This window comes from Vibrio artabrorum, from assembly GCF_024347295.1.
In the GTDB taxonomy this organism is placed as follows: Bacteria; Pseudomonadota; Gammaproteobacteria; order Enterobacterales; family Vibrionaceae; genus Vibrio; species Vibrio artabrorum.
Window position 1 is genome coordinate 1,498,407 of record NZ_AP025458.1, and the last position, 57,671, is coordinate 1,556,077.

Genomic DNA, 57,671 nt, shown 5'->3' on the forward strand with positions numbered 1-57,671 from the left:
CCAACTCAACTAACGAATTAAAATTTATGTGTAAATCCTGTTATCACTGCGGTGAAGATGTACCAGCGGAAACAGATTTTAAGGTAGAGATCTTAGGTGCGACTCGTCAGATGTGTTGTCCTGGCTGCGAGACGGTAGCTCAGACCATCGTTGATAGTGGCTTGGTATCTTATTACCAATACCGTACTGCTCCGGCGGAGAAAGCGGATTTAGTACCAGAACAACTTCTGGCACTCAGTCATTATGACAACGAAGATGTCCAACTTGAGTTCGTTCGTAATTCTGAAAACACGTCTGAAGTGACATTGTCACTAGAAGGCGTCTCTTGTGCCGCTTGTGCGTGGCTTATTGAGAAGCGAGTCTCGTCAAAACGAGGGGTGGGCAGCATTCGAGTTAATACCACCACTAACCGTGCCCTGCTTAGCTGGGATAACACGCAAGTTAAACTCAGTGAGTTATTGTCAGCAATCCATACCCTTGGTTACAAAGCAGCACCGTTCGAAGCGGACCAACAAGAAGCGGCTTACCATCGTTCGATGAAAAACTACCTTTATCGTCTTGGTGTTGCTGGTTTAGCGACAATGCAAGTGATGATGCTAGCTGTAGCACTTTATCTTGAAGTGTTTGGCAACCTTGAACCTGAATTCAAAAGCTATTTCCGCTGGGTGAGTTTAATTTTTGCAACACCAGTTCTACTCTACTCGGCATTGCCTTTCTACATCAATGCGTGGCGCAGCATCAAAGGTCGAACCTTGGGAATGGACGTACCCGTGTCGATAGCTCTCTTATTTGCTTACGTTGCCAGCTTGGTGGCAACAGTGACAGAGCAAGGCGAAGTGTTCTTTGAATCAATCTCGATGTTCACCTTTTTTCTTTTGCTTGGTCGCTTTCTTGAAATGCGTGCTCGTCGTAAAGCCGCCGCCGCCAGTGGTAATCTGCTTAAGCTGGTTCCTGCTATGGCTACAACGCTAGAGGGTGAACAAGTTCCGGTAAAAACCTTAAAAGTTGGCGATCAAATTCGCGTACTTCCGGGTGAACACATTCCTGCAGATGGCAAAGTCTTGTCTGGCAGAGTTCATATCGATGAATCGATGCTGACTGGCGAGTCTATCCATGTAGTCAAAAACGAAGGCAATGCGGTCTTCGCTGGCACATTGAATGGAGACGAGTCGTTTGAATTGGAAGTCATGACATCAAAAGCCGATTCAGTGATTTCTCATATCGTTCGCCTGCAAGATGAAGCGCAATTGTCGAAACCGCGTATTGCAGAAATAGCCGATGTTGTGGCTCGATACTTTGTCGCAGTGATCTTAGTCATCTCATTCGGTACTTGGTTCTATTGGCACCAAACTCGTCCAGAAGACGCTTTCTGGATCATGCTTTCGGTATTGGTAGCGACGTGTCCTTGTGCTCTGTCACTGGCAACACCGACGGCGATAACTTGTTCGACTTCTCGCATGGGTAACTTCGGTATCTTGCTGCGCAAAGGCCACGTATTCGAAACCTTGTGCAAGGTGAATCACTTGATCATCGATAAAACGGGCACATTGACTGAAGGTGATATTCGTATCAGCCAAGTGGAAACTTTTGCTGAACTTGATAAAGACATCTGCCTCAAAGTAGCGGCGAGCTTAGAGCAACATGCTAACCACCCTATCGCTAAAGCGTTTAAAACACATATTTCTGATGAGATCGAAGTCGAGTCAGTTAATAACGTGATTGGTTCAGGCATCACTGGTGAGTGGAATGGCCAAAAAGTTGCGATTGGTAGTAGTCAATTCATTCTAGGTGAAGCTCAACCATCGGAAAGTAACGGTATTTACTTGTCGATGTCGGATCGTCATATCGCGACGTTCACTTATGAAGATCCCATTCGCAAAGAAAGCATCGAGTTTATTAAGCAATTTAAAGAAGCGGGAATTAAAACGACTCTGCTGACTGGCGATTCTTTGATTAACGCGAAACCTGTTGCAGAAGAGATCGGTATTACTGATATTGTTGCTAACGCGAAACCTGAAGATAAACTTGCTTACCTGAACTCTCGAGATGCAAGTGACATTACCATGATGGTTGGCGATGGTATTAACGATGCCCCTATTCTTGCGGGTGCCCACCTTTCAGTCGCTATGGGTGGCGGTACCGATGTGGCGAAAGCCTCTGCGGATATGGTGTTACTGGGTGATAAGCTCGATAGATTACTTAAGTCGCGTACTTTGGCATTAAAAACGCGTAAGATAATCCGTGAAAACCTAGCCTGGTCATTAGGATATAACTTACTTATCCTTCCATTGGCTGTCGCCGGTTTGGTTGCTCCATACATTGCCGTTGTTGGGATGTCTGCCAGCTCTATTATTGTTGTGTCTAACTCGTTAAGGCTTTTAAAAGAGCAAGGTAAATAATGGAAAGTTTATACATCCTGATCCCCATTGCGATTGTACTGGTGTGCATCGCTGTTGGTATTTTTCTATGGGCGGTGAAGAGCGAACAGTTTGAAGACCTAGAACGTCAAGGTCACAACATTCTGTTTGATGAAGACGAAAAGGCTCACAACCATTCGGATAGCAAACCTGTCAAGAATGGGAAAGCTAACAGCGAAAGCCAAACTCACGTAGACAAAAATAACGATGACGCCTGATTGGATCGGAGCCTTTGTTGTTGGATTGATCGGCGCAGGCCACTGCATGGGAATGTGTGGTGGTATTGCATCGCTTCTTTCGATTGGCAACACGAAACCTACTTTTGTCACCCCGCTACTTTATAATGTCGGCCGTTTATTAAGCTACGCTGTGATCGGCGGCCTGATTGGTGGTGTCATCTCTTCCATTGGGCAGCTCAGCGATTTTAATACTCTGTTAGCTTGGCTGCGTTTGTTCGCAGCCACCTTCATGATCGTCTTGGGATTGTATATTGGTAAGTGGTGGTTCGGCTTGTTGTTTTTTGAAAAGGTCGGGCAAAAACTGTGGGCTTATATCGCTCCACTTGGAAAGTCATTTTTGCCATTGAAGCACCCAAGCCACGCATTACCCTTTGGCTTCATTTGGGGCTGGTTACCATGTGGCCTCGTATATTCGATGCTAACGTGGGCAGCCGTATCGGGAAGTTGGTATAATGGTGCCGGAATTATGCTTGCATTCGGCCTTGGTACTCTTCCGGCTATGTTGACGGTTGGCGTAGGCGCTAATTTCCTCAAGAAACTGCAACAAACTGACTTATTTCGCCAATTAGGTGCAATTTTCATCCTGATTTACGGTTTCTATACCGGGTATACGGCAATACAGCTCATTATTTATACCGTATGAGTGTTCTTTTAATGCGGTTTTTTTACTACCCAACACGATGAAGGAATGCTAAAATATTGACGTATATCAAATAGTGAAAGATTGTTATGATTTCTGAAAAGCCTGTGACGAAACGAGTTCAGTCTGGCGGCTGTGCAATCCACTGCCAGGATTGTAGTATTAGCCAGCTCTGTATCCCATTTACTTTGAATGAATCTGAACTCGATCAACTTGATCAGATCATTGAGAGAAAGAAACCTATTCAAAAAGGCCAAGAGCTATTCAAAGCTGGCGATGAGCTAAAGTCGCTGTACGCTATTCGCTCTGGCACGATCAAAAGTTATACGATTACTGAGCAAGGTGATGAGCAGATCACAGCATTCCACCTAGCGGGTGATCTTGTTGGTTTTGATGCAATTACAGGTGACTTACACCCTAGTTTTGCTCAAGCTCTAGAAACTTCGATGGTTTGTGAAATACCTTACGAAATTCTTGATGATCTATCAGGAAAAATGCCTAAATTGCGTCAGCAAATTATGCGCCTGATGAGTAATGAAATTAAAGGTGACCAAGAAATGATTCTGCTTCTTTCTAAGAAGAATGCAGAAGAACGTCTTGCCGCATTCCTTTACAACCTTTCGACTCGCTTCTCTCAACGTGGCTTTAGCCCTAGAGAGTTTCGCTTAACGATGACTCGTGGTGATATTGGTAACTACTTAGGTCTTACCGTTGAAACCATTAGCCGTCTTTTAGGCCGCTTTCAAAAATCAAACATCTTGAGCGTTAAAGGTAAATACATCACGATCGAAGATCATGATGCGTTGATGGAACTGGCTGGCGTTTCAAAAGAATAGTTTAGATATCAATGATGTAGTTCAATAATGAGCTACATCATATTTCTCTCCTAAAACCTCCTATATTTCTCTTAATCTTTCCATAACTACGCTACATTATTGATATCTTCGATATAAAAAGTAGGCTTAGTTATGAGTATCTATAATAAAATTTTAGTTGTCGCTGACATCAATCATGATGAGCAACCTGCTCTAGCTCGTGCAATCCAACTCGCCAAGAAAAGCACTTCAACAAGCCACGTTACCTTCTTTTTGTCGATTTACGATTTCTCGTATGAGATGACATCGATGCTCTCTGTCGACGAGAGAGATGCAATGCGAAAAGGCGTCATTCACCAACGTGAAATCTGGATGAATAAAATCGCAGAGCCGTACATTGACGATTCAATAGAATTCAATGTTCAAGTGGTTTGGCATAATCGTCCTTATGAAGCCATTATTGCTGAAGTTTTTAGTAGTGGTCATGACATATTAATCAAAGGGACACGCAAACACGATACGTTAGAGTCAGTGATTTTCACTCCTACAGATTGGCATTTGTTGAGAAAGTGCCCTAGCCCAGTCCTATTAGTGAAAAATGATTTTTGGCCCGATGATGCGAAGATACTAGCTTCGGTTCATGTTGGATCAGAGACTGACGCTCATTTAGAGTTAAACGACACGATCGTCGACAGACTGCTTGAGATCACAGGGCGTCTTGATGCTGAGGCATTTTTAGTCAATGCTTATCCAGTAACGCCCGCGAATATAACAATCGAGTTACCCGAATTTGACCCAACGTCATACACCGACGCGGTTCGCGGACACCATTTGACTGCGATGAAAGCACTGCGCCAAAAGCACGGGATGTGTGAAGAGCAAACTGTGGTTGAACAAGGTTTACCGGAAGATGTCATTCCTCAGGTGGCGCACGAGAAAAGCGCAGCCATGGTGATTCTTGGCACAACGGGCCGCACAGGGTTATCGGCTGTGTTTATTGGTAACACTGCCGAACACGTGATCGATAAGATTAACTGTGATGTTCTTGCGATTAAACCGTCGGGCTATGTTAGCCCTCTCGATCCAAATCTTTCGAAAGGTTAAGTCGGCATAGTCTAAGCCCGCAACCCGTTTAAGTCATAAAAAACGCCTCTCGCATTGCTTGAGGCGTTTTTTTCTCTCGTTCTCTATATACCGAGTGGCGGATATCTTACTAAATATTGGTCACGTCGATGAACATTGACTCATCAATATTTGAAGATGAAATTTCAGCTTCTTCGAATTCGTACGCTTTGCGCTCTTCACTACGGTCGAGCGGAAGGTTGACGAAATCAAACAACTCACGGTCAGCCAGTTGGCTTGGACTTACGTTCTGAATTGACTTGAAGATCTTTTCAACTCGACCAGGGGTTTTCTTATCCCAATCAATCAGCATCGCTTTAATGTTCTGACGCTGTAGGTTCTCTTGAGAGCCACATAAATTACAAGGGATAATTGGGAACTCTTTGTGTTCAGCGTATTTGATTAGGTCAGTTTCACGACAGTAAGTCAGGGGACGAATCACCACGTTACGACCATCATCAGAGCGTAGCTTCGGTGGCATTGCCTTTAAACGTGCTCCGTGGAACATGTTCAGGAACATGGTCTCAACGATGTCATCAAGGTGGTGACCAAGAGCGATCTTAGTTGCGCCAATCTTCTCTGCGAATGAGTACAAAGTCCCACGACGTAAACGAGAACATAGACCGCAGGTCGTTTTACCTTCGGGTATTTTTTCTTTCACAACGGAATAGGTATCCTTGTCCACAATGTAGTAAGGAATGTTCAACGTTTCAAAATACTCTGGCAGAATATGTTCAGGGAACCCTGGCTGTTTTTGGTCCAGATTTACGGCGACAACATCAAATTTGATTGGTGCAGCTTCACGCAAACGCAACAAAATATCGAGCATCGCAAATGAATCTTTACCACCACTGATACATGCCATTACTACATCATTTTCCTCGATCATGTTGTAGTCAATGATGGCATTTCCAACATTTCTTCTCAGGCGCTTCTGAAGTTTGTTGAATTCAAGTGTTTCTTTTCTATTATCGTTTTGGTTCATTGCGACTCTCACACCGTCGTATTATCGACTGTCGATTGCTAGTGGGACTGTTTAAGGGCGAGGATTATACGTATTTTTATTTCAGGTTGAAATAGCAACGGTTGGATAAACAAGCTGAGAGTTAGAAAGATTCCGCGATATCATGGGATAACTCAATAAACAGGTAGAAAAGAGTACTGGAGTGGAACATTCGTTGCTGAAATAAACGGATTGTAAATCTAAAAATGAAAAGCAGCGCCTTTGATAGCTCTGCTTTTCCCATTTTGATGAAGGCTAACCGATTGCGAGTGAATGTTGGAGCTATTTCCCTGGAATATATGGAAGAACCCGCAGCGTTGCTTGAGGGAGCGTAATGCTACTTCCGTCTAACTCCGCTAGAGTAAATCTAGATCGCCCTTGTTTAATTGGAATTTTTTTACCATTAGAGAGCTCGATAGTCCCTTCAAGCTTGTCAGAAAATTCTAGGGTTAAACCTTCAACATCCGGCGTAAACCAGCGAGAAAACATACCGCTTACATCTTCCAGCATCGCTTGCATCTGTGGTAATAATTTTTTGATTTGAGCGTTTTCGACTTTACCGACTAATGGTGTTTGAGTCATCACAACCAAAGAGTAGGCGCACTCTTGCTCTTGTGTTTGCACAAAGATCAGAGGGTTAGCTGAGCGTAAGTTTTGATCGACAGGTAGCAAGAGTTCATGGGCCGGTGATACTTTTAGTGCTTCATAATGCTCTTCTTTTTCCATCCAGGCTTTGCTGATATGACAGATTTCTTGAGCCCGTTGATCAACAAAAAAAATCGCAACTTTGACATCATCGTGCCCTTCTTTAACGTTATTTTTAAGTTGTGTATACAGCTTAGAATACGTGAACATGTATTCTTGGGCCGCGATGGGCAAGGATATCCCAAGGCTTAATGAAGCAAATAAAGCGAGTACGGTCTTTTTCATGATTGCAATCTTGTTGAAATATAGTGTTTATAAATAAAAAGAGCAGCCAATGAGCTGCTCTTTTTTCAATGCTAATGGCTTCATCGGCTATGCGGCCATCCAACGTTTAACAGAGAGAGTTACTTTTTCCAGTATACCTTGTTGTGACGGATCATAGCTTGTAAATCAGTCACATAGTCAGAACCTCGTTCAGAGTATTTCAACAAACCATTAGTCAGCTCTGTAGCGGTTTCCGTGGTCAACAAATCTTTACCTTGAGCAGAAAGTTTCGCACGGATTACTCTTAAACCAGCATATGCCTCGTTTCGGTTGAGGTTCATGAAGTAACGATGCACAGACTCTTGGCTAGAGGAGAATTTAGCAACTTCATGAAAGCTGCCCTCATTGCGTTGTGATGGCACAAGGCCACAACCTTTTGTGTAACACCAATGACCGAAGTAGTTATTAGCTTTGATAGCAAAGCGAGAAGTGCCCCAAGCCGATTCATTAGCGGCCTGCGTCAGTACTAATGCTTCTGGAAGTACATTAACGCGGTTGAGCATTTCAGTTAACCAACCATCATCCATACCAGTAGGCGGTACTGGTAAGTTGTATGATTCCCCTAACCTTTTAAGAGACGCTGTATCTTTAGAGTTCACGTTACTCAACCCCGATCCTGCAACTTGGGTCAGCAGCGCACGCTCTTTGACAATACGGGTGTTTTCATTGTTAACACTCGGACGTAAAAATGAAAAGAACGCCTCTTTTTTCTCTTTTACATCTTCAATGGCACGAAAATCGGGGGCGTTTGAAGAAAAACCACTGTCGCTCATTTTCTTATAAAGATATGGGCCAACCAATGAGATAGTACCAACGATCGCCAGCGCGATTACTTTAAGAGCCAGTGATTTTCTGGCACTTGCTTGATCATGATTATGCATCGAACACCTGTGTATTTTTGTTGTTGTCATCATTATTGTCATCGTTTTTGGGACGGTCTGATGCAATCAGTTTCATTTTAATACCAAACATTTCACGATAGAGGATGCCTTTCACGTGGAAAAAGAATGGAAGAACGAAGATTAGACCAATGCCATACATCATCGCCGCAACGATAAACATCAGCATAACGATTAAGTAAATAGATGCGATCACGAATATCTTCTTATTTACAGCCCTTAAAGAGAGGAGCAATGATTGCATTGGCGGTACTTTCTTATCACAAATTAGCAGGATTGATTGACTAAACGCTAGTGAGAAGTATATCGATAGAAACGGTAAAATCATCCCCGCAATGCCTTGTAGGGTTAAACTAAACAAAGTAACCAAAATGACAGGAACCGTGAACTGTAACCCCTTCGCCATATGTCGAACTTTTGTTCGTAAACCCGCAGCATGGCTCATTGCCATTAAGCTGATACCTGCGTATATCGGAGCGCTGACAACTTCGTAACTGAAGTTAGCAATGAAAATCGAGTCAACGACCTGAGGGGTAAAGGAGTCAGGATCGATAACAGCATCTAAAATAATAGCCGGATCGCCAAGCTGCAGTTTTAAAGCAATATAAAAAATAGCCACTTGCAAGAACATTAGAGCAACAATCGCAGGCGAAAACGAAAGAAAGTGATTTATCGTATGTTTCCAAGCCTCTTGGAATACAGCCGTTGCTTTTAGCTCATAATCGCCAGAAAGTGCACGGTTGATGCTACCGCCCAAATTAAAATCTTTTTCTATGTCGTTGTTCATATTGATACCTAGGTGTACTAGTTAAACTCAGCCACCTAACTTATTGATAAAAAATTGCCTTCATTATACGCATATGTCGGATACAAACTAAAATATGAATCTCTAACAAAGCTTGCTTTTGCATCTTAATGGTTAATAATTAGGCAGTTATATGAGAGTAAGCTCAATAAATACTATTATGGTAAAGGATGTTTACTTTTACCTGCAAAATTTTTTGTCTGGTAATGACAAAAAATGCTTTGAATTCACGTTTTTGGTGATTATGATGCGCGCCTTAAAAGTGTATAGCAACAGGTCTCAAAAAGAACCAAGGTGGAGAAAAACAGACGTTGAACGCTAAAAAATCAGTAGGAAAGCCAGTCGTACAGCTTGCTGGCATTAGTAAAAGTTTCGATGGTAAAGAAGTCATCGGCAATCTTGATCTAAATGTAAATCATGGAGAGTTTCTCACGATCTTAGGTCCATCAGGTTGTGGTAAAACGACGGTACTCAGAATGATTGCGGGTTTTGAAACTGCCGATAGTGGTCAAATACTATTAGCGGAACAAAACGTAACCCAAGTTCCTGCTGAACAAAGGCATGTCAACACTGTATTCCAAAGCTATGCCCTATTCCCGCATATGACCGTTTTCGACAATGTGGCATTTGGCTTACGCATGCAGAAAGTTCCAAGCAGCGAAATTGAACCTCGTGTAATGGACGCGTTGAAAATGGTGCGCCTAACACAAATGGCACAACGCAAACCACATCAGCTATCTGGTGGCCAACAGCAACGTATCGCCATTGCGCGAGCTGTCGTTAATAAGCCAAAAGTTCTTTTGTTGGATGAGTCTCTATCTGCTCTTGATTACAAACTACGTAAACAGATGCAAATCGAGCTGAAACAACTGCAACGCCAACTTGGGATTACGTTTATTTTTGTCACGCATGACCAAGAAGAAGCGCTGTCTATGTCTGACCGTATTATTGTTATGCGTGATGGCGTGATTGAACAAGATGGAACACCAAGAGAGATCTACGAAGAGCCTAAAAACTTATTTGTGGCGCGCTTCATTGGTGAAATTAACGTATTCGAAGCGACAGCGAAATTTCGTCAAGATGAAAAACGCATTGTTGCGACAATCGAAGGTGAAGAGTCGATTATCTATTACGATAAAGACGTAAAACCGGGTCAAAAACTGCAAGTATTGCTTCGCCCTGAAGATCTTCGTATCGAAGAAATCAAAGAATCTGAGCAATGCGGTATTGTTGGCCACATTGTCGAGCGAACCTATAAAGGCATGACATTAGACTCAGTCGTAGAACTTGAATCTGGTATGCGTGTCATGGTTAGCGAATTCTTCAACGAAGATGACCCTGATGTTGATCACTCACTGGGCCAAAAAGTTGCAGTAACTTGGGTTGAGAGCTGGGAAGTGGTATTAGAAGATGAGCAAAAAGTTTAATTTACAAAACGCAATTGTTGCTCTAATCACAGGTTGGCTAGTGCTGTTCGTGATGATTCCAAACATCATGATCATCGGTACTAGTTTCTTAACTCGTGATGAAGCGAACTTGATCGAGATGACCTTCACTCTCGATAACTACATGCGTTTGGCTGACCCGCTGTATTTTAAAGTGTTGATGCACTCTTTCTATATGGCAATTGTCGCAACCCTATTGTGTTTAATTATTGGCTATCCGTTCGCTTACATCGTGGCAAAAATGCCTGCGAAGTGGCGTCCAATTATGTTGTTCCTAGTGATTGTGCCATTTTGGACTAACTCTTTGATTCGTACATACGGATTGAAAATTGTACTGGGTACTCAGGGTGTCTTAAACAAAAGCTTGTTAGCGCTAGATATCATTGATAAACCGCTACGTATCATGTACTCAGAAACCGCAGTAATGATCGGTTTAGTGTACATCCTACTGCCGTTTATGATTCTGCCGCTGTTTTCAGCGATTGAAAAACTGGACGATACGTACTTAGAAGCGGCTAAAGATTTAGGTGCGAACAAACTGCAAACGCTTTTGAAAGTCGTCCTGCCACTAACCATGCCGGGCATTATCGGCGGCTGTTTGTTAGTACTACTGCCTGCGTTAGGTATGTTCTATATCTCAGACCTATTAGGCGGAGCTAAGAACCTATTAATTGGTAACGTGATTAAGAGCCAGGTGCTCAACGCTCGAGATTGGCCGTTTGGTGCAGCAACCAGTATCGCACTGACCATAGCCATGGCTGTAATGCTGTTTGCCTACTACCGAGCTGGTAAGCTATTGAACAAAAAAGTGGAGCTAGACTAATGGGTCGCACAGTTAAGTTCAGCTTTATGGCGCTGGTATACGCCTTTCTATACCTACCTATTATCGTATTGATCGCGAACTCCTTTAATGCCAATAAATTTGGTATGAAATGGGGTGGCTTCACCACTAAATGGTATGACGCGCTTATTAACAACGACAGCCTAATGCAGGCTGCGTGGCACTCGATCAACGTAGCCGTGTTCTCTGCAACAGCCGCAACGATTGTCGGGAGCCTTACAGCAGTAGCCCTATTCCGTTACCAATTCAAAGGTAAAGGCATCGTAAATGGCATGCTGTTCATCGTAATGATGTCTCCCGATATCGTAATGGCGATTTCGCTTCTTGCGCTATTCTTGGTAATGGGTGTGCAACTTGGGTTCTTTACCCTACTTGCTGCTCACATTACCTTCTGTCTACCGTTTGTTGTAGTAACGGTATACAGTCGCTTGAATGGCTTTGATGTGAAGATGCTAGAAGCCGCAAAAGACTTAGGGGCAAGTGAATGGACGATTCTAAAGCAAATCATTCTACCTCTTGCTAAACCAGCGGTTGCTGCAGGTTGGTTATTGAGCTTCACGCTATCTTTAGATGATGTGATCATCAGCTCTTTCGTAACCGGCCCAACGTATGAAATCTTACCTTTGAAGATTTACTCAATGGTTAAAGTGGGTATCTCTCCTGAGGTAAACGCCCTAGCAACAGTGATGTTAGTGGTGTCGTTAATACTGGTGATCATTTCTCAGTTATTAGCGAGAGAAAAAATCAAGTAAGTCCACTACTCTATACAGAGACAAGCTTGATAAGAAGTTAAGATACTTCAAGTTCAAAAAAGTGTTAATCATAAACAGAATGGTAAATTGCCATTCTGTTTTTCTATCTACTGCCTTCGGGCAACGTTTAGTTTGGAGCTAACGTCAATGAAAAAATGGGCTACTCTATTAGCTGGTAGTGCATGTGCGCTTTCAATGTTATCTGCACCGTCATTTGCAAAAGATAACAAAGAATTGGTATTCATGAACTGGGGACCTTACATCAACAGTGAGATTCTAGAACAGTTCACGGATGAAACTGGTATTAAGGTGATTTACTCGACTTACGAGTCGAATGAAACCTTGTACGCAAAGCTAAAAACACACAACAAAGGCTATGACCTAGTTGTGCCGTCGACTTACTTCGTATCTAAGATGCGCGACGAAGGTATGCTACAAAAGATCGACAAAACGAAGCTGCACAACTTCAAGAATCTAGATACTAACTATCTAGACAAGCCGTACGACCCTAACAACGATTATTCGATTCCACATGTCGTTGCGATAACAGGTCTTGCTGTTAACACTGACATGTACGATCCAGAAGATTTCCAAAGCTGGGCCGATTTATGGAAGCCTGAGCTTGAAGGTCAACTGATGATGATGGACGACACGCGTGAAGTGTTCCACATCGCACTACGTAAGTTAGGTTACTCTGGCAACACAACAAACGAGAAAGAGATCGACGAAGCGTACGCTGAGCTACAAAAGCTAATGCCGAACGTCCTCGTATTTAATTCAGACAATCCAGGTGCGCCATACATGTCAGGTGAAGTAGGTCTTGGTATGCTGTGGAACGGTTCTGCTGCTGCTGCGCAAAACGAAGGGCTACCGATTAAACTGGTTTTCCCTAAAGAAGGCGGTATCGGTTGGGTAGATAACTTTGCGATTAGTTCTGGCGCAGTAAACGTAGAAGCGGCCCATCAGATGATCGACTTCCTACTTCGCCCAGAAATCGCCGAGCAAATCTCTCGTGACACCGGTTACCTAACAGCAGTTAAAGCTTCTAACGAGAAGTTCAAAGACAGCCCTGCTCTGTTTCCTTCGCAAGAAGACCTTGACCGTGTTGAATGGCAAGCGGCAGTTGGCGATAAAACCGTGAAGTATGAAGATTATTTCATGAAACTCAAAGCGGGTCAGTAAACAACAGCATAATGTTGTTTATCCAATCTTCAACGAGTTAAGTTCAATAATATTAATCAATAGGCAGCTTAGGCTGCCTATTTTGTCATTTGGCTGCTATAATCTAGCGCGATTTTTAGAAATCCTTTTACTTTGGGTTCACTACCCAGCTCCAAATCAAACAAATGAACGGAACAGTAATGAAAAAAACACTGTATACCGGCGCATTGTGTGCTGCTACTTTACTTTCGATCCCCTCTTTCGCAGCTGACCAAGAATTGTATTTTTACAACTGGTCTGAATATATTCCAAATGAAGTACTTGAAAACTTCACCAAAGAAACGGGTATTAAAGTCTATTACTCGACTTATGAGTCTAACGAAAGCATGTATGCTAAGTTGAAAACTCAAGGTACGGGTTACGACTTAGTGGTTCCTTCGACTTACTTCGTTTCTAAGATGCGCAAAGAAGGCATGCTTCAAAAAATTGATAAAACGAAGCTAAGTCACTTTGCAGATTTGGACCCTAATTACTTAGACAAGCCCTTTGACCCAAATAACGAATACTCTATCCCATACATTTGGGGCGCAACGGGTATTGGCATCAACTCAGACATGCTAGACAAATCTTCAGTTAAAAACTGGGGCGATCTGTGGGATACACAGTGGGAAGGTCAACTGATGATGATGGATGATTCTCGTGAGGTTTTCCATATCGCACTGTCTAAACTGGGTTACTCTCCCAACACAACGAACCCTGAAGAAATCAAAGAAGCGTACGAAGAACTTCGCAAATTAATGCCAAATGTATTGGTTTTTAACTCAGATTTCCCAGCAAATCCCTACCTAGCAGGTGAAGTATCTCTTGGTATGCTTTGGAATGGATCGGCTTACATGGCACGCCAAGAAGGTGCCGCGATCGATATCATTTGGCCAGAGAAAGGCGCTATCTTCTGGATGGACAGCTTAGCGATTCCAACAGGGGCTAAGAACATTGAAGCTGCTCATAAGATGATCGATTTCCTTCTTCGCCCAGAAAATGCAGCTAAGATTGCGCTAGAAATCGGTTACCCGACACCAGTTAAAACCGCTTACCCTCTTTTACCGAAAGCCTTCGCCGAAGATAAGAACGTTTTCCCACCGCAATCGGTGATGGATAATGGCGTTTGGCAAGATGAAGTTGGTGAAGCGAGTGTCCTTTATGATGAGTACTTCCAAAAACTCAAAGTAAATAACTAAATGGTTGCGAATCGAAGAATAAAGCGGCGCAAGCCGCTTTATTCTTCGATAAAATAGAAGCAACATAAAATGACATGGAATGTGCTTAAACATGTTAGTGAATCCGATATTATTAGTTGCCACTCTTATGCTTGTAGCATCACTTTTAATGCTCGGTTTGAGCTCATTTATCCCGATAGACTCTAATTACGACCTATTATTCGAAACGAATACGCTCGTGATTGCCATGTATATTTACTGTGTAACCCACCGCGCTATTCGCCCCTATAAATCCCTTCACTATGGCGTATTACTGCTGATTGCGAACCTCATTTATGATGTTTTCACTGAGCTAAAACAGTTCGACGAATGGTCGGATAGACACGAATTACTCGATACTTTTCTAGAAGATGGTCTCGTACAAATTTCATTCTTACTTATTGCCTGCGGCATTACGAAGCTGATCGCTAAATTAAAAGATCAGAGCAAGCAAGATGAGCTGACAGGTTTGTACAACCGTAAGAAATTTGACGCCATTAAGCTGAAGGAATTCGAACTCATCTATTTCGATTTGGATGGATTAAAAGAGGTCAATGACCAAAAAGGACATCAAGTAGGAGATTTAGTGATTGTTCGCTTTTCTCAAGCCTTAAGCCAAACGGCATTGGGAGATGAAATGGTATTTAGAGTTGGAGGGGATGAATTCGTTGTAACCGCTGAACTTGGACGTGGTGAGGAGTTTGTGAATCAAGTCAATTGTCGGCTCCATGGAGAGGATATTCCTTTTTCTTATGGTATTGAAGTCACTAACCAAGAGAACTTTGACTTGGCGCTCGATAAGTCAGATAAAGCCATGTATCAAATGAAACAATCGCAACGACCTATTACAGCAAAGGGTTAAGCTTCTATCAATCTGGTAGCCTTAAGAAGCATTTTTGCTTAATTAAACCGTCAAAGAGCCTTTCTCTGAGCACAACAGTTCACCCACCAATTTCGGCACTTCAATACTCGCCTTTCCGTAACGCTTCTCCTCAAACTCACTCTCAACCGCACTGGGTTCAAGGTTGATCTCGATAGTGTGTGCACCATGCATCCTAGCATCATGCACAAACCCTGCGGCCGGATAAACAACCCCAGATGTACCAATCGAAATAAACAGATCCGCTTCTTCTAATGCAGAGTAGATCTCTCCCATTCTTAATGGCATTTCACCAAACCAAACGATATGTGGACGCATTTGCGCTGGGATCTGGCAGCAATGGCAAAGCTCGCCGGTTTCGATGTCATCTTTATGGTCGACAACCTGATTCGACTCACTGCAACGTGCTTTTAGAAGTTCGCCATGCATATGAATAATGTTGTGGCTACCGCCTCTCTCATGCAAGTTGTCGATGTTTTGAGTAATGATAGTCACGTTACCATCAAGCTTATCCTCAAGCTCTCCTAGTGCTTTATGGGCAGAATTTGGCTGAACGCCGTCGCTTTGCAAACTGGAACGACGTTGGTTGTAAAATGCTTGTACCAAATCAGGATCCCTATTAAAGCCTTCCGGTGTCGCGACATCTTCGATTTTATGGTTTTCCCATAATCCGTCTTGTGCTCGGAATGTTTGAATCCCCGACTCCGCTGAGATGCCAGCGCCAGTAAGAATTACGATATTTCGATATGGAAAATGCATAAAACGTCCTTTTTAATATGTCACTTTGAACAGCTTAGCACTGTTCAAATTCCAACAATAGTTTTAGGGATTAGACCATAGTCTTAACTCATGGATTTCATTGTGCATTTGTGACATCACTCGCTCGATAATCACATTTAGGAATAAACAGATACAAAAAAGCGACCAGAGTCGCTTATTGTTTTGTTAGGCTAAACCGTTTACACGACTTGTTTTTAATAACGGATTACCGTATTGGCTAGTCTTCACTAGTAGAGGAGATCTTATGGATTGACAAATCCGCGCCGTTGAACTCGTCTTCTTCGCTCAAACGCAGGCCTGTCAGCTTATTCAACACACCATAGACAGTGAGCGCTCCGATCAAAGCGACAGCAATACCCGTAAGGGTTCCTGTTACCTGAGAGAAAAAGCTTACGCCCCCTAGCCCCCAGAATGCTTGCTGTCCAAAGATACCTGCCGCAATGCCCCCCCAAGCGCCACATACGCCATGTAAAGGCCACACACCTAATACATCATCAATCTTTGTTTTATTTTGCATATAGGTAAACAGATAGACAAACAACGCACCAGCAATACCGCCAGTCACCAGTGCGGCCAGTGGATGCATCAAGTCTGAACCGGCACAAACCGCAACCAATCCCGCTAACGGACCATTATGAATAAAGCCCGGGTCATTTTTACCGACCACTAAAGCAGCAAGAATCCCCCCGACCATGGCCATTAATGAATTCATTGCCACTAACCCACTAATGCCGTTAATAGCTTGAGCTGACATCACGTTAAAACCAAACCAACCCACACATAAGATCCAAGAACCCAGCGCTAAGAAGGGAATGTTCGATGGTGCAAAGTTTGTGTGCTTACCTGCACGGATGCGGCCTTTACGCATACCAAGAAAATAGACCGCGACCAACGCAATCCAACCCCCAACGCCGTGAACGACGACCGAGCCCGCGAAGTCATGGAATTGATAACCAAACGAACCTTCTAACCACGCTTGGAAACCAAAGTTACCGTTCCAAATGATGCCTTCAAAAAATGGATAGATGAAGCCAACCGTAAACAACGTTGCAATCAATATTGGGTAGAAACGTGCACGTTCTGCGATGCCACCCGAAACAATCGCAGGAATAGCCGCTGCAAAAGTCATTAGGAAAAAGAACTTAACCAGTTCGTACCCATTCCCTTGAGACAAGGTTTCGGCATCAACAAAGAAGTTGTTCCCATAAGCAATCCAATAACCGATAAAGAAGTAAGCGATGGCGGAGACCCCAAAATCTGAGAGTATTTTAACCAGTGCGTTCACTTGGTTCTTTTTTCTTACCGTACCGACTTCTAGAAATGCAAAGCCTGCATGCATCAAAAAGACCATGATTGCGCCAAGTAATAGGAATAAAGTATCTGAACTTTGGGTAAGGGTTTGTACTGCACTATGAACTTGAGTCACCGTATCACTCATTAAAGCATTCTCCTTCGCTTTCATATAATTTGCACTGATTTCGTGCGATTCATGATGTAATAAATTAAAGACTCCAGCGTAAACGCAAGATACGTTCCAACTGCTCAATGTCATTCTCGTGCAACATGATTTATTTTTAACTTACTGATTAAATTTAAATAAATTTCTAATTTCACTTTACTCGCTCTTAGATGCATGAAAAATCACATGCATGATTGCACCAACAGGGTGAGCTGCACCATTTTAAGGCAAATGTGAATGTTCAGTTCCTCATCAAACCATCGGATAGATTAAGTACAAACCAACCCCACACAGTGATTATTCTTAATAACTCGAATAATGAATTCACGATATCGCCAATAATATAATGCAACCGAACGAGTATAATGATTCTCAACAGAACATTAACCGAATTGTACATATTGCGAGTAACCCTTAATCTCAGTCCAAATAACCATCGAGAGTGAAGTTAAAGTTATTAGCCTTTTCGGTAACTAAAAAAGGAATAATAATGAAACTGTATATTTATGAACACTGCCCATTTTGTGCCCGTGTGTTATACGTTGCCGGTTCTTTGAACCTCAGTATTAATTCAACGGTTATTGATTATGATGATGAGACCACAACGACGAAGATATCAGGAATTAAGCAGGTTCCTGTCTTTGTTAACGACAATAATCAAGCATTAACTGAGAGCCTAGATATCATTGAGCACCTTTTGCAACAGGCTGACGTCTGTGAAAAAAGCAAACCATCGCACGATGTACTCCAATGGCAGAGTGACGCGTTCTTAACTTTACAAAAAATTGGCTACCCTCGATGGTATTTGTATCCACTAAAAGAGTTCAAGAAGGAGTCTGCACAAATTGCATGGCGAGAGAAAAAAGAAACCGAAACGTTAAATTTTGATGCATTGCTTGCTGATACCAAAGATATAGCCAGAGACGCTGAAGAGTTAATCAAGCGCGCCGGCGCTTTGTTAAATACCAACCGTGACCTTGTTGACAAGAGCATTATTTTCTCCATTTTGCGTGGTTTTACCAGTGCTATAGAAATCAATTGGGACCCGTTTGTCGCTAACTGGATAATAAAACAAAGTAAAGAAACGGGTGTTTCTCTTCTCACTGAACGCTTTCCTCCTGAGCTAAATTCTGTAGCAAAATAAGGATCTAAACCCCATGGAAAATAAAAACTTTGCTAATTTAATTACTCTAACCGGAATTATCGCTGTTGTCAGCGCGATTTATAATGTTCATTTATATGATGGAGCGTGGTCTGGAATTGCTACTGTGATTGCAGCTTTAATGATTCCAATTACAGCGTTTATTAACCGAAAGAATGTGAACCTGTCTTTCCTATTGCCATTATTTTTCACCACTATTGTTGTTAGAAATGCCGATCAACATGATTGGTCACAGATTGGTTGGATTGCCGCCTTAACCTATATACCATTGATTTTTCAATGCGTTGTTGTCATGAGGAGAACATTTTTAAACTATGGTTCAACTGAGACGGCACTCAGCATGTTGAGAATATTCATAGGTTTTAACTGGTTAACACACTGCACGGAAAAACTATTTGTTTCATCTCATGACACTGGTTTGGTTGATTTCTTTGCTACTGGATTTGGAAACTTAATCCTTGGTCATCCGCTCCCGACGGCTATGACACACGGTTTAATTGTTTTTGGTGGCATTATAGAACTTGCGACCGCGATTTCTCTTGGCCTTGGATTGATGTCTAGGTTTGGTGCATTCATGTCTGCTGGCTACCTTATTATTGCGCAAATAATCGGTGGTCACTTTTCTGTTGGATACACGTGGATTCTTCCTGGTGGTGGATGGGAGTTGGCATTCTATTTCTTCATGGTAACCATTCCATTTATGCTACCCAATGTCGGTGGGACTGTATCATTAGACCACTTTATCTCTAAGAAGAGAGATCGATCTTACCAATACGCATAACTAAGATAATTCAGCCACGAATCGCTTTTATGGCTAGGCTACCTAAGTAACGAGTTAACAATGCTTACGTGGTAAGGTGTTAACACTCCGTTGATAGACAAAAAGCCCAGTGAACTGAATCACTGGGCTTTCTAATGACGATTATTTTAAGTAAATCGCTCTACGTTAATTTGATGCTCAACTACAAGTTTGGGCCCGTTGTCGGCTTCTGCGGTAGGTTTTGACTCAGACGTCGCATACCTTGATACATACGGACAAACCAAATCATAATTGCAACGCCACCAAACAGCATACCGATATATGGAATGTAGAAAGCAATATCATCGATAAGATGGTTTTGATACCAGTAATCGTTCACACCGATTAACACACCATTAGACGTCGCTACCGTTACGATAAGTACGACAAAGAATGTGAGGTTCAAGAAGAACGAGCGAATCAAGCCATAGTAATGCGTATCCACTACTTCGCCATCTTCCCCTTTATCTAAACGATAACCCGCATAGATGATCGCAATCACACCAGAAATAAGACAAGTCACGGGTGTAAGGCAACTGAGTATATAAGCGACCCAAATACCTTTATGAGGTTTGTTCATTCTTATTCACCCCTTCCGTTGTTTCAGTTTCTACGTGAGCGACCGATTGCTCACCGTTTTTCTCTTGTTCCATTACTTCTTTGTACCAAAGATCATGGTGCTCTTTCGCCCAAGTCTCGTCGACGTCACCGGTTACCATACCTTCTAGCGCACCTTCCATACCGAACAAGCCGATGTAGATGTGGAACACAAAACCACAGATAAGGATAAGTGCAGCCACCATGTGAACGAGGTTTGAAAGTTCCATATGACGACGGGTTTGCCCAAAGATAGGGAAATCAAGAACCAAGCCACTGATCGCCGCCACACTTCCCATCACAATCAACAGCCAGAATAGTGCTTTTTCACCGGCATTTGAGAACTCTGCTGATGGATGAGAGCCTTTATGTTTTCCAACCATGCCACCCAGTTTGATAAACCACTGGATATCGACCATCTTGAAAATTGATTTACGCCACCACTTGATAAGTACGATCATCAACAGTACATAGAAAATCGGACCGATATAGTTGTGGTATTGCTTAGCGAGTAGAACGATAAAGCCCCAAAGCTCCGTTGGAATGTACGGTTTCAAAAAGTGCTTGCCGTACACCAACATCAAGCCACTGAATGCAAGCGTTAAGAAAGTAAACGCCATACTCCAGTGCAGTGCGCGATCCAATCGAGTCCAACGCTTGATTTTACGACCCGTTCTTGGCGCACTTAGCATTAATGGGCCAATCACAACGTACATCAAAGTCACGAAAGCAATACTGCCAAAGATAGCAACGGCACCCGCAGGTGACATCCACTTCTCTTTTAATATGTACCACGTTTGACCTGGAGTACTGATCAATACACCGTGCTCGGCAGATTGAGATGTGGTGTAACCTTGTTCACCGTTTCTCACTTGTCGCCAAAAATCAGCGCCAGCAAGTTGAACCACTTCACGTTCAGCAGAGCTAGCTTGCGTTTGTGATGAGTTCGTCTCAGATGCATAACTCATAGGAGAAAGCATTGTCAGTGCTGCCAAAATAGGCAGCACAACAAGGAAGAGACGCTTAAACATTGTAAGCATACGTCTCTCCTACTTAGCTCTTAGTCGCATCGTAAGAAAGGTCGTTGCCGTTTGTCCAACCTGCACCTTTCGCACCACGCTCTACTACACGTTGACGGAATACATCAGAGACTTTCTCTGCATCGCCCGCAAGCAGTGCTTTGGTTGAACACAACGAAGCACACATTGGTAACTTACCTTCAGCAATACGGTTCGCTCCGTACTTCTGACGTTCTTCAACAGAGCCGGGTTCTGTTTCTGGACCGCCTGCACAGAAGGTACATTTGTCCATCTTACCGCGCTCACCAAAGGCTTCCTGTTTAGGGAATTGAGGTGCGCCAAACGGACAAGCAAACAAGCAGTAACCACAACCAATACAAAGATCTTTATTGTGAAGAACGATGCCGTCCTCTGTATGTTCAAAACAATCGGCTGGACAAACTGCCATACAAGGCGCATCAGTACAGTGCATACATGCGACTGAGATAGAGTTTTCGCCCGGTTCACCATCGTTCAGTGTGACAACACGGCGACGTTGAATACCCCATTCCAGAGCATCATCATTTTCATTCTTACATGCAGTGACACAACCGTTACATTCGATACAACGTTTGGTGTCACAAAGAAATTTCATTCTAGCCATTTTAAGACTCCTTACGCTTTACGAATATTACAAAGGGTTACTTTCGTTTCCTGCATCAACGTGACAGGGTCGTAACCGTATGTGGTTGCTGTATTGGCGGCTTCGCCAATAACGTAAGGATCAGTGCCTTCAGGGTATTTAGAACGCAAATCTTCGCCTTCAAACTTACCACCGAAGTGGAACGGTAGGAATGCCAGACCCGGTTTTACACGACGAGTGACCATCGCTTTCACTTTGATACGGCCTTTCTCTGCACCCTCAACCCAAACGTCATCACCATCTTTAAAGCCTATGTCATTCGCGTCTTTTGGATTCACTTCAACAAACATCTCTTGTTGTAGCTCTGCTAGCCAAGGGTTAGAGCGAGTCTCTTCACCACCACCTTCGTACTCAACCAGACGACCGGATGTAAGAATAATCGGGTATTCACCAGACTTGTCTTGCTCTTGGATCGACTTGTACAACGTAGGAACACGGAAGATCGCTTCCTTATCATCCCATGTAGGGTAGTCAGCTACTAGGTCGCGACGAGGCGTGTAAAGTGGTTCACGGTGCAGGGGTACGCGGTCTGGGAATGTCCAAACAATCGCACGCGCTTTCGCGTTACCAAATGGGATACAACCGTGCTTGATAGCCACGCGTTGAATGCCGCCAGAAACGTCGGTCTTCCAGTTTTTGCCTTCCGCTGAAGCTTTCTCTTCTGCGGTTAAGTCATCCCACCAACCCAACTGCTTCAGAAGTTTGTCACTGAACTCTGGGTAGCCATCTTTAATTTCGCAGCCTTTTGAGTAGCTGTCTTCAGCCAGTAGGCTTTGACCTTCAAACTCCACACCGAAACGAGTACGGAAGTTACCACCGCCCTCAGCAACCGGTTTAGACGTATCGTAAAGGATATGCGTACCTGGGTGTTTCATTTCCGGGTTACCCCAACATGGCCAAGGCAGACCGTAAGTCTCACCGTTCACAGGACCACCTTCTGCAGCAAGTGTGGTTTTGTGGAACGTGTGCCAGTTCTGTTGGTGCTCTTTCAAGCGCTCTGGGCTTTGACCGGTGTAACCGATTGTCCACATACCCTTGTTGAATTCACGAGTGATGTCTTCAATCAATGGTTGGTTGTTCTCAACACGGATGTTTTTGAACAGTTGATCAGAGAAACCAAGCTTCTTAGTAAGAAGGTACATAATTTCGTGGTCAGGTTTAGATTCGAACAGAGGCTCAACCACTTTGTCTCGCCACTGCAAAGAACGGTTTGACGCCGTTACACTGCCGTAGGTTTCAAATTGAGTGGTGGCAGGAAGCAAGTAAACGCCATCGGTACGATCGTTCATAACCGCTGCGACTGTTGGGTATGGATCAACGATAACCATCATATCCAACTTCTGCATCGCCTTCTTAATTTCTGGGCCACGAGTCTGAGAGTTGACCGCGTGTCCCCAGTAGAACATGGCACGAATGTTTTCACGCTGACGAATCTTGTCTTTATCTTCAAGTACACCATCAACCCAACGAGAGACCGGAATACCAGCGCTGTTCATTGGCTTTTGACCACCGTATGCGTTGTCGTCGAAACGGCCTTTCACCCATTCAAAGTCAATGTCCCAAACTTTAGACCAGTGACGCCAAGAACCTTCAGACAAACCGTAGTAACCTGGCAATGTATCTGACAAGACGCCGAGGTCTGTTGCGCCTTGCACGTTATCGTGACCACGGAAGATGTTTGCACCACCGCCCGCTTTACCGATGTTACCAAGCGCAAGTTCTAATACACAGTAAGCGCGAGTGTTGTTGTTACCCGTGGTATGTTGAGTCCCCCCCATACACCACACAACACAACCTGGACGGTTTTCCGAGAGCAATTTCGCGGTTTGGTAAACTTCTTCTTCGCTGACACCAGTGACACGCTCAACTTCTGCAGGGTTCCACTTCGCAACTTCTTCACGGATCTCATCCATGCCGAATACACGTTGGCGGATGAATTCTTTGTCTTCCCATTTGTTAGCAAAGACATGCCAAAGCACGCCCCAAATAAAGGCCACATCTGAACCAGGACGAAGAGAAACATAGTGATCAGATTTCGCTGCCGTGCGCGTACGACGAGGATCCGCCACCACGATCTTACAGTTGTTCTTCTCTTTCGCAATGAGGATGTGTTGCATCGCTACTGGGTGAGCTTCTGCTGGGTTCGAACCAATGAACAGTATCGACTTACAGTTGTGCATGTCATTGAACGAGTTCGTCATCGCACCGTAACCCCAAGTATTTGCAACACCGGCTACCGTGGTTGAGTGACAAATACGCGCTTGGTGGTCAACGTTATTGGTGCCCCAAAGCGACGCCATCTTACGGAATGCGTAAGCTTGTTCGTTACTGTGCTTAGCACTACCAAGGAAGTAAACGGAATCAGGGCCAGACTCTTTACGAAGCTCTAGCGCTTTGTTACCGATCTCTTCAATCGCTTGTTCCCAAGAAAGCTTCTTCCACTTACCGCCTTCTAATTTCATTGGGTACTTAAGACGACGTTCACCGTGGCCGTGCTCACGCAGTGCTGCGCCTTTCGCACAGTGTCCACCAGCGTTGAATGGGTGATCAAATGCTGGCTCTTGACCCGTCCAGACACCATTTTGGACTTCAGCGTAGATACCACAACCCACAGAACAGTGAGAACAGATAGTACGTTTCACTTCTGTTTTCGCCTCTAGATCGACAGATTTAGCTTGCGCCTTTCTCATCATACCCGGAGCGAACAGACTTGCGCCTACTACCGCGCCACCCGCCGCTAATGAGGTGTTTTTCATGAAGGCGCGTCGAGACACACCCAGTTGATTCGTTTCTTTGCTCACACTATCGGAGCGTTTGACCAGTTTCATCCGTTATCTCCTAAAGTGTGTCGTAGTAATCGCGAATATGCTGTGTTTCACGATAGCCGGTCTTCTTCACATCTTGTTTCGAAATTTCAACCGTTTCTGAAGCCGTTGCCATTTTGGTCGTGCCAGCGACAACAGCACCGGCCACAGCTGCGGTTGTTAAGCCTTTGAGTAAGTCCCTACGGCTTGTGTTTATCTCTTTATTATCTTTCATCATTGCTTCCTTACCTCTCGGTGGATCTTTTTTGGAGGCTTCATGCCCCTCTATCGATATAATCGCGTACGGCTTGATTACTCGTAATCAGTGACGTTTTTCACATCAATCTTTAATTTGTGTTTACTGGTTATCGTCTTCACGCTAAAACGCACTTGTTCTAACATTAAAAATGCTTCACATAGCTGAGCTGCAGATTTATAGAAGTTGGCACTTTTTGCCGCTTCAAGCTGACGCGTAAAAGCGTTGAACCAAGGGCCAAGGTGTTTATTGAAAAAAGCTTGTTGAAGCGCCTCTTCTTCACCCGTTAACATCGCCATCACTTCACATAGAGCTGCGATATGATCTTCAGGCTCTTTCACTTGGTCATCACGCTCAATGCCTAAAAGTTCGAGATCATGACGAATCTCTGCTAATGGTTTCTCCATCATAGCGCCAGTGCGATGCCAAGAACCAAATGGAACAACCTCTCCACGACCAATACCAATGAACAGATCTTGATATTCGTCTTCTAATGCTTCGCGAGAAGCTTCGGTTGCCGCTTGTTGAATAGCAACCCACGCCTTTTGCATCGCACTTTCAGACGCTTCAATGTCTAACGTTTTTAGAAACTCGATCACCTCGTCAGAAGGTGCGCAGCGAAACAGTGCAGATAAAACCAAATAAATTTCAGTTCTGAGTGTCTGTTCTTGTTCCAGTTCTTGTGCTTGATCTAAATGAGTATCCAAGACCTACTCCTAATATTTCAATTGTTTCAACGGATCTTGTGCCATTGAATCGAACATATCTACCACACGACAGTCTTCACACATCGCAATGCGGTTAATCGCAGCTTCATCTGAAAAATGAGAGTGACCGCGTAACTTATCCTGTAGCATATCAATCATAGACTGCGGTGCGAATGGCTTATGACAACGAATACATTGCGCCGCTTTTTCTTCATGAATCACCATCGCTTGCTGACGCTCTTCCTTCGCCCAGTTCATGCGAGGCGTTAGAGTCAGAACGTTCTCAGGACACGCTTTTTCACATAAGCCACATTGAATACAGTCTTGTTCAACAAACTTAAGGGATGGCGAAGCGCCGTCAGTATGCAGCGCACGTGTTGGACACACCGCTACACAGCTCATGCACAACGTGCAATCTTTGCTCTCACACGACACTGTGCCATATGGTGCATTGGAAGGAAGTTCAACCACATTCTCAACTGGAATGCGAGCTGATGCCATCGCATCCAGTGCTGTAAATAGGCGTTGGCGTTTATTGCCTTGAAGCTCACCAAGTGCCAGATCGAATGAATCCACGCACAGTGTAGGAGGGCCTTCACGAAGCGATTCTAAATAAAGGATATCGATGGTTTCTTTTGGGATACCAATTTGATCAAGAAGCTCTTGAGCGATCCCGACTTCGTTACTCAGCACACGAATGATGGTTTCGGGCATAAAGTGAGAAGCCGCAAACAAAACCTGAGTTGCGCCATTCACGAGCGCTGCAAACCACGTATCGATACCAACAGATGGTAGCTCTTCTACCACAATTGGAATGACGTTTTCTGGGAGAGCCTTTAACGCCATCACGTTATAGGTTTCATGACGTGAGCTACAGACAAGCACGATAGGATCTAGCCCACCCGCTTGCTCATAATTGGCTAACGTACGTTCAATGAACTTTTGAGTGTCGTCAGGGTTCGGCAATGCGTAAGAGATCGCTTCTGTCGGACAGCTTGTTGCACACGTCCCCACGCCCTGACATAAATAAGGGTTAATTTCGATCTTGTGACCCGTTTTATCTGAACCTTCACTCGACAGTGCACCAGCAGGACAAGCATCAACACAACGCTCGCAACCTTTTACGCCACGAGAACTGTGTGCACAAAGGTCGGTGTCTAAACGGAAGAACTTAGGCTTATCGAATGTCCCCATCAGTGTTGGGATCTCTTCCAGTGCTTCTGCCAGCTTTGGATAACCTCGACCTACTGGATAATAACCCGGTACAGGCACTTCTTCTGTCATGCAGCTATTCAGACATAGGTCTAGCACAACATCGAAACAATCGTGATTAATCGCGACTTTCGCTAGGTTATTGGTTCGACCTTTGCTTTCGATAAGAACTTCGAATGTACCGAGGAAACCAGACACTTGAACTGAGTTTGCGTAGTAAATTTCGATTGTTTTTTGACTATGGGTTTGATTCCCAGCGGCACTCGAAAGCTCCCCGTCAGTCGAAAGTAAAGTCAGGCTAGTAAGCTGCGGTAATTGTGCAGCTGCACTCTCAATGATCTTTGTTGGACCAATGATGAGTGTATTTCCCCCGCTCTCGTAACTTACGGTCGGTGGAATTAGGTTGGTTAACTCAACTGTATTCTCAAATGCATACAGCCTTGCTTTAGCGTTATTTGAAGTTGCTTGTTCTAATAATTGTTTAAGCATTGCTCAGTTCCATCTTTGGACATGGAGAATCTGTTCAACCTTCATTGTAGTTAGCGTTAGTGAACTTGCTGAGTAATCGTTTAACAACTCACGGTTTGGTTAGCGATTTGTTGTTCCGTCGACTTAACTTGGCAATCTACAATAAAGTTGATGATTAGCCATATACAGCAAATGCCATGCCAGTTTATTTACCCTTACTATTCAGTGAATTAGCACAACTTAACCTCTATTTTTACAATAAAAAAACCGCTTGGGACATTTTGTCGCAAGCGGTTCATTGAGTGTTTAGTCAAAATGTACCTATTCTTTGTGTGGTATATTTTGTCCCATCTCGTTCAGGTCAGCTTCGTCTGACATTGTAGCGTTAACATCTGGTACTGTGTTTTTATACAGCTCGCTTCCTTGTTCGGTTATTTCGGCACTTTCTGAAGTTTCAAGTTCATTCTCCGACACCTCAAGATCGCTTCCAGAATTATCTAAAACGTCGCCTTCATCTTTATTATCAATGACTTGTTCTTCTTCTGGTGTGGTTTCTTCTTCCGTTTTGTCTTTAACCCAATCACGCAAGGTTTCAGCCACCCCTTTAGAAAGAGACGTCAAATTACTGTAATCGTCGTCGTAATCATCTAAACCATCACGAATGTTGAACTCTTCTGAGAGGAATAATTTACGCAATGCCGCTTTTTTTACGCTTTCTGAGGCTTCTGACACCAATAATTGAGCAACAGACAAGTCTTCAGTCGTTTCTGATGCTACCTCCTGAAAGTCAATAGCTTGAGAATCGACAGCGTGATCGTCTTCATTGTGTTCTGGAGACTCATTTTCTAAAGCACTATTTTCTGAGGTCTCACGCTCTAATGACTCCGATGTTTGTGCGTCTAAAGATGAAGCAGCAGACGAAGCCTCAGCGGAAGTAAGCTCAGTTCCCTCAAGCGTTTGTTGCGCTTCTAATGGTTGGTCGGTCGATTGATCAAGTTTTCGTTGCGACCATCGGCTAAAAAAGTTAGTTGCCATTTGATCGACCCGCGCCTTTACGTTTTTTACGTCTCGCTTCTAATAACTCACCATGACGACCGATGAAGGCTTCCATCCAAGCTTGTACAGGCAGCGGAATGTCGTATGAAAGGACTTGGTTGTCACCGTCCATGTATTGTCCTGCAACGGTTTGTGATGCTGTAAGTAACTGAATCACAGGCTTAACACCCGAGTCGACGTTATCCATCACCAAAAAAAGCTTCGGCCGCTGAGAGCTTAAGTTAAATCGATAGTCGGTACGCTCGTCTTTATGTAATTGGAGTAAACAAACGTCTTGAGTATCGTCTTCTGGCGACAGTTCAAACCCCGTCAATTCCCATTGTGTAGTGACCCAGATGCCTGTTTTGATCTCTTTCTCTACTCTTTGGACACCGATTGGCCAAGAAGCTTCTGTTTTTTCATAGTGCTCTTTGAATTCTTTTATCTCAGACATACTTTACCCAATTGATTTTCTTTGGTCTGAATGCATTTAGGACATTTTGTACTGTGTGCAATCATCTAACCTTATAAAGCAATAAACACGCCAATAGAGGTCACTCCCAAGAGCGTATCTACAGCGTTCGTTATCAAGTTGTCACTATAACGTTAGTTGATACTGGTTATTTCAGACAACTCCGCCCGGTGAACTCTGATATTTTGCGCTTTTTTAATCTAATGCTTCATGTTTCCATCAATCCCCGTTATTTTGGAATAAGATTTGCAAACGCTACTCTCAGAACTATGACATGTTCGGAGCGATAATCGAAAGCGAACTAACAGACTAGCGCATTACTGGATGAGAGCTTTAGTGCTCTTGTTGACTTCTTATCTCATAAAATCGCTATCTCATTAAGTAGGAAATGACTGTGGTAAAACCCAACATTATAAAAACCAGTGAGAACCCACTTCAGACAATCGAAGTTGAAGTGTTTGATGAATATGGCGAAAAGCTCACCAAACAGATCGCGTGTGAGCGCCCTCTTACCGTGATGTTGAACTGGAAAGAGATCGTAACGTTAATGACATTGGGCTCACGTCCTGAGTCATTAGTATTAGGCTATTTGAAAAACCAAAGCTTCCTTTCTGATCCGGAAGCGGTTGAATCGATTATCATTGATTGGGAAACCAGTTCTGCTGCGGTGATCACCAAAGAAGACACGAGCCAACTTGAACAAGCGCTTAAAAAGAAGACTGTAACTTCTGGCTGCGGTCAAGGCACCATGTATGGCAACGTAATGAAGCAATTGGAAGATTACCAAGTGCCTCAAAACAAGATTAAGCAATCTGAAATCTACACAGCGCTTGAAGCGTTGACGCATTACAACGATACCTACAAGAAAGCAGGTGCGGTGCACGGTTGTGCCGTTTGCCAAGACGACAAGGTTCTATCGTTTGTTGAAGATGTTGGTCGACACAATGCCGTTGATACATTGGCTGGTGAGATGTGGCTTAACAAAGAGACCGGTGAAGACAAGATCTTCTATACCACAGGCCGTTTAACGTCTGAGATGGTGATTAAGGTTGCTCAGATGGGTATCCCTGTTCTGCTATCGCGCTCTGGCGTAACGCAAATGGGCTTAGACTTGGCTCAGAAGTTCGGCATCACAACGATTGCTCGCGCTAAAGGTTTACGCTTCCAAGTGTTCACAGGGGCAGACAAGATCGACTTTGATGTAAAAGGCAAAGAGTCAACAAGCCAGTAACCAGTACCAGATCGATGTTATAAGTAGCTAACAACGTATATCGAGTGGACGACGCACAGCAAAGAGACAAAAACGCCGTCATGCTGAAAACATGACGGCGTTTTTTAATTTAAAGCTTCATTCCAGACGAATGAAATTGAAAACTTTGGCTAGCTTATCGCTTAAGCGCGTGCTTTCAAGAACTCAGCGTAAGTACCGCGGAAATCGTTGATCTTGCCATCTTTGATTTCAAGGATACGAGTTGCAAGCGAATCTACGAATACACGGTCGTGAGAGACGAAGAACAAGGTGCCTTTGTAGTTCTCAAGCGCTAAGTTAAGCGCTTCGATAGATTCCATATCCATGTGGTTTGTTGGCTCATCCATTAGCAGGATGTTTGGTTTATGCATCATGATCTTACCAAGAAGCATACGACCTTGCTCACCACCAGAGATAACCTTTACCGATTTCTTAATGTCGTCTTGACCAAATAGCATACGACCTAGGAAGCCACGAACAACTTGCTCGTCTTCGCCTTCTTGGCGCCATTGGCTCATCCAATCAAACAGGTTCATGTCTGTCTCGAAATCGTGTGCGTGATCTTGTGCGTAGTAACCGATGTTTGAGTTTTCAGACCACTTGTACTCACCAGTGCGAGGCTCAAGAGCGCCAGCTAGTGTGTTCAGCAGCGTTGTTTTACCCACACCGTTCTCACCGATGATCGCAACACGCTCACCGACTTCGAAAATACCGTCAAACTTGTTGTATAGGTCTTCTTCAAAACCTTGAGATAGGTTTTCAACCACAAGTGCGTTACGGAATAGCTCTTTAGACTGTTCGAAACGAATGAATGGATTTTGACGGCTAGACGCTTTAACTTCATCAAGTTGGATCTTATCGATCTGCTTAGCACGAGACGTTGCTTGCTTCGCTTTCGATGCGTTAGCAGAGAAACGAGAGACGAACGTTTGAAGTTCAGCAATTTGTGCTTTCTTCTTAGCGTTGTCAGACAATAGACGCTCACGCGCTTGAGTCGCAGCTGTCATGTACTCATCGTAGTTACCTGGGAATAGACGAAGTTCGCCGTAATCAAGGTCAGCCATGTGTGTACAAACCGAGTTTAGGAAGTGACGGTCGTGCGAAATGATGATCATTGTGCAGTTACGTTGGTTTAGCGTATCTTCCAACCACTTGATGGTGTCCATATCCAGGTTGTTCGTTGGTTCGTCAAGCAGCATGATATGCGGGTCTGCAAACAGTACTTGAGACAATAGAACACGAAGTTTCCAACCCGGTGCGACTTCGCTCATTAGACCGAAGTGCATTGATTCTTCAATACCTACCGCAAGAAGAAGCTCACCCGCTTTCGCTTCTGCCATGTAGCCGTCCATTTCAGCGAACTGAACTTCAAGGTCAGCCACTTTCATGCCGTCTTCTTCGCTCATTTCTGGCAAAGAGTAAATGCGGTCACGCTCTTGCTTAATAGCCCAAAGTTCTTTGTGACCCATGATAACCGTGTCGATTACCGTGAATTCTTCGTAAGCAAATTGGTCTTGGTTTAGCTTAGCAACACGCTCGTTTGGATCGTAGCTTACGTTACCAGCACTTGGCTCAAGTTCACCAGATAGGATCTTCATGAACGTCGATTTACCACAGCCATTCGCGCCGATTAAACCGTAGCGGTTGCCTTCGCCGAACTTCACTGAAATATTTTCGAAAAGTGGCTTAGCGCCGAATTGTTGGGTGATATTTGCTGTGGAGATCAATGCCATTACCTTTTTAATGTGAAAAACGCCGCAACGTTACTTGTTCAGGGCTTTAACTGCAAGTATTGATTGCAATTACTGGCCATTAAGTGAGTGATAACCTAGCCAAATCATAGTTTGAGCTCTATCACACTTTTGATTTGCTATTTTATTATGAATAAACGTCGTTCTTCAATAGCAACCAAACAGCAAGCCCCGTCGAAATTGGCGTTAAAATAGCACTGATGAACATATTGAATATTGAGCATACGGCTTGTCAAACCGCGATAACCAAACCCATTTTTACAAGGGGTATTTAGACGATTATCTTGCGCTCAAACATTGATCTACCCCATGATTATAACGAACAAAATCAGAATAAAGTTTTTGTTCGAAAAACGGGATAAATTTCACAAACTGACATTAACTCACTATAGTGTTCCTAACCTCATAATTCTAAGAGACTTTTATGCGTTCACTTTTGCGCTTCTTTTTATTCACATTGGCCATCCTCTCTTGGCCTAGTCATGCCAGCTTGGACTATGACTTACCATCACAACCTCAAGTGTCGAACATCGCCCTCGATCTGGCTAAGCGTATCAGTGCACTGCCTGATCCGCTGTTTATGGAAGAATCCGATAAACATGAGGTGAGTGTTCTATTGACTGAAGTACTCCGAGTTCAAGACCAACAGATCACAACCTTTGACCAGCAGCTTCTTGATTACCGAGAAAATAGTGGCTCTGACCAATGGTTTGCTGTGGAATCAAGCTATAAAACACTAAATAGTTTGAATGTCAGTAAGCAGCGACTGCTTGAGCAAACGACGACCGCGAATAAAGAACAATTGACGGGATTTGGGCCTTTTGGCGTGACTCAGTTTAAACAAGAGTGGCACCTAACCCAGCTTAATATTGAATACTTAGTCTATTTCCAGACTCGCAGTTTTAAAGCATTGATTAAAGATATCTTTATTTCGCCAGTTCCGGTGATTTGGGCCTGCTTAAAAGTACTCTTCACCTACTTCTGTTTAGTTTGGTGGTTATCCAATAGTGCACGTTTGATTGAACTATTCCGAGTTAACTTCTTAGAGCCTAAACAGCCCCCAGCTTTTTGGATTCGGCTAATTTGGTATATAAGCCGTGCCCATCGCGCTATCGCATGGTTAGTCGCTATCACCATATCACTGCGCATTCTTTCAAGTATACCAAGCCTGCAACACCTCATTTTCTTTGAAATATTTACGTGGTGGATCTTAGGTGGCTCAATCGCCATTAGTTTTATTCTTGAGTTGGCTTACCGTATTGGTCGAACGTCAAACCAAACCGTTATTGCACTTCGTTTGTCGACGATCCGACGTTATGTATGGAGCTTCATTGTCGCAGGGGTGATCTTACAAATATCCAGTATCACCCTAGGTAAAGGCACCATCTACAATTGGATCTACAGTGCTTTGTTCTTGTGGTTCGTTTTAGTTACGGTTTCGGTTTTAAAATTATGGCGTTCAAAAGTATTCGATACGTTGCAGCACATCTCCGATCATCCGGTTTGGGTCAACTGGGCGGTCAATCGGAAAGACACGTTCCTGCTTAATATTATCGCGACAGCAATCGGCATCGCGTGGCTAACGGTTTATAACTTCCAACATCGAATTATGGCTCTGCTTTCCAATTACACATTGTTCAGCCAAGCCTTGGCTTATTTATTTAGAATCGAGGTGGCCAAGCAGTCTGATCTTGATAAGAACCAGCAGAATTTAGTGCGAATCAAAGGTGATCAAACTTATGATTACATCCTTCCGGGTTCAATCGATAGTACGCTCATTGATTACGCTGGCGATGAAATCAAACAGCTTTCTCGCTACTTGATGTCTGATAGTCCTGCAATATGCGTTGTATCGGGCGAACGTGGTGTGGGTTCAACCACTTTACTGTATACGTTACTTCATAAAGTTTCGAATGCAGAACCCGTTTACGTCAGCTGCCCTTATGCAGGCTACCCTGAATTCTTGGCGCATCTAGCCGTTAGCATTGGTTTAAAAGAAGAAGCGACTGAGATTCAGATTTTGGCACACTTGCGTAAGAGTGAAACCACTTACCTTATCGCCATTGACAATGCCCAACGCCTCGTCAAACCAATGGTCGGTGGTCTGTCGGATTTGATCCGTCTAACGAATTTACTACGCCGGTCTAAAAAGAATCACCGCATAGTGATGTCGATTGCCAAGTCTAGCTGGCGCTTTGTTGATAGAGCGCGGGGTGAGCGACTATTGTTTGATTTAGTTTGCTTCCTACCACGCTGGACAGAGAAACAAGTCGGTGAGCTTCTTACCAGTCGCATCAATATGACGTTAGATCAACCCTTGTCATTTGATGGCTTAGTGGTTCCCAAACAGTGGGACCAAGATGACATGACAGAAGAGGAGCGCGCTCGTCAGGGCTTCTATCGAATTCTATGGCACTACTCAGATGGCAACCCTACCGTTGCGTTGCGTTTCTTCCGTTTATCTCTAAATCGAAACAAGGATACAGGCCAAACTGTGGTGCGTTTGTTCCACGTACCAGAAGCTCAAGAACTGGAAAACATGCCAAAACCGATGCTGGCGGTATTACGCTCTATTGTACAACTCGAAATCGCGTCCCCTGAAGTGCTGTCTGAATGTACTCAGTTGAGTATTGCCGAAATCACCGGAGTTCTGCGCTACTTTGAAAGTCGCGGTTACATTGGTTGGAATGAAGACAAAGCTAAGATTTCGGACCATTGGTTCCGCCATATAACCAACGTTCTCGACCGTCAACATTTATTGGTGAAGTAAAATGAAGAAATTATTTGTCCTATTGTTTATTTGCTTGACGACTGCGGTCAGCTTCCCGACTTACGCGACAGAAGAGTTAGTCAACGTAGAAAACATCTCTAAGATTGCAAGCTTAGTGCGTTGGAGTGGGGTATTTTTCTCGATCATTGTGATTGCAGCAATGTGGCTATTGCTCAAGTTCATTAATTCATTAGTGACCAGCTTTGGTAGCCAGTTTGTGCAATATCGAATGTTGCTACAAAAATTGCAGTCCTTTACCCAATTCTTCATCTATGTCAGTACTGGGCTTATTGTGTTCATGATGAGTTTTCGTATTAATGATCAAATACTGGCTCTGATTGGTGGTACCCTCGCCGTGTCGGTCGGCTTTGCGCTTAAAGACTTGGCAGCTTCATTCATCGCGGGTATCACTGTGATGATTGATAGACCCTTTCAGGTGGGTGACCGTGTCACGTTTGAGGGCGATTATGGTGATGTCATTACCATCGGTTTACGGTCAGTGCGCATGAGAACGTTGAATGATGACATCATCACGATTCCAAACAACAAGTTCTTAAATGAAGTCACAACCAGTGGTAACTATGGCGCGTTAGATATGCAGGTCGTGATTCCATTTTATGTGGGAATGGACGAAGACATCACCCTAGCCCGTGATTTAATCCAAGAAGCGGCCTCATCCAGTCGTTATATCCATTTACCAAAGCCTGTCACAGTACTGGTTAAACAGACCATTACGGATAACTACTTAGCGATACAGCTAACGTGTAAAGCTTATGTCGTAGATACCGCGTATGAGAAGTTGTTTGAAACCGATATTACTCTGCGTGTGATGAAAGAATTTAGAAAACACAATATCACTCCGCCAAAGATATCTGTGGCGGCGCATCAATCATAGAACGAAGATGGATTGATCGATACTAATGAGTCCTTGAGGACCAATAAAAACACCTCCAACATACGGAGGTGTTTTTATTATGTGTAACGACATCGAGGCACCGTAAGTTTCGTTTACCGCTGCATCATGATACACACGCAGCTCAACCTAAATGAGATCATAAGTTCGACACCAACAACTGCGGTGTCGCTTTCTTTTGAAGGTAGATACTAAAACAGCTCCCCTTACCGACTTCAGATTCGACACGAATCTCTCCACCCGTTTGACTCAAAATACTTTGCGACACCGATAAACCAAGGCCTGTTCCATCTCGTTTAGTGGTATAGAAAGGCGAGAAGATCCGTTTTAGCTGTTCTTCACTGATACCACAACCTTGATCTTCAACGTGAATTATCGCGCCACGAGATTTATCATTTTCGACCCAATCTTCGCTTGAGATAGTCAATATCCCCTTACCTTCCATCGCGTGAATCGCATTCATCTGGAGATTAACCAATATCTGAAGCAATTGGTTTCGGTTAACTTCGACCGAAGTTTTAGCATTAAGTTTTGATACGTAAACGATGCCTTTCTTTTTGGCCCCCGTTTTGACCAGTGTGATGCTTTCATCGACAATCGGGTTGATGTGTTGCCAGGTCACTTCATCTTGTACACCGCCATGTCGGCTGTATTGCAGTAGACTGCGGGTGATGTTTCGAATTCGGTCAATCTGCTCCATGATGGCGTTCACCTCTTCACCAACACAAGTGACTTCCTCTCCTAGCTCAAATTTGATGAGTTCGACATTACCAAGAATCACCGCCGTCGGATTATTGATTTCATGGGCAATACCCGCGGTTAACTCCCCCAATGCAGCTAGTTTTTCACTGACCACTAACTTATCACGAGCCTGGTTCAGCAGTTTGATATGCCGTTCAAGCTCTTCGGTTTTATCTTTCAAACTGGCTGTGCGCGAATGAACCTTACATTCTAATTCAAGTGCCGCTTGCTGTATCTCTTGATTGCGCTCGTGCAACAGATCCAGCATCTTATCAAACTGTTTCGCAAGCAGCGTGAGTTCATGTTGATCATCCAAACCAAGGGGACCAATTCGCTTGTCTTGCCCCATCTGGACGAGTTTGACAACTTTGTAAATGCGCTCTATTGGCTTGAAAAGATCACGAGCACCACGGTGAACAATGAAACCAGAAGCCAACAACAACAACACGATAGTAATGCTGATTTCACCAAGATTGGTTAAGTACGTCTCTATTAGCGGCCACAACAAATAACCGGTATAAAGCATGCCAATCACGTTACCAAACTGATCATGAATCGGCTGATAAGCGGTAATGTACCAAGCATCGTACACATACGCTCGATCTAACCACTCTTTACCTTCATTTAAAACCTTGGCATTAACTTCATGTGAAACTCGAGTACCAATAGCACGCCCGGCACTTTCTTCACTGCTCAAAGGCACATTTGTACTGACACGAAGATCATCGAGGAATACGGTGATGGTGCCCACACGGCGATTAAAACCATCGCGTTTCGGGTAAATCAAGTTGCTAATTTGATCGACCAATTGAGTGCTATTATTCAGTAAGATTCCGCCGTCAAGAAAACCAATCACATGGTCATGCTCATCTCGAATAGAAACGACGGTTCGACTGACTAAACCTCTCGTTTCTACTCCCTGTTCATTGAGCATCGGAACTTCGGCTTTCTTCGCGAGATCTCGATCCAGAGTGTTAAGTTCATCTTGACTTAATACACTGAAAAACGACTCTTTGTGCGTCAAGTTAAGGTATTGAAGCTTATTGGTTAAATGCTCAACACTGCGCCAGCGTAAAAAATCGAGCTGATAACGTGACTTATTTTCAGACACCCAACGGGCGAAGTCTTCTTGTGAAGCATGATTCGCGAGTTTGATTCGGAATTGGTAAGATTCAGCAAAAGCTTTAACGTTGTAGGCCTGTTGGCTTTGAATTAGCTGAATACTATTTTCTGCAACATCCAAACGCTCATCAACATCAATCAACGCCCCTTGCCACGTATAATGAATTGACCAATATAAAGTAATCGTCACCAACGCACATAACGTGAGAATGATCGGAGCGGAGGTCAAAAATAATAAGCGGTAACGCACCATGGTTTTGAATCGAAACGCCCATTTTCGCCACCAAGGCCGTCTAATCGGCATAGTCAGAACCTTCTGTGCTCCAATCTTTGTACTTACGTTCTAGCGTTTTACGTGCCACCCCTAAATCTCTCGCTGCCGCAGACTTATTACCATCATGGAAACTCACGAGTTGCTCAATATGTGCTTTTTCAACTTCTTTAAGCGTCCAATTATTTGGATAACCTTCCGTGGGGCTAGCCTTTCCCATATCCGGCATGCTAACACCATGTGACACCGTCACTGATAGGCTCGTAGGAGCTGCATTATCATTAATTTCTCGCCAATAGTGAGCGGGCGGCTTATCGAGTAAAATACATCTTTCGACTAAATTTTTAAGCTCACGAACATTGCCAGGCCATTCGTATTGGTGCAAAGCCAAAATGTCTTCATGTGCCCAATGAGGTACTGGCATCCCTAACTCGCTCGATAACAAGTGGGTAAAATATGGGACCAGTTCAACCAAATCAGACGGGCGTTCTCTTAAAGGTGCAACATCAATCTTGAGCACATTCAGGCGATAGAATAGATCTCGACGAAAATGCCCTTTATCGACCTCTTGTTGAAGATTACGGTTAGTGGCAGCAACGACACGCACATCAATTGAAATTTCTTTCTCGCATCCCACTGGACGAATCGTTCGTTGCTCCAAAACACGCAATAACGCCGCTTGCATGGACAGTGGCATTTCTCCTATCTCATCAAGAAACAGCGTACCACCACTGGCAACTCTAAATAGACCTTCGCGGTTTTTTTTAGCTCCGGTAAATGCACCGGACGTATGACCAAACAACTCACTTTCCAAAAGCTCAGGCGCAATTGCCCCACAGTTAATCGGCACGAAAGGACCAGTACGTTTACTGGCGTCATGAACACCTCGGGCAACCAGCTCTTTCCCTGTCCCCGATTCTCCTTCGATAAGTACAGACGCTCTTGATGGTGCAAACTGGGTGATCAGTCGCTTAAGTTGTTTGGTTTTATCAGAGCTCCCAAGCAATTCTGTTTTAATATGCCGACTGACATCACGTTTAAGCGCATATTGCATTCGCTGGTCTAAACGTTTGTCCATACAGCGCAGAACAGCTTGAATGATTTGATCTAAATTAAACGGTTTAAGAATAAAGTCCGACGCCCCCAACTTCAGTGCAGATATCGTCATCTCTAAGTCGGCATAACCCGTCATAAAGATAACGTCCACTTTTCGGTCGGTGTCGTTAAAAACCTCTTCCCACTCAATGCCTGAACGACCAGGAAGATTGATATCAAGAACAATTAAATCGAAATGCTGATTGCTACGCAGAATTTCGGCCTCTTCGACGGAGCCTGCACACGACACTTTACCAAAGTACTTACCTAGCGCTTTTTTGAGAATCGCCTGCATACCGATCTCATCGTCCACAACCAAGACGGAAAATGCTTGATATTGAGTCAATGTATTTGAATTGAGATTTGACACATTTGAACGAGATAAAGACATAATGAACAGCCAGTAGGAAAAGTTGGGACAGAGTGTACCAATTAACCCCATGTGCAACATACTCAGTGTGCGACATTTTGTCCTAGCTCATGTTTTGATTCATTTTATCAAGATAAATGGCGTACTTTTATCCGAAATAACAGTAATTAAATAGAATTTGATTCACTATTTATTGGCACTAACTTTGCTTGTTAAGTAATGATTTCTAATTACAAAATTAGCATCTTGTGTGCATGCTCTTCTTCGGCCCTGTAAAGCTGAGCGCATGTCATTCATTTATAACAGAATGGACAGAATAAAAATGAAAGCAATTCCTCTAGCTATTGCAGCCCTATCTATCGTCAGTTACACAGCAAGCAGCGCTGAAGACACCACACATATCAAGCTGGCTACCACGACAAGCACCTACAACTCTGGACTACTGGATTACCTATTACCAAAGTTTGAAAAAGATACGGGCATCAAAGTCGGTGTTATCGCTGCCGGTACGGGGAAATCACTTCGTATGGGTGAGAATGGTGATGTTGATTTGGTGATGACACACGCTCCAAAGGCTGAAGCGGATTTCGTTGAAAAAGGCTACGGTGTTCTGCCTCGTAAACTTATGTATAACGATTTTGTGGTTGTTGGACCAAAGAGTGACCCTGCGAAAATTGCGTCTCAAAAAAATGTCATCGATGTTTTCAAGGTAATCGCAAACAGCAACGTGACATTCTTGTCTCGAGGTGACGATTCAGGTACCAACAAGAAAGAGATGGGCATTTGGGCACAAACCAAAATGGAGCCTAACTTTGGTGGCTATCGTAGTGTTGGTCAAGGCATGGGACCGACGCTGAACATGACCTCTGAGATGCAAGGTTACACGCTCACGGATCGTGGTACTTGGTTGGCTTATCAAAACAAACTGGATCTAAAAATCCTTTTTCAAGGCGATAAAAATCTATTCAACCCTTACCAAGTGATCCTGGTTAACCCTAAACGCTACCCAACCACCCACTATAACGCAGCAAAAGTATTCAGTGACTGGCTTGTTAACCCTAAAGGGCAGAAGCTGATCAACGATTTTAAACTGCAAGGTCAGCAGTTGTTTGTTGCAAACGCAGAATAATTAATACAGCATTATTACCAATGGAATTGAATTAAGACGATCCTTTGTCTCACAATAGCTGACCAATGATGCCTCGCACGAATTGCGTCAGCTATGATTACGTCATTAACACATTCAGACTGATTGTCGACCGAAATGAGAGCTTCCATGTCCTTATGGCAAACAACGCTTGATGCATTAAATTTATTGGTGAGTTTCGATAACGAATTGTGGAAAATCGTTGCGGTATCTTTTAGTGTCTCTTTATCCGCCATTTCCTTGGTCATTGTCCCTGCAATCATCATATCCTTCCTCTTAGCCTATACCGAGTTTCCAGGAAAATGGTCACTGTTGTCGATAATTAACACCCTCCAAGCCATCCCCACCGTGGTGATCGGTTTACTGTTGTACATGATGTTGTCGCGTTCTGGCCCCTTGGGTGACTGGCAATTGCTGTTCACACAAAAAGCGATGATACTTGGCCAAATGCTGATCTGCTTCCCGGTGCTGGTTGCAATGATGCATGGCGCGTTACAAGCCAGTGACCGTCGTGCTGTTGAAACCGCTCGTACACTCGGCGTTTCAACCACTCGAGTGGCATGCACGTTAATTTGGGAAACACGCTTTCCTTTAATGGCAGCCGCCATTGCCGCATTTTCTCGCATCGTAACGGAAGTGGGATGTTCAATGATGGTTGGTGGCAATATCATGGGGATGACAAGAAATATCCCAACAGCGATTGCAATGGAAAGCCATAAGGGGGCCTTCGCTCAAGGCGTTGCACTGGGTATGGTCCTACTTGCCTTGGCATTAGCGCTAAACTTTTTTCTCTCTAGTGTGAGAGGAAAAGGCTATTTAAGAACTTAGGAGTGCTGTCATGAGTATAAAAATAACAACACAGCAAATCTCAATGCGCTTTAAGGAGCGTGTTTTATTCCATATACCTGAATTATCAATTGGTCCTAACGATGCCATTTATCTTAAAGGTGATAATGGTGTCGGAAAAACGACCCTACTTAAAATTTTGTCCGGTTTAATCCAGCCAAGTTCTGGACAGATTCAATCTCCAACCCAAAGCTGGCACCAGCTCTTATTCCCAAGGTCAAAATTTAAAGACATCATCTATTTGCACCAAACGCCGTATCTTTTTGATGGTTCGGTATACCAAAATGTTGCTTACGGCATTCGATTTCATAAAGGGAGCCAAAAAGATAAGCGCGCTCAAATAATTAGCGCGTTGAGAATGGTCGCTTTAGAAACCTTAGCGGATGAGCATATTTCTGTCCTCTCAGGGGGGGAACGCCAGCGCGTTGCAATGGCTCGGGCTTGGATTTTAAAGCCCTCAATTTTGCTCATGGATGAACCGAGCGCCTCTTTAGATAAAGAATCTATTGAAAGATTAGTCATTATGGCTGAAGATCTCCTTTTACGAGGCGCAAGCTTGGTCATCACAAGCCATCAAGCCAATGCGTTAACCGATTTATGTAGGAAGCAATGGTGGATCAAAGACAACACTTTGACTGAATCAACGCTTCTGAAAGTTATTCAAAAAAACAGTGCACAAGAGAACATTTATGTTGCTTCCAGCGCAAACTAGTTGGGTTATTTTGGCCGGCGGACAAGCCAGCCGTATGGGTGGAAAAGATAAAGGACTCGTTGAACTTAACGGGTCGCCGCTTATTCAATATGTTATCGACCAGCTGTCACGACAAGATGTCAGCATCACCATCAATGCAAACCGTAACTTAGACCGTTACCAAACCTTTGCGCCTGTTGTGTCTGATTCCTTCCCGGATTACCCGGGGCCATTAGGGGGGATTCATGCCGGTCTTAAAAACGCGACGACAGATTGGGTCGGGTTTGTACCTTGCGATAGTCCGCAAATTAATAGCGACCTTGTGACACGTTTTTGTGCAGCAGTGAAAGAGAACAGTGACATTCTTGTCGCTCATGATGGCGAATTTAAGCAACCGGTATTCACCCTATTCCACAAGCGTGTCCTACCAAAGTTAGAAGCATTTTTGGAACGTGGTGATCGTAAAATCATCCTACTGTACAAAGACTGCGTGACTGAGTACGTCGACTTTAGTGACTCGCCAGATTGCTTTGTCAATCTCAATACGCCAGAAGAACTCACCCAATTCGGAACCCTTCGATAATGAAAGATTCTAAACAACGCCCTAACCTTCCTCTATTGGGCTTTGCTGCTTATAGTGGTACAGGTAAAACAACGGTACTTGAAGCTCTGCTGCCGTTATTGACTGAATCGGGTTTAAAAGTAGGTGTGTTAAAACATGCTCACCACGATTTTGATGTCGATAAGCCGGGTAAAGACAGTTACCGTTTACGTAAAGCGGGCGCGAACCAAATGTTGATTGCATCTCGTAACCGTCACGTGATGATGACAGAAACGCCAGAGGCGGAAGCAAATTTTGATTACTTGCTGACTCGCTTTGATATCAACACGCTTGATCTGATTTTGGTGGAAGGCTGTAAGAACATCGCTTTCCCAAAAATCGAACTGCATCGAGATGAAGTGGGCAAACCTTGGTTGTACCCGAACGATGACAACATTATTGCTATCGCGGCAAACAGCCAAGTTGAATCCGATCTACCACAAATGGCGATCAACGACTTAGAAGCGATTCGTGATTTCATCATCGATTACGCGCAGTCCTTTGACCTTTCATCTACAACAGGCAAAGCCGTGTCATGCTCATCTTCAAAAGACGCAGCGCCCACAGTGTGTTGTGATTCGTTCTCTCCTGCTGGTCTAACCGTTTCTCAAGGCCAACAAAAGATTGTTGATAGTATTGACGCACTCGATCTCACTGAGAGTGTTGAATTGTTGCAGGGCTATGGCCGCGTATTGGCGGAAGATGTCATCTCACCAATCAATGTTCCTCAAAATACCAACTCTGCGATGGATGGCTATGCGATCCGTAGTCAAGATCTAGAATTGGACAGCTACAACATCGTTGCGGAAGTCATGGCCGGTCACTGCTACCAGCAAACCGTTCAACAAGGTCAAGCGGTTAAGATCATGACGGGCGCACCAATGCCAGAAGGTGTTGATGTTGTCGTGATGCGCGAACAAGCCGTTCAAGATGGCGACACCGTTCGCTTTCCTGACGCTAAGATCTCGGTTGGACAAAATGTCCGTATGGCCGGTGAAGATTTAAAGATCGGCCAACCTGTCTTTACCCGTGGCACACGCATTGAAGCGCCAGAAATGGGCATGATGGCGTCGTTAGGTTTTGGTACCTGCCCGGTTGTGCGTAAAGTGAAAGTGGGTGTGTTCTCGACGGGAGATGAAGTTCAAGCGCCGGGGAGCGAACAAAAACCCAACTCTGTCTACGACTCGAACCGTTTTACGATTATCGGCATGCTTCAAAAACTTGGCTGTGACATCGTTGATTACGGCATTATTGAAGATGACGAACAAAAGATGATCGACGTGCTGCACTCTGCATCGCTTGAAACCGACATGGTTCTGACTTCGGGGGGCGTGTCTGTTGGTGATGCAGATTACATCAAGCTTGCGTTAGATAAGCTGGGTGAAATCAACTTCTGGCGTATCAATATGCGTCCGGGGCGCCCTCTTGCTTACGGCAAAATTGAAGATAAACCGTTCTTCGGTTTACCGGGTAACCCAGTGGCTGTCATGGTGTCGTTCATTAACTTTGTTGAGCCTGCGATTCGCAAGCTTCAGGGTCAAACCAACTGGACGCCAGTGAAAGCAAACGCAGTCGCCACTCAACAACTGCGTTCACGCCAAGGCCGTACTGAATTTAGTCGTGGAGTATTCTCGATGAATGAATTCGGCGTGCTTGAAGTGAAAACAACAGGTAAACAAGGTTCAGGTATTCTGCGCTCAATGAGTGAAGCAAACTGTTTAATCGAGATCTCACCAGCGGTTGATACCGTAAAAGTGGGTGAGACAGTGACGATCATTCCTTTGCAAGGCCGCGTTTAATTCAAAGCGAAGATACGACATTGACTTAGCCTCTTTTTAATTGACTTAGAAGATCTTCGCCAAAACATAAACGAAGCCCCTATATAGATTTTTCAATACTAAGGGGCTTTTTGTTCTTTTCGTTTCGAGAAAAACAACCTGTTCGTTACCTAAAAGACAAATAGCTCAAATTACGCTAAACGTTTAGAACGATAATTTTAAGATTTCTTACCATTACCTTGAGCCACGTACGGTTTTTATGTAGAGTGCGCGCAAAGTAACAATCCTATTGGAGAGCACCATGGCTCGTACCATTCTGTACACTTACAAAGATGAAGACAAAGAGTTACTGTTTTCAAAACAAGAACACCGCACGATCCAAGAAGCGGTTGCCGAAGCGGAAGGCATCGACATCACTGAGTATCTCAAAACTGAGCAACAGCTTGAGTTGATTTCAGATACGAAAGCGGTTCGCAACTACCAAGACAACTACTTCCGTAAGCTTGGCTTTACTAAGCTTACCTTGAAACAAAAAGACAACCTTGGTGTGGGTAAAAAGAAGAAGTAAGCCCTCTGTCTGGCTCTTGTTCTTGATATATCGCTTCTAGCTTTTTGTTTTGCGTTAAAAAGCGAAAACACTGAACAATAAAAAATGTCGCAACCTGTTTCGAGATTGCGGCATTTTTATTTGTGCTTTGTAACTATCTAACCTTAGCTAGCGTAACTTAAGTCACCATTACTTAATGTTAAGGAATGCAGCGCCACGAACGCCACCTGAATCACCGTGCTTCGCTTTGATGATCTTTGGACATTTCGCTACAGACAACAGATATTTAGGCACACGTTTTGGCATCTCTTGGTAGATAAGCTCGAAATTTGAAAGACCGCCGCCCAGTGCAACTACGTGTGGATCCAACCCTGTAAACAGGTTGGCAAAACAGATGGCCAACAACTCCATAAAACGATCTACGTGCTCAGCCGCTTTCGCTTCACCCTCGTTATACGCTTGAATGATCTCAATCGCTTTCTTCTTCTCGCCAAAGTAGTGCTCGTAAATTAACTCAAAACCACGGCCAGATAAATAGCTGTCTAAACAACCTTTCTTGCCACAACCACAGCCCAATAACGGTGCGTTGTCGCCAAGGTGGAACCATGCATCAAGAGGAAGGCGCATATGGCCAAGCTCGCCAGCAACATGGTTACGACCAGAGAACACTTTGCCTTCGTAAATAAGACCGCCACCAAAGCCTGTACCGAGAATTAGGCCAGCAACTGAGGGTTCATCTTTCAACTCATCATCCCACGCTTCTGAAAGCGCAAAACAGTTTGCATCATTTTCGATTTTTACACTGCGGCCAATAAGTGCTTCTAAATCTTTTCGCAGTGGTTTACCTGTTGAAGCGGGTACGTTAACGACAAGCATAGTGCCGTCATCGGCGTTTTCCATACCAGGAAGACCAAGGCCAATTTTACCTTCGCAAGAGAATTCGCTGTCGTATTTCTGAACCAACCCTGCAATCGTATCAAGCAGTAATTGATAGTCGTCTGTTGGCGTAGGTACACGCTCTGTTGCTACTCGCTCAAGTTTCTCATTGAATGCACCAAACTCAATTTTTGTGCCACCAACATCGAAGCCGTAATACATGAAATCTCTCCAATTTTTCCCTAAATTCGGGTAAATAAAATGTTTAAATAAAACAACTAAGGAGCATTATCCATAACACTCCCCCTACAAACCGTGATAGATAACAAACTTATCTCGTGATCGAGTCTGTTTGAACAACAAGTCAGCACAAAGCGGTTAAAGGTTAGAGTGACGTCTCATTTTTACTGTGTTCGATGAAAGCATTCAAGCAAGGTTGAGTCGGATCCGACTTATAACGCGTCTTACTTAACATGTAGCTTTCTCGAAATGCTTCAAACCAGAGCTGTAAAGTCTTGGCCCCCTCTTCTTCACCGGCCTGTTGGAGCACTACGCTCGCGACTTCGGCAGTCGAAAGGTGTTGCTCATTGTCTGACTTTCTCATCATGTACTGGGAAACCGATTCAGGCTTAATCGATAAAACAGGTAAAGGTTGCAGATACTCTGAACGGCGAAAGATGCGTCTCGCTTCTCGCCAGCTTCCATCGATGAAGATAAGTAACAGTGTTTTATTCGAATCACGCATTTGAGGTAAATCTTGAACCACACGCGTTTTGTCGTCGGTGTAATCTTCAGGGAATACAACAACGGGTTGGTATTTCTCATCGTTGAGGATATCCAACATCTCTTGATTAGGTTCTGTTCGGTGCCAAAGATAGGCATAACTGTCCTTGACCGTATCCATGATCAATCGACCGGTATTACTCGGCTTCATGATTTCGTTGTCTGATAAGATCAACATGGTCGCGACGTTGGTATCTATATTGGGTTGATGTTCACACAGACAACTCTCTTGCTTGATTTTACAGTACTCGCATCGCACGACTTTACACCCCCGTGCGTTAAACGGCTTGGTAGCAAGAGACAAACGGTGTTGGTATAAACGGTGGAAAGCGTGAATTCTCATGAATATTAACGATAGATCTAGAAAAGTGGCACGATTGTACTTACAGTAACCTGATAATGATAGAAGGAATTCCCATGCAAGATCCATCACTGCTGCGTCTCATTTGTTTTATTGTCGTTTTCGGATTGTGTGCGCTTTGGGAATGTCGCTTTCCACGTAAAACGCTGACTCAAAGCAAGTGGTTTCGTTGGGGGAACAACTTCGCATTAGTTGCCTTAAATAGTGTTCTGTTAGCCACACTTATCCCTATCGCTGCATTCCAAGCCTCAATCATTGCACAAGAGCATCACTGGGGTTTATTCAATATCTTGTCCCTTCCTAAAGTGCTGACTATTGTCATCTGTGTGATACTGTTAGATTGCGCCATTTATCTACAGCACTTGGTATTTCACCGTGTGTCTTGGTTATGGAAGTTACATCGAGTTCACCATGCGGACCTCGATATTGATGTGACAACCGGCACTCGCTTCCATCCGATTGAAATGATACTTTCGATGCTAATAAAAGTGAGTTTAGTGGTCGCTCTCGGCGTCCCGGTTATTGCCGTAGTGATATTTGAAATTGTTCTTAATGCGAGTGCGATGTTCAACCACAGTAATGCGCGTCTACCACTGTGGATCGATAAGCAGTTGAGAAAAGTGATCGTGACACCAGACATGCACCGAGTGCATCACTCTATCATTGTTAAAGAGACGCATTCGAACTTTGGCTTCTTCTTATCTGTATGGGACATCTGGTTTAAGACTTACCGCGCTCAACCCAAACTAGGCCACGATAAGGTGCATATTGGTGTGCCCGAGATTCAAGATGGTAAGGAGCAACGGTTGGATTTGATGCTGCGTCAACCGTTCGCGCATTTCTCGCCTCCCAACCAAGTAAAGTAAAGCTACTAAATTGGGGAGGTTAAGTCGCTCCGTACCCAGCAGTGATTGTTCAACGTAACGGTAAATAAATAAGTATGATTAATTTATTTCGTATACTTGAAGCCGTTGATGACGTTTGATTTTAGTTTTTATTAGAAGAGTGACATATGAAAATAAAAAGAATACTAGCTTTGATAGTCACCTTGACGACTTTGGTTGCTTGTAGCTCTACGCCTATCCCTTACAGAGACATGAATGCTCTATCGAAACCGCTATCAAAATCAGAGCAAATGACAACGAATGCCTACATGACAGTATATAAGCATTGGCAAGGTGTACCTTATCATTTTGGTGGCACATCATTCCAAGGCATTGACTGTTCAGCCTTTGTGCAAATAGCAGTCCAAGATGCCGCTCAAAAAACCTTACCGAGAACGACAAAAAACCAAAGTAAGCAAGGTGTAAAAATCGCCTATGAACAAGCAATGAGCGGTGACTTGGTGTTTTTCAAAACCTCATTGAACGTCAGACACGTCGGTGTTTATCTGGGCAATAAACAGTTCCTACATGTCTCTACCTCTAAGGGCGTAATTATCTCTAGGCTAGATAACCCTTATTGGGCTTCAAAATTTTGGCAGTTTAGACGTATATAAAGCATCAAAACTCTACTTATACCCTAAATCTAGCTCCTTGTTTAAAATGAAGAATTCTAAACGCTGGAGCCAGTTCTAAAGTCTCAAGCGCCAACGCTTAAAATCAGGACGATGATGAGATATCTAGTCGTATTTTGCGACAGCCGAATCAAATAGATTTTTCACTAACGCAATATATTCATCTAAAAATACGATTTGCTCGTTAGTCGCTTTCTTGCCCCATACCCCCGCAAGCACTTCACTTAAATCGGCAACGACCGCATCCGCTTCTTTCAACAACTGAAAACGAACACTAGAGTGGAGTTCAGGGTTCTGTTCAAAAATCGCCATGATGTTAGATGAAATCATGTCGGTGACAATGTCTTCAACACTTTCATCGCCCGTATCCCCTTTGGCATTGGTAAATACATCCAGATTGAATGATAAGTGCTCAATTAAAGCCAGATAGCCATCAGTTTCTACAACCACAATAAATCTCCGTTTTTAAGCTCAAGAGCAGATGAATACGTCTCAAGCTAATAGTATGTTAATGAAGACATTTGTCACCACTTTCTTCTAAAAAGTGGTATATAAATGCTCTTCGCAAGCCTGTAAGGTCAAAAATACATCAATATAGAAACAAAGCCTAAACGTCGAATATATAATGGCTTTCCAATGCTGACTGATCCTTTGAATACTGACTGAACAGCGTGTCTTTGTGGCCTACACTTTAACATTCTCACTTGCTCAACTTTAGCGTAGACAATAACAACCCTTCAAAACTTTTCCAATCAGGAATCTGCTCTCAACGTTGAATGTGAGATTTATGCCAAATTCTTCATCATCGTCAAAACGATTTTTTTACTGAATCAATTGCATTTCATCAGCTTGAGTTCACAGATCCACCAATTGATTCGTCTTAATAAGATTAAGACTCAAGAACATTGACCAGTACATCTATAAATTGTTGAAATTTATCCTAGACTAACACTATTAACTCAACGTAATACAAACCAACAGTTCTTTGAGGATCCCCTATGTGGCAGGCCATTTCTCAACAGCTTTCAGATACACTTTTATTCAACTTTCCGATCACCGAACGTATTAAAGTTTCCGGTGGTGACATTAACGATTGCTACATGATTAGTGATGGTAATGAGCGTTATTTTGTGAAAGTCAACCAGCGAGAATTTCTACCTAAATTTGAAATTGAAGCTGAGAACCTTCGTTTACTAAGAGAAACGTCTACCGTCTATGTACCTGAACTTGTTCTGATCGGTAAAGCCAAAGACTGTTCGTTCATCGTTCTCAATTACTTACCCACTAAACCGCTTGAAACGAGTAACAATAGTTATGATTTCGGAGTACAACTTGCTCGACTGCATCAGTGGGGAGAGCAAAAAGAGTTTGGTTGTGATCAAGACAACTACATTGGCAGTACGCTTCAACCTAACCCGTGGCATAAAAAATGGTCGCGTTTTTTCTCCGAGCAGCGTATTGGTTTCCAGCTCCAGTTGTTGAAAGAAAAAGGCATCGATTTTGGTGACATCGACGATATCGTCAATACGGTCAACATGAAATTGGCGGGTCATAACCCTAGTCCTTCTTTGCTTCATGGCAATTTGTGGCATGGTAATGTTGCTAACTCCGCGTTTGGCCCGATTTGTTACGATCCTGCCTGCTATTGGGGTGACCATGAGTGTGATATTGCGTTAACAGAGTTATTTCACGGGTTCCCGCCCGCATTTTATGAAGGCTATCAAAGCGTCGTACCGCTCGATGTGGGTTATCCTGATCGAAAAGACATTTATAATTTGTACCATCTTCTTAATCACTGCAATCAATTTGGCGGTGAGTATTTAGCACAAACTGAAGCATGTATTCAGAAGATTCAAGCGTTCTAGTATCGATCACCGTAGGTCAGTGTGAGGAGAGTTCACCATGCACAAATACACCGAGAAACACGTCTCTTGCCCTCATTGCGGGCATGGCATAAGCATAACGCTCGATGCGTCAAACGGCAGCCAAGACTTTTATGATGATTGCCCGGCTTGCTGTCACGCCATCCATTTAGATATGCAAGTTGATGAAGCCCGAAATCGGATCAATCTATCGATTGATGCCGATGACGAACAAGTGTTCTAAATAATGCCAATGGTTGATTGAGTACACCACAATCCCAAAAGAGTACTTCATGTGCTCTTTTGATCTGAACGAAGGGCCGAAAAAACCAAATTCGCTGCTATCAATAATCGTCAACGGCGACAAGTCGAACTATTTCTGATTCGCCAGAACGCGTTCAACCGTATCCACTATCGCTTGTGTTTGAGGGTCGAATTCAATATTCACATCATCCCCGACCTCACGAGCGCCAAACAGAGTGCGATTCAGTGTTTCTGGGATCAAATGTACCGAAAAACGGTTGCCTTCAACTTCACCAATCGTCAATGAGCATCCATCAACACCGATGTAGCCTTTGCTCAGTACATATTTCATGGATGCTTCTGGCAGTTCGAACCACAGCGTACGGTTGTTTTCCGTTTTAATCACTTCAACTAGCTTTGCCATCAGTGCGATGTGACCAGACATACTGTGACCGCCAATCTCGTCACCAAACTTAGCAGCGCGCTCGACGTTGACCTTGTCACCAACCTTTAACTGGCCGAGATTGGTTAACCTCAATGTTGCTTGCATTAAATCAAACGCAACGTGGTTTGCTGAAATATCAGTGACGGTTAAACAGCAGCCGTTATGAGCAATTGAAGCACCAATCGCTAAGCCTTCAACCATGTTATCAGTTAACTCAATGGTATGAGTTTGAAACGACGCTTTTTTGTCAATCGCAACCACTGTTGCCATGCCTTGAACGATACCTGTAAACATAAGATTCCTATTGAGCGTATTACCCACAGTTTTTCATAGCAGTTATTGTGACATTTCTTTATGATTCGTCCAGTGGAAGCTCAAATTCTGTGTCTCTGATTCGTTCAGAATCTCCATTCCTACACCATTACCCTAATTTTATCTCTTATTTGGAGTTGTTTGTGCATCGTTACAAAGAAGAAGCGTCTAATCTGATCAAACTTGCGACCCCGGTTTTGATCGCATCCATTGCACAAACTGGAATGGGCTTTGTCGATACCGTAATGGCTGGCGGCGTAAGCGCGATTGATATGGCGGCGGTGTCGATTGCTGCCAGTATTTGGTTGCCATCGATTCTATTTGGTGTCGGGTTATTAATGGCGCTGGTTCCTGTTGTGGCACAGTTGAACGGCTCGGGTCGTCAAATAAAGATTCCGTTTGAAATTCAGCAAGGTGTATTTTTAGCGCTTGTCATCTCTGTTCCAATCATTGGAGTGCTTTTTCAAACGCAGCTGATACTTGAATGGATGCACATTGAACCACTTATGGCCCAAAAGACCATCGGTTATATCAATGCCGTGATGTTTGCTGTTCCTGCTTTTTTGCTCTTCCAAACGCTAAGAAGTTTTACTGATGGTATGTCTTTAACCAAGCCTGCAATGGTGATTGGTTTTATTGGCTTACTTTTGAATATCCCACTCAATTGGATGTTTGTATACGGTAAGCTAGGAGCCCCTGCTCTTGGTGGGGTCGGTTGTGGCGTGGCAACGACCATTGTGTACTGGGTGATGTTCGCTTTATTGTTTGCCTACGTTTTAACATCAAAACGTTTAGCGAAAATCAATATCTTTGGCACGTTCCATAAACCACAATTAAAAGCGCAAATCCGTCTGTTTAAACTTGGCTTCCCGGTTGCTGCTGCTATCTTTTTTGAGGTAACCCTATTTGCGGTTGTTTCCTTATTAGTCGCTCCATTGGGTTCATTGATCGTTGCAGCACATCAAGTCGCGATTAACTTCTCTTCACTGGTATTCATGATTCCAATGAGCATTGGTGCTGCAGTGAGTATTCGTGTTGGTCATAAATTAGGTGAAAGCAACACTGAAGGAGCAAAGATCGCGACACATGTGGGGATTATTATTGGGTTGATAACAGCGTTTATGACGGCAGCGCTAACGGTGCTGTTCAGAGAACAAGTCTCGCTGCTGTATACAGAGAACACCGCTGTAATCACGGTGGCAATGCAACTATTGTTATTCGCTGCGGTATATCAATGTACTGATGCCATTCAAGTGATTGCGGCAGGTGCTCTACGCGGATACAAAGACATGCGTTCAATCTTCAACATCACCTTCGTTGCCTACTGGTTGCTTGGTCTTCCTATCGGCTACATCTTAGGTATGAAAGATTGGATTGTTGAACCTATGGGCGCACACGGCTTCTGGATTGGTTTCATTATTGGACTCACATCAGCGGCGATTATGCTGGGTATGCGCCTACACTGGATGCACAAGCAAGACGACGATGTTCAGCTAGAATTTAGCGCTCGTTAAAGAGCGTTGCCGATCCTGTAGGCAAAGAGACTTTAAGAGCACTGACTGAGCAGGGCTCTTTTTATTGCCGATCAACTTATATATTCTGGTTTAGATACCATAACTGTTTTTATTGTTAATACTCGCTCTTTTCCCGAACAAAGCGTGCAAACTTGGGTTTCCCATTTTGAGTAAATCCGTTGTAGCGAAACGTGATCTGACTGCCAATTTCGGGGGGAGCCAATCGCATTTTGTCGCTAAATCCGCTCCCAATATAAAACTCGACACCGTCTTCGGTATGAACCAGTATTGAGCCCATCATCCCCTTATATTTGCCCGTACCCGCTTTATAGCCAATAACGGTTGCTTCCGCATCGTGGTGCCTTTTTAGTTTCAACAAGTCGTTACTTCGACCTGCTTGATAACGACTCGTGATTTTACGTAACATCAAACCTTCACCATTACGTTCGTCCACATTATCTAACTGATAGAATAAGCTGTCTTCACTATGAATTGGCGAATGCTCAATATAACTAACATGAGGCTCATCAATTACGCGAACCCAATGAATAATATTGTAATAGCGTTTCTGATAGTCACCTGCCGCACCTGGCATATCAAACAACATGAGATCGATTTTCTTCCATGCGGCATCACTAGGCGTATGATCTAGCACGGTTTGCTGAACAAGATGAAAATTACCTCGCCCTGCCCACAACTCCCCTTCTAAACGCACTTTCGGTAGTTTTTTGACAAACCACTTAGGGGCATAAATTCGATTGCCGTTGCGAGTAAAGAGTTGCTCTCCATCCCACAAAGCTCGGACCCCATCCAGCTTTTCACTGGTCCAGTACAGGGACACATCGATGCCTTGTTGATAGTTATTGGCCAACACCAGATCGTCGGGTGGTAAGTAAGAAGAATGAGATGGGAGTGAACACGCCCAAAGGGTCGCAATTGCCAATTTCGTTAATCTCATTACCAGCTCCAAGTTGTTTAACTTTCATTCCAAGAAGGCAACATCGTAAGCAATATTTCGTCACGGATGGCGGCATTTCATTAAAGATGCGACTCAAACAGCAACCTTATTTAACGCACCGTTTCATTCACCCCACAAATGAGTTATCGATCTCATAACTCACCTCATATGTCGTTCTCAGAATGAGAAAATGCCCCTCTCAATATGAAAATCAACAAACCCACCTCATTAACTAATTGAAAAATAACAACATAAAAACTGGCACATTACGTGCTCTTGTTACTGCATACCTTCAAGGAGATAACATTATGGAACTACGTAAAATTGACTTAAACACAACGACACTGACTCTTTCGATTTTTGGTGATTTAGACGCCGCGGGTAGCCGCGATGCACAAATCGATATTGATGACGTAATTTCTAATGATGGACATCCAGAGATTGAAGTGGATTTCAGCCAAGTTCAGTTCCTTGATTCCTCTGGCGTAGGAGCCATTGTTTACATGTTCAAACGTCTTACCGAGCGAGAAAGAAACATGCGTTTAGAAAATGTCTCAGGTCAGCCGCTAGAAATAATGAACCTGCTACGTATCGATCACGCGATCCCTGTTAACTCAAAAAATCCTACAAATTCATGAAGATCCACTAAGCTAGAAGTAACAAAAAATAATAATAAAAATTAGCAACATGGGACGTTGGCATGAAAATACTGAAAAACTACATAGCGCTTTCTCTGTCCGCTCTCGTTCTGGGTGGCTGTACTAGCTACCCAGAGCAAGGCACAGGGGGATTAGCTGAAAGTTATGATTCTATCAATGATCAAAACTCCGATTTCTCTCCTGTCATGCCAGACGAACCTCTTGGTCCAGAACATGGATTGCGTTTTGATTGGCAGCTCACTAAGTTGCATCTTGATGCCTTAATTCAGGAAGGGGCGCGTTGGTGCTTTCCCGCGGCAGTTGTCCAAGCGATAGAAAAGCAAAATCGTATTGCTCGTGAACTGCAAGGCGGCCTGCTTCTCGATGCAGCCAACGACCTTATTATTCAAAGAAAACGCTTAAATCAACTGGAAGTCAAACTGGACTTTGTCACCGCTCAAGCCCGCTGTGAGCCACCCAAAAATGAAACCCAATTCAGAATGCAATTGTCGGTTATCGAACAGTTGTATGACCTGCTTAATGTTGACAACCAATTTGCTGAAAATTCGATTGAAGTCAACCCGAAGTACATGGGAAGACTCGCGGAAGCAACCAGCCTACTGAAACAACATAAATCTCTCGATCTTATCGTTACCGGCCATGCCGATGCGACAGGTACCGAAGAATATAACGATAAGTTAGCACTAGGACGAGCGAAGCAAGTTGAACGTTATCTGACTATCTTTGGTTTAAGTGCTCAGCGAATCAAAGCCGTCTCTGTTGGTGAAACCGTCCCTCTTTTTGAAGGTGAATCTGACGGCACACGCTTGACCAACCGCCGAGTGAGTATCGAAGTTGTCTCGCCTAAGAATGCGGAGAAAATGGGAGGTGGACTATGAAAGCCTTATTCACTTTTATCATCACCCTATCGTTATGCTTTTTGAATGTTGCGAATGCTAGTGACGAGTTTTCAGATGCCGTTCAAGTCGGTGACCTTATTCAAGTCAACGTCCCCGGAGAAAGTACTTTAAACACAGGGTTCCAAGTCGATAAACGTGGCCGAATCACCCTCCCTGAGGTCGGCGCGGTGTTTGTTGCAGGTTATGACAGTGACCAACTTAACAAAGTCGTTCTAGAATCACTGGCAACCGCTTATAAAGATCTCTCAAACGCCTCCATTTATGTAAAAGAGCAGCAAGTCATCATCTCAGTCCAAGGTTATGTGGAACAACCCGGCGAATACACGCTGTCACTCGGCTCTAGCATTCAAATGGCGCTGTATGCGGCCGGCGGTCTACGTCCGGGCGCACAATTAGACAAACTTATCTTAAAGCGCGGTGATGTTCGAACGGAATTCAACTATAAACGTTTTCTTGATTCGGGGGATGAATCCACCCTTCCAACCCTTCAATCACTTGATTCTCTGTTTGTTCCGGCTTCTCCACTCGTCGGAAACATTGAACAAGAGTTTGATGCCGCGAAGTTGGCGAACTCCGGTGACAGTGCTGATTCTCGAAATTCCATCAAAGTATTTGGTGAGGTTAACGCTCCGGGCTCTTTTACTTACAAAGAAAATTCAGATTTAGTGGATGTATTAATGCGTTCTGGTGGTGTCACTCGTTATGCGGGTGTCGAGCAAATCCGTGTGATCTCAAACAATACGCCGACTCTGTTTAATTTAAAACGCTATTTAGATTCTGGCGATGAAAGTATGCTGCCAGTGCTTCGCCCGGGCTCAACGATTTTTGTACCGAAACAAGAAGAAGAGATCAAATCGGGCGCCAATACAGTCTATGTCATGGGTGAAGTTGCTGCACCAGGAGCCTTTGAAGGCAAAAAAGGGGCAACGTTTATGGACATTCTTGCCAACGCTGGCGGCCCAACGCGCTTCGCAGAATCGCGTCAAATTCGCGTGATTAAGTCCAACGGTCGGGTGCTTAAATTTGACTTAGCAGCCTATACCGAAGGGCTCGCTAACTCTGCGCCACCGACCATCCAAGCCGGTGATGCGATTTTCGTTCCTGAAAAAACAGACATGAACGAGAAATCTTGGTTGAAAATCACACCAGACAGAGCGGTTAACGTGATTGGTGAAGTGAATCGTCCAGGTCGTATCGAATGGTCAGATGAAATGAACTTCATGGGTTTGTTGGCACACGTTGGTGGCCCTACGCTACGCGCTGACACATCGAAAATTGAAGTGGTGACGGGAAGAAAGTTAGTCGTATTTAACCTTGATGAGTTTATCCAAAACGGCGCTCCACGAGACCAAATGCCCAATATTCAAGCAGGATCAATCGTCCGAGTTCATGACTTACCACAAGATCCTTCAGACAATAAGTCGCAATGGGTTCGTCAAAGTTCAGACGCTTCAATTTATATCTTTGGACAAGTGAATGCTCCCGGTCGTTACCGCTTCACCAAAGACATGCATTTCTTAGACATATTGTCTGCGGCTGACGGTCCCACAAAAGATGCTGACATCCACAACGTTCGCGTCACACACCGTGACAAAACCTATTCACAAGTCAGTAAACTGAACCTATCGCTGTACTTTGAAACCGGTGATGAATCGTTACTGCCAAACGTCACCACCGGCGACACGATTTATATCCCAGAGAAAGGGAAAAACTGGTTAGATAGACCGAAAGAAGAGACCGTTCGAGTGCTTGGCGCCATCAATAATCCGGGGCGTTATGTGTTCAACGACAATATGACGATTCTTGATATTTTAGCGGAAGCCGCTGGCCCTACTGACAATGCTTACGTAGAGAAAATTACCATAGTGAACATGTCATGCTGCCAAGGCCAAGCACGAACTTTTGACCTTATTGAGTTCAGTAAAACCGCGAACATTTACAACCTTCCGGTATTACGTGCCGGCGATACGATTTACATCCCAGACCGTCGTGAAAGCTTTATCGAAAAAGCACGTGTTGGCTTAGATGACATCCTACGTATTACGACCACCATCTTGTTAATAGGAGCGCTATAATGACTATCTCAGCGACCCATACCGAAGTCGAGCAACTGTATTTAGCTTCAGAACTTAATGGCCAAAAATCAATATGCGTAACCGCCTGTCACTCAGGTGACGGCGTAACATCTGTTGCAACGGCATTAGCCGAGCGCTTTCTTCTTGCGGGCCACTCAACGCTGTATGTTGATCTCAACTTATTCAACCCTGCCTTCAAAGATCTGAATATGCTAGAAGACAATCAACAAGCTCAATTGATAGAGCATGTTGAAACTCAGCGCATGTTCATTGGTGTCCCTGCTCCACAAATCGCATCGACTCAGCTCGCTTATAAAGACCCCGCGACACTGAAAAAAGCCGTCACGCAGTGGTTAAGCAAATACGACCGTGTCGTCATTGATACATCACCACTGCTTAATATTAATAAGAGAAACATTCCGGCTCAATCGGTTGCCAGTGCTTGCGACGGTGCTCTAATCGTTGTCGCCTATGGTGAAACTTCAACGCATCATTTAGAGCAAGCAAAGAAACTTCTCGATGCTCAAAACATTTCATTAATGGGCTGTGTAATGAATATGAAACAAACACCGAGCTTTGC

General features: G+C 43.8%; 54 protein-coding genes and 2 pseudogenes (2 of these 56 cut by a window edge). 32 read left to right on the forward strand and 24 right to left on the reverse strand.

Annotated elements, in window-relative coordinates; all coding sequences use genetic code 11:
• The 6 genes from OCU36_RS06720 to uspE all read left to right on the forward strand — a co-directional run.
• Window positions 1-21, forward strand: the 3' portion of a protein-coding gene (locus OCU36_RS06720) for a FixH family protein (RefSeq protein ID WP_261839612.1). Its footprint begins 459 nt before the window's first position; 21 of the gene's 480 nt are visible here — the last part of the coding sequence; the start codon falls outside the window, past its left edge; it ends in the stop codon at window positions 19-21.
• Between the two features lie 5 nt (window positions 22-26).
• Entirely contained in the window at window positions 27-2,399 is a 2,373-nt protein-coding gene (locus OCU36_RS06725) for a heavy metal translocating P-type ATPase (protein ID WP_261839613.1), read from the forward strand.
• Window positions 2,399-2,635 (forward strand): cbb3-type cytochrome oxidase assembly protein CcoS, encoded by a 237-nt coding sequence (gene ccoS, locus OCU36_RS06730; RefSeq protein ID WP_261839614.1) that lies wholly within the window; start codon window positions 2,399-2,401, stop codon window positions 2,633-2,635. Before OCU36_RS06725 ends, ccoS begins: the two co-directional genes overlap by 1 nt.
• Window positions 2,625-3,299, forward strand: a complete 675-nt coding sequence (locus OCU36_RS06735) for a sulfite exporter TauE/SafE family protein (RefSeq protein WP_261839615.1) — start codon at window positions 2,625-2,627, stop codon at window positions 3,297-3,299. The genes ccoS and OCU36_RS06735 overlap by 11 nt, the downstream gene beginning before the upstream one ends.
• A gap of 86 nt (window positions 3,300-3,385) precedes the next feature.
• A complete protein-coding gene (locus OCU36_RS06740) occupies window positions 3,386-4,132 on the forward strand; it encodes an FNR family transcription factor (RefSeq protein ID WP_261839616.1) in 747 nt (248 codons plus the stop codon).
• 132 nt (window positions 4,133-4,264) lie between these two features.
• A complete protein-coding gene (gene uspE / locus OCU36_RS06745) occupies window positions 4,265-5,215 on the forward strand; it encodes a universal stress protein UspE (protein WP_261839617.1) in 951 nt (316 codons plus the stop codon).
• A gap of 109 nt (window positions 5,216-5,324) precedes the next feature.
• On the opposite strand, the gene ttcA is transcribed toward uspE, so the two are convergent.
• The 5 genes and pseudogenes from ttcA to OCU36_RS06765 form a co-directional block, all read right to left on the reverse strand.
• Complete coding sequence (ttcA, locus tag OCU36_RS06750; protein ID WP_261839618.1) at window positions 5,325-6,218, reverse strand: tRNA 2-thiocytidine(32) synthetase TtcA; 894 nt, start codon at window positions 6,216-6,218, stop codon at window positions 5,325-5,327.
• Between the two features lie 300 nt (window positions 6,219-6,518).
• Window positions 6,519-7,166 carry a DUF2987 domain-containing protein gene (locus OCU36_RS06755; protein ID WP_261839619.1) on the reverse strand — a complete coding sequence of 216 codons (648 nt, stop codon included), beginning with the start codon at window positions 7,164-7,166 and terminating at the stop codon, window positions 6,519-6,521.
• 119 nt (window positions 7,167-7,285) lie between these two features.
• Window positions 7,286-7,966 (reverse strand): annotated as a pseudogene (locus OCU36_RS06760) (glucosaminidase domain-containing protein); the annotation flags it as partial.
• An 18-nt stretch (window positions 7,967-7,984) separates the two neighbouring features.
• A pseudogene (locus OCU36_RS20065) lies at window positions 7,985-8,086 on the reverse strand (glucosaminidase domain-containing protein); the annotation flags it as partial.
• On the reverse strand, window positions 8,079-8,891 hold the full coding sequence (locus OCU36_RS06765; RefSeq protein WP_261839621.1) for a DUF2189 domain-containing protein: 813 nt from the start codon (window positions 8,889-8,891) through the stop codon (window positions 8,079-8,081). The gene OCU36_RS06765 and the pseudogene OCU36_RS20065, both read right to left, overlap by 8 nt.
• Window positions 8,892-9,220: 329 nt before the next feature.
• On the opposite strand from OCU36_RS06765, the gene potA reads away from it, so the two are divergent.
• From potA to OCU36_RS06795, 6 genes are all read left to right on the forward strand, one after another.
• The gene (potA, locus tag OCU36_RS06770; protein WP_261839622.1) at window positions 9,221-10,336 is read left to right on the forward strand and encodes a spermidine/putrescine ABC transporter ATP-binding protein PotA; all 1,116 of its coding nucleotides are present in this window, start codon (window positions 9,221-9,223) and stop codon (window positions 10,334-10,336) included.
• Window positions 10,320-11,177, forward strand: a complete 858-nt coding sequence (potB, locus tag OCU36_RS06775) for a spermidine/putrescine ABC transporter permease PotB (RefSeq protein ID WP_261839623.1) — start codon at window positions 10,320-10,322, stop codon at window positions 11,175-11,177. Before potA ends, potB begins: the two co-directional genes overlap by 17 nt.
• Entirely contained in the window at window positions 11,177-11,947 is a 771-nt protein-coding gene (potC, locus tag OCU36_RS06780) for a spermidine/putrescine ABC transporter permease PotC (RefSeq protein WP_004733706.1), read from the forward strand. Before potB ends, potC begins: the two co-directional genes overlap by 1 nt.
• 147 nt (window positions 11,948-12,094) lie before the next feature.
• The gene (locus OCU36_RS06785) at window positions 12,095-13,129 is read left to right on the forward strand and encodes an extracellular solute-binding protein (protein ID WP_261839624.1); all 1,035 of its coding nucleotides are present in this window, start codon (window positions 12,095-12,097) and stop codon (window positions 13,127-13,129) included.
• A gap of 179 nt (window positions 13,130-13,308) precedes the next feature.
• Window positions 13,309-14,346 (forward strand): extracellular solute-binding protein, encoded by a 1,038-nt coding sequence (locus tag OCU36_RS06790; RefSeq protein ID WP_261839625.1) that lies wholly within the window; start codon window positions 13,309-13,311, stop codon window positions 14,344-14,346.
• Window positions 14,347-14,425: 79 nt separating this feature from the next.
• A complete protein-coding gene (locus tag OCU36_RS06795; protein WP_261839626.1) occupies window positions 14,426-15,226 on the forward strand; it encodes a GGDEF domain-containing protein in 801 nt (266 codons plus the stop codon).
• Between the two features lie 42 nt (window positions 15,227-15,268).
• On the opposite strand, the gene cobB is transcribed toward OCU36_RS06795, so the two are convergent.
• Entirely contained in the window at window positions 15,269-16,003 is a 735-nt protein-coding gene (gene cobB / locus OCU36_RS06800) for a Sir2 family NAD+-dependent deacetylase (RefSeq protein WP_261839627.1), read from the reverse strand.
• A 238-nt stretch (window positions 16,004-16,241) separates the two neighbouring features.
• Window positions 16,242-17,462 (reverse strand): ammonium transporter, encoded by a 1,221-nt coding sequence (locus OCU36_RS06805; RefSeq protein ID WP_261839628.1) that lies wholly within the window; start codon window positions 17,460-17,462, stop codon window positions 16,242-16,244.
• A 511-nt stretch (window positions 17,463-17,973) separates the two neighbouring features.
• Here OCU36_RS06805 and grxB point away from each other — a divergent pair.
• Both grxB and OCU36_RS06815 read left to right on the forward strand, forming a co-directional pair.
• On the forward strand, window positions 17,974-18,627 hold the full coding sequence (gene grxB / locus OCU36_RS06810) for a glutaredoxin 2 (RefSeq protein WP_261839629.1): 654 nt from the start codon (window positions 17,974-17,976) through the stop codon (window positions 18,625-18,627).
• A 13-nt stretch (window positions 18,628-18,640) separates the two neighbouring features.
• Window positions 18,641-19,426, forward strand: a complete 786-nt coding sequence (locus tag OCU36_RS06815) for a DoxX family protein (protein ID WP_261839630.1) — start codon at window positions 18,641-18,643, stop codon at window positions 19,424-19,426.
• A 181-nt stretch (window positions 19,427-19,607) separates the two neighbouring features.
• Here OCU36_RS06815 and OCU36_RS06820 read toward each other — a convergent pair whose 3' ends face one another.
• The 9 genes from OCU36_RS06820 to OCU36_RS06860 form a co-directional block, all read right to left on the reverse strand.
• Window positions 19,608-20,024, reverse strand: a complete 417-nt coding sequence (locus OCU36_RS06820; RefSeq protein ID WP_261839631.1) for a hypothetical protein — start codon at window positions 20,022-20,024, stop codon at window positions 19,608-19,610.
• Window positions 20,008-21,081 carry a formate dehydrogenase subunit gamma gene (locus tag OCU36_RS06825; RefSeq protein ID WP_261839632.1) on the reverse strand — a complete coding sequence of 358 codons (1,074 nt, stop codon included), beginning with the start codon at window positions 21,079-21,081 and terminating at the stop codon, window positions 20,008-20,010. Before OCU36_RS06825 ends, OCU36_RS06820 begins: the two co-directional genes overlap by 17 nt.
• Window positions 21,082-21,094: 13 nt before the next feature.
• Window positions 21,095-21,703 (reverse strand): formate dehydrogenase FDH3 subunit beta, encoded by a 609-nt coding sequence (gene fdh3B / locus OCU36_RS06830; protein WP_061017924.1) that lies wholly within the window; start codon window positions 21,701-21,703, stop codon window positions 21,095-21,097.
• Window positions 21,704-21,714: 11 nt separating this feature from the next.
• Complete coding sequence (locus tag OCU36_RS06835) at window positions 21,715-24,570, reverse strand: formate dehydrogenase subunit alpha (RefSeq protein ID WP_261839633.1); 2,856 nt, start codon at window positions 24,568-24,570, stop codon at window positions 21,715-21,717.
• A gap of 10 nt (window positions 24,571-24,580) precedes the next feature.
• Window positions 24,581-24,781: a twin-arginine translocation signal domain-containing protein gene (locus OCU36_RS06840; RefSeq protein ID WP_261839702.1), complete on the reverse strand. Its 201-nt coding sequence runs from the start codon at window positions 24,779-24,781 to the stop codon at window positions 24,581-24,583.
• A gap of 77 nt (window positions 24,782-24,858) precedes the next feature.
• Window positions 24,859-25,509, reverse strand: a complete 651-nt coding sequence (locus tag OCU36_RS06845) for a TorD/DmsD family molecular chaperone (RefSeq protein WP_261839634.1) — start codon at window positions 25,507-25,509, stop codon at window positions 24,859-24,861.
• A gap of 9 nt (window positions 25,510-25,518) precedes the next feature.
• A complete protein-coding gene (locus OCU36_RS06850) occupies window positions 25,519-27,210 on the reverse strand; it encodes a 4Fe-4S dicluster domain-containing protein (protein ID WP_261839635.1) in 1,692 nt (563 codons plus the stop codon).
• Between the two features lie 300 nt (window positions 27,211-27,510).
• Window positions 27,511-28,224: a DUF3306 domain-containing protein gene (locus tag OCU36_RS06855; RefSeq protein WP_261839636.1), complete on the reverse strand. Its 714-nt coding sequence runs from the start codon at window positions 28,222-28,224 to the stop codon at window positions 27,511-27,513.
• Window positions 28,214-28,678, reverse strand: coding sequence for a DUF3305 domain-containing protein (locus OCU36_RS06860; RefSeq protein ID WP_261839637.1), 465 nt, complete (start codon window positions 28,676-28,678; stop codon window positions 28,214-28,216). The genes OCU36_RS06855 and OCU36_RS06860 overlap by 11 nt, the downstream gene beginning before the upstream one ends.
• 412 nt (window positions 28,679-29,090) lie before the next feature.
• Here OCU36_RS06860 and OCU36_RS06865 point away from each other — a divergent pair, with 412 nt between their 5' ends.
• A complete protein-coding gene (locus tag OCU36_RS06865; RefSeq protein WP_261839638.1) occupies window positions 29,091-29,927 on the forward strand; it encodes a formate dehydrogenase accessory sulfurtransferase FdhD in 837 nt (278 codons plus the stop codon).
• A 161-nt stretch (window positions 29,928-30,088) separates the two neighbouring features.
• On the opposite strand, the gene OCU36_RS06870 is transcribed toward OCU36_RS06865, so the two are convergent.
• Window positions 30,089-31,672, reverse strand: a complete 1,584-nt coding sequence (locus tag OCU36_RS06870) for an ABC-F family ATPase (protein ID WP_261839639.1) — start codon at window positions 31,670-31,672, stop codon at window positions 30,089-30,091.
• Window positions 31,673-32,120: 448 nt separating this feature from the next.
• Here OCU36_RS06870 and OCU36_RS06875 point away from each other — a divergent pair, with 448 nt between their 5' ends.
• A complete protein-coding gene (locus OCU36_RS06875) occupies window positions 32,121-34,466 on the forward strand; it encodes an ATP-binding protein (protein ID WP_261839640.1) in 2,346 nt (781 codons plus the stop codon).
• A gap of 1 nt (window position 34,467) precedes the next feature.
• Window positions 34,468-35,361: a mechanosensitive ion channel family protein gene (locus OCU36_RS06880; protein ID WP_261839641.1), complete on the forward strand. Its 894-nt coding sequence runs from the start codon at window positions 34,468-34,470 to the stop codon at window positions 35,359-35,361.
• A 157-nt stretch (window positions 35,362-35,518) separates the two neighbouring features.
• Here OCU36_RS06880 and OCU36_RS06885 read toward each other — a convergent pair whose 3' ends face one another.
• Together OCU36_RS06885 and OCU36_RS06890 are read right to left on the reverse strand one after the other, a co-directional pair.
• Window positions 35,519-37,546 carry a sensor histidine kinase gene (locus OCU36_RS06885; protein ID WP_261839642.1) on the reverse strand — a complete coding sequence of 676 codons (2,028 nt, stop codon included), beginning with the start codon at window positions 37,544-37,546 and terminating at the stop codon, window positions 35,519-35,521.
• Complete coding sequence (locus OCU36_RS06890; protein WP_261839643.1) at window positions 37,536-38,999, reverse strand: sigma-54-dependent transcriptional regulator; 1,464 nt, start codon at window positions 38,997-38,999, stop codon at window positions 37,536-37,538. Before OCU36_RS06890 ends, OCU36_RS06885 begins: the two co-directional genes overlap by 11 nt.
• A 301-nt stretch (window positions 39,000-39,300) precedes the next feature.
• Between OCU36_RS06890 and OCU36_RS06895 the strand changes: the two genes are divergently transcribed.
• From OCU36_RS06895 to OCU36_RS06920, 6 genes are all read left to right on the forward strand, one after another.
• Entirely contained in the window at window positions 39,301-40,107 is an 807-nt protein-coding gene (locus OCU36_RS06895) for a substrate-binding domain-containing protein (RefSeq protein ID WP_261839644.1), read from the forward strand.
• 147 nt (window positions 40,108-40,254) lie between these two features.
• Window positions 40,255-40,953 carry an ABC transporter permease gene (locus OCU36_RS06900; protein WP_261839645.1) on the forward strand — a complete coding sequence of 233 codons (699 nt, stop codon included), beginning with the start codon at window positions 40,255-40,257 and terminating at the stop codon, window positions 40,951-40,953.
• Between the two features lie 10 nt (window positions 40,954-40,963).
• Window positions 40,964-41,683 carry an ABC transporter ATP-binding protein gene (locus tag OCU36_RS06905; protein WP_261839646.1) on the forward strand — a complete coding sequence of 240 codons (720 nt, stop codon included), beginning with the start codon at window positions 40,964-40,966 and terminating at the stop codon, window positions 41,681-41,683.
• Window positions 41,661-42,245 carry a molybdenum cofactor guanylyltransferase MobA gene (gene mobA / locus OCU36_RS06910; protein ID WP_261839647.1) on the forward strand — a complete coding sequence of 195 codons (585 nt, stop codon included), beginning with the start codon at window positions 41,661-41,663 and terminating at the stop codon, window positions 42,243-42,245. Before OCU36_RS06905 ends, mobA begins: the two co-directional genes overlap by 23 nt.
• A complete protein-coding gene (locus OCU36_RS06915) occupies window positions 42,245-44,062 on the forward strand; it encodes a bifunctional molybdopterin-guanine dinucleotide biosynthesis adaptor protein MobB/molybdopterin molybdotransferase MoeA (protein ID WP_261839648.1) in 1,818 nt (605 codons plus the stop codon). Before mobA ends, OCU36_RS06915 begins: the two co-directional genes overlap by 1 nt.
• Before the next feature lie 280 nt (window positions 44,063-44,342).
• The gene (locus OCU36_RS06920; RefSeq protein WP_261839649.1) at window positions 44,343-44,609 is read left to right on the forward strand and encodes a DUF2960 domain-containing protein; all 267 of its coding nucleotides are present in this window, start codon (window positions 44,343-44,345) and stop codon (window positions 44,607-44,609) included.
• A gap of 168 nt (window positions 44,610-44,777) precedes the next feature.
• Here OCU36_RS06920 and nagK read toward each other — a convergent pair whose 3' ends face one another.
• Window positions 44,778-45,686 (reverse strand): N-acetylglucosamine kinase, encoded by a 909-nt coding sequence (gene nagK, locus OCU36_RS06925; protein ID WP_261839650.1) that lies wholly within the window; start codon window positions 45,684-45,686, stop codon window positions 44,778-44,780.
• A 163-nt stretch (window positions 45,687-45,849) separates the two neighbouring features.
• Window positions 45,850-46,596 (reverse strand): tRNA-uridine aminocarboxypropyltransferase, encoded by a 747-nt coding sequence (locus OCU36_RS06930; RefSeq protein WP_261839703.1) that lies wholly within the window; start codon window positions 46,594-46,596, stop codon window positions 45,850-45,852.
• A gap of 68 nt (window positions 46,597-46,664) precedes the next feature.
• Here OCU36_RS06930 and OCU36_RS06935 point away from each other — a divergent pair, with 68 nt between their 5' ends.
• Both OCU36_RS06935 and OCU36_RS06940 read left to right on the forward strand, forming a co-directional pair.
• Window positions 46,665-47,474, forward strand: coding sequence for a sterol desaturase family protein (locus tag OCU36_RS06935; protein ID WP_261839651.1), 810 nt, complete (start codon window positions 46,665-46,667; stop codon window positions 47,472-47,474).
• Window positions 47,475-47,620: 146 nt separating this feature from the next.
• Window positions 47,621-48,106, forward strand: coding sequence for a C40 family peptidase (locus OCU36_RS06940; protein WP_261839652.1), 486 nt, complete (start codon window positions 47,621-47,623; stop codon window positions 48,104-48,106).
• Window positions 48,107-48,229: 123 nt separating this feature from the next.
• On the opposite strand, the gene OCU36_RS06945 is transcribed toward OCU36_RS06940, so the two are convergent.
• Window positions 48,230-48,574, reverse strand: coding sequence for a DUF3802 family protein (locus tag OCU36_RS06945; RefSeq protein ID WP_261839653.1), 345 nt, complete (start codon window positions 48,572-48,574; stop codon window positions 48,230-48,232).
• A gap of 548 nt (window positions 48,575-49,122) precedes the next feature.
• On the opposite strand from OCU36_RS06945, the gene OCU36_RS06950 reads away from it, so the two are divergent.
• Window positions 49,123-49,989, forward strand: a complete 867-nt coding sequence (locus OCU36_RS06950) for a fructosamine kinase family protein (protein WP_261839654.1) — start codon at window positions 49,123-49,125, stop codon at window positions 49,987-49,989.
• Between the two features lie 37 nt (window positions 49,990-50,026).
• Complete coding sequence (locus OCU36_RS06955) at window positions 50,027-50,230, forward strand: CPXCG motif-containing cysteine-rich protein (RefSeq protein WP_261839655.1); 204 nt, start codon at window positions 50,027-50,029, stop codon at window positions 50,228-50,230.
• Between the two features lie 129 nt (window positions 50,231-50,359).
• Here the strand turns inward: OCU36_RS06955 and OCU36_RS06960 are convergent, their stop codons facing one another.
• Window positions 50,360-50,968: a riboflavin synthase subunit alpha gene (locus OCU36_RS06960; RefSeq protein WP_261839656.1), complete on the reverse strand. Its 609-nt coding sequence runs from the start codon at window positions 50,966-50,968 to the stop codon at window positions 50,360-50,362.
• A 161-nt stretch (window positions 50,969-51,129) separates the two neighbouring features.
• Between OCU36_RS06960 and OCU36_RS06965 the strand changes: the two genes are divergently transcribed.
• Window positions 51,130-52,500 carry an MATE family efflux transporter gene (locus tag OCU36_RS06965; RefSeq protein ID WP_261839657.1) on the forward strand — a complete coding sequence of 457 codons (1,371 nt, stop codon included), beginning with the start codon at window positions 51,130-51,132 and terminating at the stop codon, window positions 52,498-52,500.
• 115 nt (window positions 52,501-52,615) lie between these two features.
• Here OCU36_RS06965 and OCU36_RS06970 read toward each other — a convergent pair whose 3' ends face one another.
• On the reverse strand, window positions 52,616-53,458 hold the full coding sequence (locus tag OCU36_RS06970; protein WP_261839658.1) for a DNA ligase: 843 nt from the start codon (window positions 53,456-53,458) through the stop codon (window positions 52,616-52,618).
• A gap of 308 nt (window positions 53,459-53,766) precedes the next feature.
• Here OCU36_RS06970 and OCU36_RS06975 point away from each other — a divergent pair, with 308 nt between their 5' ends.
• The 4 genes from OCU36_RS06975 to OCU36_RS06990 form a co-directional block, all read left to right on the forward strand.
• The gene (locus OCU36_RS06975; RefSeq protein WP_261839659.1) at window positions 53,767-54,096 is read left to right on the forward strand and encodes an STAS domain-containing protein; all 330 of its coding nucleotides are present in this window, start codon (window positions 53,767-53,769) and stop codon (window positions 54,094-54,096) included.
• 62 nt (window positions 54,097-54,158) lie between these two features.
• On the forward strand, window positions 54,159-54,995 hold the full coding sequence (locus tag OCU36_RS06980; protein ID WP_261837351.1) for an OmpA family protein: 837 nt from the start codon (window positions 54,159-54,161) through the stop codon (window positions 54,993-54,995).
• On the forward strand, window positions 54,992-57,091 hold the full coding sequence (locus tag OCU36_RS06985) for an SLBB domain-containing protein (RefSeq protein WP_261837352.1): 2,100 nt from the start codon (window positions 54,992-54,994) through the stop codon (window positions 57,089-57,091). The genes OCU36_RS06980 and OCU36_RS06985 overlap by 4 nt, the downstream gene beginning before the upstream one ends.
• On the forward strand, window positions 57,091-57,671 hold the 5' portion of the coding sequence (locus OCU36_RS06990; protein ID WP_261837353.1) for a P-loop NTPase family protein. 109 nt of this gene lie beyond the right edge of the window; 581 of the gene's 690 nt are visible here — the first part of the coding sequence; it begins with the start codon at window positions 57,091-57,093; the stop codon falls past the right edge of the window. Before OCU36_RS06985 ends, OCU36_RS06990 begins: the two co-directional genes overlap by 1 nt.

Bases quoted from the DNA above. Each gene is read 5' to 3' on its own strand.
- OCU36_RS06725 (WP_261839613.1), top strand. From the start codon at position 27: ATGTGTAAATCCTGTTATCACTGCGGTGAAGATGTACCAGCGGAAACA.
- ccoS (WP_261839614.1), top strand. From the start codon at position 2,399: ATGGAAAGTTTATACATCCTGATCCCCATTGCGATTGTACTGGTGTGC.
- OCU36_RS06735 (WP_261839615.1), top strand. From the start codon at position 2,625: ATGACGCCTGATTGGATCGGAGCCTTTGTTGTTGGATTGATCGGCGCA.
- OCU36_RS06740 (WP_261839616.1), top strand. From the start codon at position 3,386: ATGATTTCTGAAAAGCCTGTGACGAAACGAGTTCAGTCTGGCGGCTGT.
- uspE (WP_261839617.1), top strand. From the start codon at position 4,265: ATGAGTATCTATAATAAAATTTTAGTTGTCGCTGACATCAATCATGAT.
- ttcA (WP_261839618.1), bottom strand. From the start codon at position 6,218: ATGAACCAAAACGATAATAGAAAAGAAACACTTGAATTCAACAAACTT.
- OCU36_RS06755 (WP_261839619.1), bottom strand. From the start codon at position 7,166: ATGAAAAAGACCGTACTCGCTTTATTTGCTTCATTAAGCCTTGGGATA.
- OCU36_RS06765 (WP_261839621.1), bottom strand. From the start codon at position 8,891: ATGAACAACGACATAGAAAAAGATTTTAATTTGGGCGGTAGCATCAAC.
- potB (WP_261839623.1), top strand. From the start codon at position 10,320: ATGAGCAAAAAGTTTAATTTACAAAACGCAATTGTTGCTCTAATCACA.
- potC (WP_004733706.1), top strand. From the start codon at position 11,177: ATGGGTCGCACAGTTAAGTTCAGCTTTATGGCGCTGGTATACGCCTTT.
- OCU36_RS06785 (WP_261839624.1), top strand. From the start codon at position 12,095: ATGAAAAAATGGGCTACTCTATTAGCTGGTAGTGCATGTGCGCTTTCA.
- OCU36_RS06790 (WP_261839625.1), top strand. From the start codon at position 13,309: ATGAAAAAAACACTGTATACCGGCGCATTGTGTGCTGCTACTTTACTT.
- OCU36_RS06795 (WP_261839626.1), top strand. From the start codon at position 14,426: ATGTGCTTAAACATGTTAGTGAATCCGATATTATTAGTTGCCACTCTT.
- cobB (WP_261839627.1), bottom strand. From the start codon at position 16,003: ATGCATTTTCCATATCGAAATATCGTAATTCTTACTGGCGCTGGCATC.
- OCU36_RS06805 (WP_261839628.1), bottom strand. From the start codon at position 17,462: ATGAGTGATACGGTGACTCAAGTTCATAGTGCAGTACAAACCCTTACC.
- grxB (WP_261839629.1), top strand. From the start codon at position 17,974: ATGAAACTGTATATTTATGAACACTGCCCATTTTGTGCCCGTGTGTTA.
- OCU36_RS06815 (WP_261839630.1), top strand. From the start codon at position 18,641: ATGGAAAATAAAAACTTTGCTAATTTAATTACTCTAACCGGAATTATC.
- OCU36_RS06820 (WP_261839631.1), bottom strand. From the start codon at position 20,024: ATGAACAAACCTCATAAAGGTATTTGGGTCGCTTATATACTCAGTTGC.
- OCU36_RS06825 (WP_261839632.1), bottom strand. From the start codon at position 21,081: ATGCTTACAATGTTTAAGCGTCTCTTCCTTGTTGTGCTGCCTATTTTG.
- fdh3B (WP_061017924.1), bottom strand. From the start codon at position 21,703: ATGGCTAGAATGAAATTTCTTTGTGACACCAAACGTTGTATCGAATGT.
- OCU36_RS06835 (WP_261839633.1), bottom strand. From the start codon at position 24,570: ATGAAACTGGTCAAACGCTCCGATAGTGTGAGCAAAGAAACGAATCAA.
- OCU36_RS06840 (WP_261839702.1), bottom strand. From the start codon at position 24,781: ATGAAAGATAATAAAGAGATAAACACAAGCCGTAGGGACTTACTCAAA.
- OCU36_RS06850 (WP_261839635.1), bottom strand. From the start codon at position 27,210: ATGCTTAAACAATTATTAGAACAAGCAACTTCAAATAACGCTAAAGCA.
- OCU36_RS06855 (WP_261839636.1), bottom strand. From the start codon at position 28,224: ATGGCAACTAACTTTTTTAGCCGATGGTCGCAACGAAAACTTGATCAA.
- OCU36_RS06860 (WP_261839637.1), bottom strand. From the start codon at position 28,678: ATGTCTGAGATAAAAGAATTCAAAGAGCACTATGAAAAAACAGAAGCT.
- OCU36_RS06875 (WP_261839640.1), top strand. From the start codon at position 32,121: ATGCGTTCACTTTTGCGCTTCTTTTTATTCACATTGGCCATCCTCTCT.
- OCU36_RS06880 (WP_261839641.1), top strand. From the start codon at position 34,468: ATGAAGAAATTATTTGTCCTATTGTTTATTTGCTTGACGACTGCGGTC.
- OCU36_RS06885 (WP_261839642.1), bottom strand. From the start codon at position 37,546: ATGCCGATTAGACGGCCTTGGTGGCGAAAATGGGCGTTTCGATTCAAA.
- OCU36_RS06890 (WP_261839643.1), bottom strand. From the start codon at position 38,999: ATGTCTTTATCTCGTTCAAATGTGTCAAATCTCAATTCAAATACATTG.
- OCU36_RS06895 (WP_261839644.1), top strand. From the start codon at position 39,301: ATGAAAGCAATTCCTCTAGCTATTGCAGCCCTATCTATCGTCAGTTAC.
- OCU36_RS06900 (WP_261839645.1), top strand. From the start codon at position 40,255: ATGTCCTTATGGCAAACAACGCTTGATGCATTAAATTTATTGGTGAGT.
- OCU36_RS06905 (WP_261839646.1), top strand. From the start codon at position 40,964: ATGAGTATAAAAATAACAACACAGCAAATCTCAATGCGCTTTAAGGAG.
- mobA (WP_261839647.1), top strand. From the start codon at position 41,661: ATGTTGCTTCCAGCGCAAACTAGTTGGGTTATTTTGGCCGGCGGACAA.
- OCU36_RS06915 (WP_261839648.1), top strand. From the start codon at position 42,245: ATGAAAGATTCTAAACAACGCCCTAACCTTCCTCTATTGGGCTTTGCT.
- OCU36_RS06920 (WP_261839649.1), top strand. From the start codon at position 44,343: ATGGCTCGTACCATTCTGTACACTTACAAAGATGAAGACAAAGAGTTA.
- nagK (WP_261839650.1), bottom strand. From the start codon at position 45,686: ATGTATTACGGCTTCGATGTTGGTGGCACAAAAATTGAGTTTGGTGCA.
- OCU36_RS06935 (WP_261839651.1), top strand. From the start codon at position 46,665: ATGCAAGATCCATCACTGCTGCGTCTCATTTGTTTTATTGTCGTTTTC.
- OCU36_RS06940 (WP_261839652.1), top strand. From the start codon at position 47,621: ATGAAAATAAAAAGAATACTAGCTTTGATAGTCACCTTGACGACTTTG.
- OCU36_RS06950 (WP_261839654.1), top strand. From the start codon at position 49,123: ATGTGGCAGGCCATTTCTCAACAGCTTTCAGATACACTTTTATTCAAC.
- OCU36_RS06955 (WP_261839655.1), top strand. From the start codon at position 50,027: ATGCACAAATACACCGAGAAACACGTCTCTTGCCCTCATTGCGGGCAT.
- OCU36_RS06960 (WP_261839656.1), bottom strand. From the start codon at position 50,968: ATGTTTACAGGTATCGTTCAAGGCATGGCAACAGTGGTTGCGATTGAC.
- OCU36_RS06970 (WP_261839658.1), bottom strand. From the start codon at position 53,458: ATGAGATTAACGAAATTGGCAATTGCGACCCTTTGGGCGTGTTCACTC.
- OCU36_RS06975 (WP_261839659.1), top strand. From the start codon at position 53,767: ATGGAACTACGTAAAATTGACTTAAACACAACGACACTGACTCTTTCG.
- OCU36_RS06980 (WP_261837351.1), top strand. From the start codon at position 54,159: ATGAAAATACTGAAAAACTACATAGCGCTTTCTCTGTCCGCTCTCGTT.
- OCU36_RS06985 (WP_261837352.1), top strand. From the start codon at position 54,992: ATGAAAGCCTTATTCACTTTTATCATCACCCTATCGTTATGCTTTTTG.